This window comes from Moraxella sp. CTOTU47915, assembly GCF_031986685.1.
Classification (GTDB): domain Bacteria; phylum Pseudomonadota; class Gammaproteobacteria; order Pseudomonadales; family Moraxellaceae; genus Faucicola; species Faucicola tetraodonis.
Genome location: NZ_DAMAAE010000002.1, coordinates 57,672 through 115,342 on the forward strand (window position 1 = coordinate 57,672; position 57,671 = coordinate 115,342).

The following is a 57,671-nucleotide window of genomic DNA, read 5'->3' on the forward strand; positions in this document are numbered from 1 at the left end:
AAACCCAGCTGATTAGACGCATGACGACCCAATATGTTTGGGGATTTGCCATCTTCCAAAGTGCGCTGATGAGCTTAGCCATGACCTTGATTGCTTATTTGCTAGGTGTGCGTGGTGATTTGTTGTTGGCTATCGCGGGTCTGTCAGCCACCGCACCGCTATTTGGTACGGGCGCTATTGTGAATGCAGTGGGTTTTGATGCACTGCTAGCCATGGCAAAAACCATCACAGCCACGTTGGTCATGCCTATTAGCTTACTGGTCATATTGTGGTTACTTGGCAGCAAGGACGCCCATTTAGACTTTGTCCTGTATATTAAGCGGTTGTTGATTTACATTATCGCCCCCATGATTTTGGCGGTTGCGGCACGCCAATACATTCCCCGTGATACGCTCAATACTTATTATCCAAAAATTGCCAAGTTTAACATTATTCTACTGATGATGTTTCCGCTTGGATTGATGTCGGGCTTTAGACATACCTTTGACACCAATCCCATGCAGGCGTTAAGCTTGTTTGGTTTGGGCACTGTCTTGTCGTTAGTATTTTACTTTTCTGCCTATTTTTTATACCGCCGCTTTGGCTATGAAAACGCCATTATCTCTGCGCTGGCTTGCGGTGGCCGCAATGTGTTATTGGCGTATACCATCACCACGCCGTTTATGGGTGCGATGTTTTTACCGCTGATTGGCGCGTACCAATTGCCTTCGTTTTGCTTGCCGTTATTGGGTAAAAAAATGGTCAAATGGCATACTATCGACAGCCAAGCCAGCTTAAAATAATGCAGATGTTCGATTTATTCGTATGCTAACGTTTCAACTCAATCTACTGCCACAGTTATCATCACAAGCCTTGTATGGCATTTTTAAGGCGCGCTGTGAGGTGTTTGTTGTAGAGCAACACTGCGCCTATCCAGAAATTGATGATACCGACTTGGTGTGTTGGCATTTACAGGGTTTTATTAATAATAATCTGGTGTGTTATGCGCGGATTATCCCAGCTGATTATCATTATTTGGGTTATGTCGCGATTGGTCGCGTGTTAACGGTTGGCGATTTTCGGGGTCACCATTATGGGCATGATTTGATGCAAAAAGCCATTGAAATTTGCCAGCAATACTACCCTAGCCAGCCGATTTTTATCGCTGCTCAAACTTATCTGATACACTTTTATCAAGCGCTCGGCTTTTGTATACAAGGTGACTGTTACCTTGAAGACGGCATTGAGCATGTCAATATGATATTGGAAGTCAAACATGATGCATAACCGTGCTGATTATCGGCTGTATTTGGTCACAGATCGCAATTGCCTGCAACAGCAAACGCTTGAACAAGCCGTTGAACAAGCGATATTGGGCGGCGTGACATTGGTGCAGCTTCGAGAAAAAGCGATTGCTAGCAAAGAGTTCTATGAGCGCGCGCTGCGTATCAAAGCGATTTGCCACCACTATAACGTGCCATTACTGATTAATGACCGCGTCGATATCGCCCTAGCAGTTGAGGCAGATGGGGTGCATATCGGTCAAAGTGATTTGCCTTGTGGCGTGGTTCGGCAAATTTTAGGCAAGGATAAAATCATTGGGGTTTCCGCGCGCACTGCCCAGCAAGCCATCCAAGCGCAAGCAGACGGCGCAGATTATTTGGGCGTTGGCGCGATGTTTGCCACATCCACCAAACAAGATGCACAAACAGTTACCATAGCGAGCTTAACGCAAATACGACAAGCGGTAACGCTTCCGATTGTCGCCATTGGTGGTATCAATCACACCACCCTGCCCGCCTTACAACAATCGCTGCAAGCTGCCGACACGTCCACTGGTGATGTGATTGACGGCGTGGCAGTCGTTTCTGCAATTTTGGGGCAAAAAGATGTCAAACTTGCCAGTCAGCAGCTTAAAGAAATGATAAAAATTAAATAAATCAATCAGTTAGAATTTTTTATCAGCCGTAGCTGGCTATCAAAACGCCTTGCTTGCTGAGTGATAGGGTCAATAAACGCAATGGATTTTGCCAGCAATTTTAACGGTTTTGCAAAATCGCTACTGCCTTGGGGCTTGACAGTGGGATAAAAATTGTCATTTAACAGCGGCATACTTAAACTTGCCATATGTACCCGCAATTGGTGTTTCTTGCCCGTCACCGGGGTTAATCGGTATAAGCTAAACGCCCCGTTATTTTCAATCAATTCAATTGTGGTATGCGCATTCGGCTCACCTTGGGTCATCTTGGTCAAAAAAAACGGCTCGCCACGCTCAAGTCTGGAATGAATGTGAAAGGGATAACATAAATCGCTGCGAGTCGGTGCTATGGCGTGGTAAGTTTTGTGTATTTGTCTATCGGCAAACAGCGCATGATAGCAACCTCGGCTACTTGGATTAACCGATAATAACATCACGCCTGCCGTGTCTTTGTCCAACCGATGCAAGGGTGAAATATCATTTACCGCTAACTGCTGTAAATCTGGATGATTTCTTAATTTGGCTAGCAGGGTTTGACTGACATAGTGACCTGACGGTGTGACGGGTAAAAAATGCGGTTTATCGACCACCAGTAAATGTTCATCCAAATGAAGAATATTGGGCTCAAATGGAATGATAGGCTCATTTTCAACTTGCCTATAGTACAAGATAGTTTGCCCTGCCAAATAGGGCGAATCGTGTTTGAGCGGCTCACCACGCTCAAGGCTAATTAAACCGCTGTCAAACCGTCGTTGCCAGTTTGCCAAACTAATATGAGAAAAATGCGCCGCCAAATAATCGATAAGCCGCCCACCCTTAAACGACTTATCATGGGGTAAATATAACTTACTGGGTTTCATGCCATGCTCTATCATGTTAAATCTATCATCTTAAAAAACCACTTTATCGATGCTGTTTTACTTTACGCCCATTTAATGGGTTAACAACAGCTGCACAGTTATCGCATGATTAATGCTTAGCACATCATTGGGCAGCAAAACATCATGTTGTTTGATAGGTTGACCGTTTCGGGTAATTGCGATGTTGGGGTCAATCTCATCAATCAGCAGCTGTCCTTGAGATTCGACAATCACAAAATACACGCCACTGGCAAGCTTTAGGTCATTGGCGGCAAATAGACGTAAGGCATGCGCGATTTGTGCTTCCCGACTAGCAAACACAATCGGAAACTCGCGTACTTTTTGTTGGCGCTCCCCTAGCCCATCCACAGATTTTATGGTCAAAACAATCTGCTGTAGATTTTGGTTCAACTGCGGCAGTTTGCTTTGCGCTTGGCGTGGCGCAGTACTAGCAGTACTAAAAGCGGGCGGGCTTGCTGATGTATGATGATTTGAGTTTGGCTGTGCCTGAGTCTGAGTCATGAATTTAACACCCAGTTTAATCTCATTGCTAAACACTTCACCTTTTTGCAAACGTGCGATATCAGTTGGCGTGGCTTGCACTTTGGCTTTTAACCCAAATTGCGCTTCGTCGGACAAGGTTACCCCAATTGTGGCAAGCTTAAGTTTTAATACTTCATAACCGTAAGATACCAAATCAATGGCATCATGCGGGGTATGGGTGGATTGATGGGCATGATTAAAACTGCTAAATAATTGCTCCACCATCGCGGTTGTCAGTCCATCATTGGATTTTAATGTAATTTGAGTAATGACTTGGGATTTATCCACCAATTGTTTCGCCGCTGCCATAATCGCATCGGTCAATAAATCTTGGTACGGCTTGGCGGATTTTTGGATGTTTGGCAACACAGTTACCATCGGCTTGGACACAGGTGTTGGCGTTTGAACCGGTGGTTGCACCCTTGGAGGTTGTGGCTTAGAGGATACAGATGGCATAGCCTCAGTATTCACCAGCGGCGGCTGCATCGGCGCAACTGCAGGTGCTGAAGGTTGTATGGGTGATTGCGCGGGCGGTACAGGCTGTGGTCTCGGTTGCACAATCGGTTGTTGTGGCATCGCCGATGAAGGCACGGGTGGCTGAATGGGTTCTGGCAAAGTTATTTGTGTGCGCTCAGGGTAGAATCCCGCCTCGGATTTTTCTTCAGCAAAACGTGGAATCAGTCGCCCTAACACACTTCTATACAGACTGGGGTTCTCGTCTTCGTCATCTAGCGCATAGCCGTCAAGCCGTTGAATCAGCAAAATGACCGAATTATCTGCTTCGCTGGCTATGTCGTCGTCATCCGCTGTTTGGGCGGCATGGGTTTTAAGCGGCAAGATATGAATATCAGGCATGGTGTATTTGAGCGATTGGGTAAAGTGTCGGTAGCTTTCTGCCATTTTCTTATTGGCAGTGATATCAAAACTCGTCGGCACGGAAAGCTGAACGCTCACTCGCTGTAAGTCATCAATGGCGGTGGTGTATAGGCTAAAGAAATTTTCCATTTCATCAAACACATCGCTTGGGTGTTTGTCGTCAATGATAAAACGGTGATTGGTGGTGATGTAAGCCATAATTTACTCTTAATGATTAACTTTTTGATTGATGTTGTGTTTTTTTAACAGCTTGCGTAGCATCAGTGGCTGAATTAGCCACTGAATCAGCCAATGGGTTGGCGCTGGTAGGACGGCTAATCGCTGAGCTTTGATACATCTGTTTGGCTAATATCATGCCTGCCTGTACCGCTCGGTTAATGCCATCGCGAGGGTCATCGACCAAGCCATTTTTAGTCCAGTTACGTTCAACCAATACCGCTACCGCTTTATCCCATTTGCCATTTTTGTCTTTTAGCCCATAGACAAACCATTTATACGGACGAGCATAACACGCCACCGATGGCTGAGTTTTGCCTGCGCGAATGTCCGCATTGTTACACAGATTTGCCACCATACTGGCGGTGACATTGGGGGTATAAAAGCTGCGACCGTTTTGGCGGGTTGGATAGTTAAAGCCGGGCGTGCCTGTTTTGCCCACTATCACGCCCTGTGTCCATGCACAGCTACCAATCGCTTGGTTACAGGCAGCAAAAGCTGTGCCGTTGCCGCCGCCCAAACCTGTGCCTGCTAGCAGCGTACCTGATAATAAATTAAGCGCACCGCGGGCGTCAGATTGGTTGATACCCAGTGGCATGGCGCCGAGTTGGCTGGTAGCTGTGGTCAATGTCTCTTGACTTTGGGCATTGCCTCGCCAGGCTTTAGGACGCAGCGGAATTTGATTGACGCCCCACAAATCCTCAATCAAATGCACGCCACGACGCCGGGTCGCGCCATTATCGGCAATCAGCAGATTGGCAAACATATCTGACACACCCAGTACCGAGGTTTTGGCATTACCTGCGCCAAACACTTGGTTCATGCTGGCATTGAGCATATCGCCCCCTTGACGACACGCCCCATTCATACGTCCGCCATTGGCTTTGACACAGCTTGCCACTTGGCTTTCGGTAAATTGTAATTGCTTGGTGGTGTAATCTTGCTTGCCATCGGTGAGCAGTACACCTGAAAAATAGCGGCTTTGTAGCATCGGGTCGCTATTATAGGCTTTACCAAACAATAAATCTTTAAATCCGCAATTCACTCCCCCTTTACCGGCACAATTCACACTCCATCCCATGTCATCACTGGCTTTTTTAAAGGCTGGCATACCTGGGCAAACGCCTTGTCGGTCACGTTGCAATGACATCGCACTGGTCGTGCGGTGACAATATAAAAAATTCGCCACTTTTTCGGTGGATGAGCTTGCCATCACTTGTTTGAGATATTGCGCTTCAGGGGTTTGCATATTTTTAAACCGCGGATTGGCGCGTACCAGTGCCAATGCTTGTACGGTTTTAACGGTCGAACCTGGGTACACGGTTTGGTATAACGCATGGTTCATGAGATTTTGCTTGCTCCAGTCTTTTTTCCACAGTATCGGGCAACCTGTGGGCTTAATCGTGGTATCGCCATTATCGGCACGGTAGCAATTGGAGTCAGCGCTAGCAAGGGCAAGCACACCTTGGGTTTTGACGTCAATCACCGCGATACCGATACTGCGTACCAAGGCGTTCTCATACATGCCATTGGCGACATTTTGCAACGCAGGCGATAGCACGTTATTACAGTCCGTGCCATTGGGGTTATTGGTGACACAATCCGCTACTTGTTGGGCGGTTGTTTGTACAGCGGGATCCAAGGTTAACGCCATGTTGTAGCCGATTTTGATATCCGAGCCATCGACATTGATACTATTGATTGGCGGTGCCGTGAGTTTTTGCCACCAGCTGCGTTGATCATTTTTTTGTTGGTAGCTTTGATAAGCATCCAATAACTGGCGGTCAAAATGGCTGGCGTGAATGTTGGACAATTCGCTATACATCAACCCTAGATTGGTCGGCAAAGCAACCTCAGTTTTGCTGGTGGAGGCAATCCGTTTCTTCGGGTCTTGCGTGGGTTTGTCTTGTAGGGTTTGCAACACGCCATTGGCTTGGTTTTGAATATCGTTTTTGGTTTTATTAAAAGCATTATTTGGGTCAGATGCTGGTGCATTGGGTAAAGTCGCCGCCCCTGTCAATGGTTTGACCGCCAAGGACTTGACCGACATCGGAATCAATCTAGGGTTGTTACAAAGCTGGGTTAATGAGTCAACGTCACCTGTGTCAGTCATGGTATTGCCACGACTATCGACATACAGATAGCCTGTTTGATTGTCCGCCGTTTTGGCGGTTTTGATGTATACACAGCCCGGTAGCCCATACCAAGGGTTGGTTTGGGTGAGCCAATTGGTTGGCATATGTGCGACATTGGGGTCGTTTTGATTGCGGCGATTGGGCTGTTGTTCTCGCCATTGTAGTTGCAACAACCGCTCTGGGTTGGCAAGCGTTTTTAGCGCAAAGGCTAACGCGTCTTCGTTGATATGTTGCTCACAGGCTTGTTGCCAAAGGCTGGCAGTTTGCAGTTGGTATTGGTTGGCTAGACGTTTTTGCTGATACAAGCTGAGCAGACTTTGATTAACTCGGTTGATACTGTCGGTAAAACGGGCTTGGTTTTTGGGCTGCATTAAGTCGCACGTTTTGGCAGGCGTGGCGTTGACCGAAGTTGATAGATTAGCGTTTGCACTTTGGGTATTAGTATTTTGGCTGTTGGCTTGGTTGACCACATCCGCCATACCCAGATTATCGACGACAAGTGACACGGCGTTTTCATTCGCCTCTGCATTGTACGTGGTATTTGAGGCGGTTAAGGGCGAGAGATACCAGGCCAGCCAGCCGATAAGGCCGACAACAAACACCACCAAAATTACTTGTAAGTTGGTCAAAATGGTTTTGTAAAGCGCTTGAGAAACCCGAAAACTGGCAACTTTACCGTCGTTTTTGATTTTTTTGTTACTATTTTTTGTTTCACTTGCTTGCGTATTGTCGGAGGTATTGGCAGGCGTGGCTGTTTCTTCAATCTCTGTGGTTGAATCAGTGACATTATTATCTTGTGGTAAGATGTTAGAATCTATTTTTTGAACAGTTTCTAACTTGCCACTGTTCATAGTTTCTTGACTGTTTTCGTCTTTCGGGGTTTGGTTTTCGGTCATTTTGAACCTTTAATTTTTGCAAGCCTTACTAAAATTTGACGTTTCTACAATTGGATAAGTTATTGAGCATACGGTTTATGGTTTATTGCCGTCCAACATCAGCTTTGGCTGAAACAGCGCCAAACTGAGCATAATACTATTGAGCCATAAATTACTGGTGCCATAACTTAAAAACGGCAAGGTCACCCCCGTGAGCGGTAAAATTCCTAAATTCCCTGAAATGGTGACAAGTGCCTGAAACACCGTAATCACCACCCACAGCAAAATCACCCACGCCAGCAAAAAATAACCGCCCGATAACAGCCGTGATTTCATCTGCTCACTGGCAAACGCCATCTGCTGACGGGCAATGAGCGCAAGCCAAGCAAAATACACCATCATCAGCCCCACACTGGCCCCGATACCCACCACTGCCATCACCGAAGTGATGGTATAGTCACTTTGCATCTGTAGCGGTACGCCTTGACAGCCCGACAAATGGCTGTTTGTTAAGTGATAACCACACCACGGAATATCGCCAAATCCATAGCCAATCATCGGCACACTATCGCGAAACCAATGCAAAATCGCCATCTGATCGTTGCTCGCCACAAACGGATTGACCCACGCATTGACCCGCTCGGCAGTACGCGCATCAAACCCGCTTAAATTCACCAATACCATCATCAGCAAAAGCAAAATCGCGGTACTCGACAACACGCCCAAAATATAACCCCGACCGCCCATTTGGAAAATTTTGTTGGATAGCGCCACGCCCACCAAAAAGGTAAACAAAAACAAAAATACCAACATGGTGCCTTTTTCATTGGCAATACCCAGTGCAATAAACGGCAACACCACCGCGAAAGCAAGCAGCAGGGTCATTTTTTTGGAGCGGAAAAACAGATGATTAATCAAGCCGCGTTGGTTAATCGCCAAAAACACGCCCAAGAACACCATCAGCCAAATCTTTGACAGTTCAGCGACTTTCGCACTGTCACTGTGAATCAACACTGCCAAGCCCAAATAACCCACCGCAAAGGCAAGCAGCCACACACGGGCTTTAGTCATCGCCGATTTGACATTGCCCCAACTGCTGTGTAGTAAGTTATTGGCAACGAGGGTTTTAAGCCCCCAACTAACCAAACTGCTAATCGGGCGAGCCAGGCTAATAAACACAAAACACCAAAACAAATCTTTGAAATGATTGAGAAAAATATAACGCAGTGACAGATAACTACGGGTGCTTAAATCAAACAAAATCATCAAGCCAAAGGTGGCAAAGCCTACAAACAACGGATAAATCCACGCGGATGACAGCATGGCACGGTTGTCGGGGAATTTTTCCATCAACCGACGCATGGGCGAAAAAATCGTCAATACACTCAGTAGCACGCCGACGCAAAAAAGCACGCCCCCCACCATCATCGGCAATATCACACTATGGCTAACACCCGCAATGACCAATCCCCACACGGTGATGGCTATCGGTAACACTTCCAACCAATGCTTACGCCGCGACAGCCATAGCAAGCCCCACGTCACCCATGACCAAATACACACCTGAGTGAGCATTCCCAAATGCATGGGCGTGCCAATTAACGGCAGTAAATTGTTCGCTTGCAAGGCTTTTTGTTGGTTGTTATTGGCGTCATAGATACTGGCGACATCATTTGCCGATTGATTTAACAATTTGGCGATGGCGGGCTGATTGCTAAACAGGCGATTGTAGGCAAAACGTCGATTGCCATCGGCAACCGCAAGTAATGACACCGCAAAATTAGCTTGGTCGGCAGGGGATAATTTATCGGTTTTTACCGCCATTAAGTTGTCTAAACTATCGAGTTGCCCGCTAGCATTAAGGTGTAGCCAATCTTGGCGATTGCTGAGTTTATCGCCACCCAAATTCACTTCGGTTTCATTCTCAACCAATTCGTTTTGGCGTTGCTGTTTGCCTTGGGCTTGCCATGCCGCCGCTAAAGCTTGTTGGGTTTTGGCAAAATGTTGCTTTGCCTCACTCATTAATTGTGTGGGCTGACTGGCTTGGGCACAAGCTTGAGTCATGCCATAGTTAGGATCATTACGGTTGTCATACAGATTAGTAATAACGTTGTCGCCACAATATTTGCTAAGCAGTTGCGGTTTGGCGATGCCTTCAGTATAGCTCATCAATTCGAGTTGATAACGCTGCAGTTTGGGCGAATGGGCGTAATCTGCCAGTAAAAATGCGCCAATTAACAGGAGCCATACCACCGCTAAAATCATGATTTCGCTCAACGTTTGCGCTTTGGCGTTGGGTTTTTTGCTGGCTTTTGTACGACTCACTATGTTTAGCATGGGGTTTTCCAAATTGATTAACTTTTTTATTGTTATCCCTGTTTAAAAATTAATTGGGGTCATACAACACCACCGTGCGTGCGATTAAATCATGCAGCGTTTGTTTTCGGGCGGTAAACCACATCAAAAAACCAAATGGCAATAAGATAAGTTTTAAGGTTTCGCGGATTAACGCATGGAAAAAATTAACCCGTTGACCCTGCATACCAAACACCCACATACCCATAATCACCTTGCCCACCGTTGCTTGTCGTCCCAAACAGGTCAATAACGTCATATAAAACAAATAAAATCCATACGCTATCAAGGCAAGCGTTTGATCGCTAAACCCACGAATGCCAAGCTGCGGTAAAATCTGCGGCAACAATAATTGATAAGCCAATCCCAATAATAAACTGACTAACGCTAAATCAAATAGATAAGCCAATGCGCGGCGCACAAAACCTGCATACAGCATGGTATGAGCCGGCTTACGAGTCTGCAGCGCGGTCGAAGGCAGCTGATTGGTAGCGGGAGTTGGGTATTGGCTAGGTTGCTGTGGTTGCACTGCGGGAGCGACATAAGGATTTGCATAGTCAGAGGGTTGTGCGGGTAGATTTGACGCTTGAGCAATATCAGGCTGTTCATAATTAGGCTGTGCATAGATTGGTTGAGCAGGTTGCTGCATAGGTTGACTAGCCTGCACAGCTGGCATATCGGTCGGTTGATAATTGCCTGCAGATGGATTTGGTGTATAACTTTGCCAAGTAGAATGTTCGGGCTGGATCGCGTTATGGGTACTGTCATAGGCATTATAGCCACTTGACTGTACAAAAGAATTTGCTTGCTGCGGCTGAGTATGATTATCAGATTGTTGCGCAAACTGACGACTGCCACAATTTGGGCACATAACCGCAGTTTTTGGTAATTTTTGACCACATTGTTGGCAGACAATAATCATAGATGTTTACTACCCTATTTTGATATTTTCAATTTGATAAACTAATTTGACGATCCAACCACCCAATTATATGGCGGCAAACACTCAGCAGGCACAGGATTGGCGCCGCTGCTGTTTTGCTGGTCGATAATGGCTAACACTTTCTCGGCAATGGGTACCAGTTCTGGATAGGTTTGCGGATAATTTAACATGTTTTGGCAACGTTTTTGTTGATCGTCCGTGGTATAAAACTGTGCCAATAACGACCCCACTGCGCCTTTGTCATCACCCGCTTGCAGTGCCATTGCTGCTGCCAATTCAATCATATAAGTATTGGGGTATTTGCTGCTATCACGCGGCGTTTGTAGCGCATAAAGCAAAAAAGATTTGCTATAAGGATAGTTGTTTTTAAATAAATAATAAGCAAAATTGGCGACATATTCGCCTTGGTTAGGATTGTATTTCACTGCTTGCGCTTGAAGATAAGCGGCGGCTTTTGGGTCTTTTTTGCGCCAGTAATAGCTTTTTGCCGCTTCATTGAGTTGTTTGGCGAGCGTTTTATTCATGGGCTGCTGTTTAAAATAGCCCATATCCGCGTTGCGAAAGGCTTCAAGTGAGTATTGCTTTGTCGCATTGATATCTTGGCTGTAACCGAGCTCTTGCAGCTGTTTGAGCGATGGCTCGGCAAACTCACCCACCTTGACGACTTTATCAAAAAACTCGGGGCTAATACCGAGCGTGTCTTGATACAGCTTGGCTACGCTAGTTTGCGACGAGGAAGAAAAAAAGCCACTTTGCTCTTTAAGCGCTTGCGTCATAGTGGCTTTTGCAGTCGGTAGCGATTTGATGATGGTGCTGTAACTATTTTGGCTTTTTGGTTTTTTTTGTGAATTATCATCGGTACTTGCCGCTTTGGTATTATCGGACTGATTGGTAGTGGCGGATTGTGATGTCGTCGGTGTTGAGGCGGATTTTAACCTTGATACGCCATAGCCACCGATTGCCACTAGGGCAGCAATCATCGCTATCAGCCACCCTTTAGAGGGCTTTTTGACAGATACCTCACCGGTAGAAGTAGTATACGGTGGCGTAGTGGGTGTCGCATCTCGAGTATCAGTGTGATGCGTGGGTGCTGTTCTCGCATCTGTCATTGTATCTAGCATCGTATCTGGCATCGCCATTGAATGAGTCGCCGGTGTTTGGGTCGCGTCATCGACTGCATCCCCTGCATTGACTACATTTGCATTGACTATATTGATGGGTTGGCTCGGTATGCCCCGGTGACTGTTAGCCTGAGTATTGAGCGATTGCTCAAGCCGACGATTATTTGCCAATGTCTCATCACCCATCAAACCGGCCAAAGCCGCGCTTGGCTGATGACTTGGGTGATTTGCGGCAGTGGACGCTACAGAAGCACGGGTGGGCGTGGTTTGCCAGACGCTGGTTGTCGCTGCAGCGATGATTGCGGGCACAGGTGTGACGGGCGTGGTTAACGGGTTATTGGGTACGGTTAAAAACAGACAGCGATGACAGGGTTTACCAACAAAATGAATGTGGCTAGCATCATTGGGATAATTTTCACACACTTTAAACTGGCGGTGTTGAACCAATCCGCGTAGATGGTTTTCCCACTCGGCGGCGCTTGGGCGATCAGTTGGATGGGTGGATAAAAACGCTTTATCAAACATTGCACGGGTTTGGTCATCCCAACACATATGAATGCTGTTTTTTAGCGGGGCAATCTCTGGGTGTGGCTGCAAGCCATAAGCATATAGCCGCTCTTTGATAAATTGGTCGGTGTTGCGATGGGCAGCATTTTTTAATCGGTCTGAGACAGGGATAAAATAAAAAGGATGAATACCATTGTTTAAAATTTTAAACAGCTCAATCGCCAGTACAAAACGGTCGTGTTTTTCATCCAACAAACCAATATCTTTGTGTTCATGGTATTCAGGACTGGTCATTTCAGGTGATATGACAGGACTGGGATAAACGCTGCCATCACTGCCAGTAATACGGTAGCTATCACAGTCGATAAACCCAACGATAAAGCCTTTATAATCATCATCCATGCCCGTGCTTGGCTCTGGCATCAGGCGCATATTGGCTTCTTTAAAATCAATAAAGGCATGCCCATGACCATGTAAATCCGCCATCAAGGCGCTAATATTGGCACACAGCTGCACGCGATAATTGAGACTCTGCTGATACGCGGTCAGTTTTGCTGCCTCTCGTGGGTACATAAAAGGATTGAGCGATAACGACCTATCAAAATCCAGCTCTGGCATGGCATAGCCAATGAGCTCATCATGCTCGCCGACAATCAGATGTCTCACCCAAGCAAACTGGGTATATCCTACCCCATTAATCACTTCATAAATATGCTCAGGCGGGCGCGCCATCATGGCTTGTAGTTTGGCAAGGCTGGGGTTTTTGGGGTCGATGGGATTTTTAAAGATTTTTGCCACCAAATTGCCCGTGCCTAACAGATTACCAAGACGGTAGACAATGCCCATACCGCCAGAGCCGATCTCATGAGAGATAGGCAAATCAATGGTGATACGCTGATTGTTTGCAATTAAATACGGCATGAACTATCTCTTAAGATTGGCAGATGAGGTGGGTAAAGCGGCTAACTCAGTGCTAGCAGTGGCACTCATATGATTTATTGTGTCAGTAACACCCAAATAGTATAGCTGTATTTGCTGATTGCCGCTAGAATCGCTGACCGTGCTAGCAGGCAAACCCGTAGAGGCGGTAGCTGCTTTATGGCTAGTAGAGCTAGTTAAAATTTCTGATAACCCTTTGTCAAGCGTCAGACTATCCAAGATTTCAGTCTTTTTGCTTAACCCAGCTATTTGGCTCGTTATCGATTTGATAGGCAAGCTAATTTGGCAGTTGTAGTAATGCATCGTGGGTTGGATGGTGACCCCTAAACTTGTCAAATCATGGGTATCGGTAACTGGCAAACAGCTTGCTTTAGCGGCAATTTTGACAACATGATTGTTAAATTGTGAGTCGGTCAAAGTAGCCGCCAAAGTAGCCTCAGTCTCGGTATGTTGGTTTTGCAAAGCTGTACTCGCTGCACCACTGGCAACCGTTGGGTTTTTATTAGCGACCACCGTGGTCACAGTGGCGGATAATAAGGGCTGATTCGCATTATTTTTGTTTTCGTTTTTATTGTCGTTTTTAGTTTTAGCGCTACTTGTTTGTTTAGATTTTTGCTCGATGACATCGATAGACTGACCTTGCGGGCTAGCTATTATTACCTTAAAGATGGGATCATCGCTGGGATTGCCACTTTCGGTAACCGTTGCGGCTTCGGTCAAGTTAATGGCATAGGAATCACCCAGTGCGTGCGCGATCAGTGGGGTCGTTATAGCCGAGGTGGGCGTTGTACTCGCCACCGATGCTGCAGTATTTACATTGTTGACAGTTTGCGTCGGCAGCAACCGATCTTTATTTATCCAGCCCAATATACCTGTACCAATGAGCATCACTGCGCCAGCCATCATAGCGGTATTACGCCGCTGTCTAGTTGAGTCACTGACGGACTGTGAAGGCGGCAAAACCTGTGACGTTGTGGCAGCTGGCGTTGCAGGAGCAGTATCTACAACACTGGCTTGCGGATTTGGGTTAGGCGCTATGTTATTGATGTTATTGGAGGTTATGTCATTAAATGCTACGTCATCAGGCGTGCTAGTGGCGCGGGTATTTTTATGATTGACAGCATCGGCATGCCAAACCGTGGGGTTGTTTGGTGCAGTCGCTATCGTGTCATTTTCTAGGGTGTCATTCGCTAGGGTTTTATTTTGCCCCTCAACCATCGGTTCAAGGCTTTGATAATGCTGTTGATTTTTTAGTAATACCACCAAGGATTTATCATCACCGGTTAATCGATAGGTGGCAGGGTTGCCAAGCGCCTGTTCAATAATCGCGCTGCCCTGCTGTAAGCTTTGACTTTGGGTTAAATTAAATAGCAAGTTACCAAAAAAAGGGCGGTAAATTTTGGGCGTAACACTTGCGCCTTCAAATACCAAGTCCGCACAGCCATCCGACATCAGTGCAAGGCAATCCACTTGCGATAAATCAATGGGCTCAACCCTTAAAAAGGATTGCCAATTGTCTTGGGTGATAAAATGCGTCTCATTGACGTATTCATTCTTGCTATCATCCCCGTACACTTGCAAGTTGGTAAAATAATCAATGTGAGGATGGCGCACAACAAATTGGCTGGTGATAAGAGGACTATCACCGATTTGCACCAATAGTGCTTGATGATTTGAATGAATGAGTAGCCCAGTAAAGGTGGTGTGATAATCTCTTAGGCTCGATTCAGCGGTCAGCTGTGACTGCAGGTCGAGGCGTATTTGTGATAATTGCTCGATAATTTGCTGTTTGACTTGCACCAAATCAAACGCAATGCCGCTGATACTGACACTGTGACTAACACTGAGACCCACACCGAGACTGAGCAGCATTTTTCCAATTGATTGACTAAAAAACGCTGCCCCCGCTTGGCTAAATTTTGCCGAGCCCGCCCCATCACATACCACGGCGACCATACCTTTTTCGGTTTTTTGCAAATAGATACTGTCTTGATTGGGCAGGTTGCTGTCGATATGGGATTTACCAATACTGGATGCGCCATACATTTGCCAAGATGATTGGACTGATAATTGCGATGTTGGCGCGAACAAATCCGTGGTTTGGTTCATCATTATCCCCAGTTTTTTTAGGTTTTTTTATTATCATGAGCGTTGCAGGTGATTGTCTTTACCATCAACTTTGAATGGTCGCCCACGGTGAGATGCTCCCTAATTGCACGGTTTCTCCAGGCGCAGATTGTGAGACGGTCTTAAGACTCGCGGACAACCACACAAAAAATTCGACAAACTTAACGGAGTTGAGATGCACGGGCGGGGTTAAAATCGACAGCTGTTTGAGCATCTTAATTTCTTGCACGCCCGCATCAATGGCAATCGGATAAATAATACATTGATTATTTTGCTCGGCTTGGTGACCTTGATTGATAGCCGCCTGCCACACATCTTGGCTGTCGGTGGGCAGACCATCCGTCATGGCAATGACCCAAGGACGGGTATAATTGATACCGTTGTCGCGTAGATTGATACGCTCTTGCTCAATCAAATTGAGCGCAAGCAACATACCTTGCCCGAGCGGCGTCATGCCATTTTCACGAAATTTAATGGGGAAAAAATCAATCGCATCCGTCCAATCCATCATCAGCTCTGCAGTGTCATTGACCCCGCCCACGATGACAATGGCCAAACGCACACGGTTGCGGGCTGTTTCGTCTTTCATCAAATCATGATAAAACGCCTCAATCCCTTCATTGAGCATATCGATACGGCGTTTGTCGCCATTGCCTGAGCGTATCGCCATTGAGCCTGACAAATCTAACACCAGAACGCACAGAGTACGCTGGGCGACGTTATTGCCGTAGTCGATTTCACGAAACTGGGGGGTGATGGCTTGCGGGATGGATGGCGGCGTAGAATCAGTTGAGGTTTGAAAATTGGGTATGGGGTTGTGGGCGACCATAAAGATATCCTATTTTTATTAAAATTATTGTAATCGGTATCTCAGCAAAAGCCGATACCAAAAGCAAGGTTTTTTGTGGCGATTTAATTAACAACCCTCAAAAATATTTCTACAATCTTACCAGAAGGGCTTAAATACTCCCCCGCCCCGTTAATCATAAGTTATAAAAAACCCCTAACACGCGGTTAAGGGTTTTGATTGTTTAATTATCTTAGTTTTTTAACAGGCTTATTTAATGAGCGCATGTAATACGCTTAGTCTTTTAACACTTCTGCCATGGCATTGGCTACATAGTCGATATTGCTAGCGTTTAGACCGGCAACCGAGATACGCCCATTAGCAACCATATAAATCCCAAAATCTTTGATAATGCGCGCTACTTGCTCAGGGGTGAGACCGGTATAGCTAAACATACCGTTTTGCTTGGTGATATAGTCAAAACTGCGGCCGGGTAATTTGGCTTCTAAACTGTCACGCAGTTTTTGGCGCATGTCTTTGATACGATCGCGCATCACATACACTTCTTGTACCCATTCATTGAATAACGCGTCGTCATTCATCACGATATCAACCACGTGACCACCGTGCGAAGGTGGGCTTGAGTAAATGCGGCGGATATTGAACTGCAATTGACCTTGTACCGCTTTGGCTTGTGCTTCTTCTTTACACACCACAGATAAACCGCCAACGCGTTCACCATACAGTGATAGATTTTTTGAGAATGAGTTACTGACAAAGAACAACAAGCCCATGTCCACTGCTTTGCGAATCGCATAGACATCTGCATCCATGTCTTCACCAAAGCCTTGATAGGCAATATCCATAAATGCAAGCAAATTTTTCGCTTTTACCACTTCAAGCACTTGATCCCATTGCGCTTGGGTCAAATCAACGCCCGTTGGGTTATGACAACAAGGATGCAGCAACACCACATCATGGGCTTGCAAGGTGTTTAAGAAAGCAATGAGTTCATCGAATTTGATGCCATTGGTCGCCGCATCATAGTAGGGATATTTGCCCACCGCAAAACCAGACCCTTCAAAGATACCGATATGGTTCGCCCACGTTGGGTCAGACACATAGCATTTGGCTTGTGGAAACCAAGCATGAATAAAATCAGCCCCGACTTTGAGCGCGCCTGAACCACCGATGGTCGCTGTGGTTGCCACACGCTGGTCTTTTAATACTTGTGCATCTTTACCAAACAATAGGTTTTGGCAAGCCGCGCGATAACCTGGCAGACCGTCCATTGGTAGATAGGGACGTGGTTTTGGTGGATTAGCGATTTGTGCTTCAGCTTTTTGCACACAGTTGAGGACGGGTAATTTACCGTCATTATCAAAATATACACCCACACCCAAATTCACTTTGTCGGCACGTGGGTCTTGTTTATGCTTGTCCATCAACCCCAAAATCGGGTCACCTGCATACGGTTCTACATGTGAAAACATGAATAGCTCCTACATTTAATTGATAAGTTTGACTGCTAAAAAATTTACGCTAAAGTGGCATTGCCCAAATATTCAATGTCAACGGATAAGGATAAACCTTGTAACCCAATAAAACAACTGTCACGCCTATTTTTTTGCTTGTCTAAGCGCTTTAATTAGCAAAAATTCAAGCCTGCCAAAGTGTCCTGTTCAATGGGTTAATTGACCCATGCAGTTACATTTTTTCACAGCAGTTATCGCATAAATTGCAAATTTTGCGTGTTATTTACATTTATAACTTATATTTCTATCAACAATATGCGCATAATAATTTCATCAATTCCATGTGTATTTTTGAGGAAACACAATATGATGATGACCGCTATAAAAAAATCCCAAATCGTTGCCGCGTCAGTTGCGGTGATTGCCATGAGTGCCGTGGCAACGCCCAGTAATGCGCGCACCGTTAAAGCCGCCGCTAAGAAAACGACAACGGTAACCACGACCCGCGTGGCGCCAAAAACCACAACAATTGTCAATCAACATATCGATGGCACGAGCGATACGGTAATGGTTCGACCCAATGGATTTACCATCGTTGATGGTATGCCGTTTTACCCGACACAAATTGTCACTACACCGACCTATCGCACTGTCTCTACATCTACCTCTACGCCTGTCGTCACTACCACAGCCCCTGTGGTAACAACAGCACCTACTACAACACTGCCTAGTACAACTGTAGTATCAACATCGAATGTCAATACCACCACCCCAGTGACGGTACAAACAGGCTCAGGCGCGACAGTAACCGTGTCAAAACCTGCTACGGTTGTTTCTACTACCACGACAACCCCTGTATTGCTACCCGCATCAACGCCTGCGATAGCGACAATGACCACTGTGCCTGTCACGACTGCACCGGCTATTATCGTTAATCCGTAATTCGTAATTCGTAATTCGTAATTGGTAGACACTAATTAGTTAATCTACCAAAAGCAAGACGTCACACGTTGTCGTCTTGCTTTTTTTTAAGCGTATTTTTAGCGGCTGATAAGGTAAAATAGTCATCTTAAGTTTAATTTTGCAACCTATTTTTTATGTTTTTATCCGCTGATAGATTAGATATGCAAGGTTTACGCGATGAATTATGAAAGATTGCAAGACAAATTATCCATCTTAGCCGATGCTGCCAAATATGATGTTTCCTGTTCATCAAGTGGCAGTAAGCGTGACAATCATAATAAAGGACTCGGCACGGCTAATTCGGGTATTTGTCATAGTTATACCGAAGATGGCCGCTGTGTTTCCTTATTAAAAATATTGTTTACCAATCATTGTATCTACGACTGCGCGTATTGCACCTCACGGCGCAGTCACGATACGCCGCGCGCAGCATTTACTGTTGAAGAAGTGGTTGATTTGACCATGCAGTTTTATCGGCGCAACTATATTGAAGGCTTGTTTTTAAGCTCAGGGATTTTTAAATCGCCCGACTATACCATGGAGCGATTGGTTCGTGTCGCCAAAACCCTGCGCCTTACGCACAAATTCAATGGCTATATTCATCTAAAAACCATTCCGGGTGCATCTGCTGAACTGATGCAAGAAGCAGGATTGTATGCCGATCGCTTAAGCGTCAATATGGAAATCCCCACCAAATCTGGCTTGGCATTGCTCGCGCCTGAAAAAAACCATGACGATATGAAAGCGCCAATGAAAGTGGTGCAAGAACAAATTGTGGTGTTTAAAGACAGTAAAAAACAACACAAACATACCCCAAAATTTACCCCAGCGGGTCAAAGTACCCAGCTGATTGTGGGCGCAGCGCAAGAGACCGACTTACAAATCATCCGTTTATCGAGCCATTTTTATCAAGAATATGACCTAAAACGGGTGTACTATTCAGGGTATGTGCCTATGCTCAGTGACAATCGCTTGCCCGCCATGGGTACCCCTGTGCCGATGGTGCGAGAAAATCGCTTGTATCAAGCGGATTGGTTAATGCGTTTTTATGGATTTGAAGCAGAAGAAATTCTACCCGATGACCATCCGTTTTTGGATTTGGACTGTGACCCCAAATTGGCTTGGGCGATTCGTAATAAGTCACATTTCCCCGTCAATATCCAAACCGCGCCCTACAAAATGATTGTGCGTATTCCTGGTATTGGTACCCGAACCGCCAAAAAAATTGTTCAGGCACGAAAATTTTCGACCTTGACGCTCGAACATCTCAAGCAAATGGGCGCTGCCGTAAACCGTGCCAAATACTTTATCGCACTCAAAGGTCGCAATGAGCATTTAAGTCATTTAACCCAGGATAACTTTCGCGATTATGTACTGGCGCAGACCCAAACCAAATTCAAAGCCGAACGGCATGGTCAATTGGCGTTGTTTTAGCATTATTATTTTAGAATTAATTTTTTAAAATCAATCTTTTAAAATTAAGGTTTTAAAGTCCACTGTGCAAAAGGTCAATCTTTTATGGATTTAGTGACGGCTGAGACCCCCATTTTAATCTTTGATGGCAGCTTTGAAGGCTGGCTCACGTGTGTGTTCACCATTTATGAGAATGGTTGGCAGCACACCCCGATTGTGACCATTCAAGCCGAGCATGAAGTGGTGCCCAATTTTTGGCAAGACACTGTCACCGTCGCGACCGATGAAGCCAAAACTTTACGGGTGAGTGATAAATTAGCGCACGTCTTTGGCAAAAACGGTATGCGGCAACTGCTGTGGGGCTTTTTATCAGAATCGCCTACGGTGTATAGTCATCTGTTTGGGGTGGTACGGTTTCAACTGTCCAATCCCAACCTTGATGTGTGGGAGAATTATACCCATGCGGATGTGATGGCAGTGAGCAAGCTTATCAAAATGGTCGGGCGTGAGCGCCACCGTATGCAGGCGTTTGTGCGATTTGAACAAATGCAAATGCCAGACACCGACAAATCGGTATATTTTGCGCGTGTTGAGCCAGATTTTAATGTATTACCCATTTTGCATCAGCATTTTAAAGAACGCTATGCCGATCAGACTTGGGCGATTTATGATGTCAAACGCGGGTTTGGTATTTATTATGCTCACGATGATCCCAGCGAACAAGTCCATATCATCTGTGAAGTAGATGATGAAGCGCTACTGCATCCGCAGCAGTTTTATAGCAAGGCAGAACAACAATACCAAACGCTTTGGCAAAAATATTTTACCCACGTGACCATCAAAGAGCGCTTAAATCGCAAGCTGCATATTCAGTATTTGCCAAAACGCTATTGGAAATATTTAACGGAAAAAATGGTCTAATTTTGGCTTTTCTACAATAATTGAATACCAAAGTTGCTTAGTAGTCTGGCCAATAACCAAAAGATCATAACCGTCACTACGATACAAATGCCCAAATCCGCCCAAAAACCAACTTTTGGCAGCAAATATGGAAAAATTAAAAACATCGGCAAGGTGGGTATCACATACCAAAATGTGTAATAGGCGTGATTGGCGATTTTTTCGGTGGATTGATGTTCAAGATACAGCCAAACCAAGGTCAAAATCGTCACCAATGGCAACGCGGCTATAAATCCTCCTAGCTTGTCACTGCGTTTTGCAAACTCTGAAACCAATACCACCATTAATGCAGTGATGGCATATTTAAACCAGATATTCATGTGATATATCTACCGTGTCTTTGTCTTTATATTGACTGTAAATGTTCAAGTAGCTGTTGCATATCATCGGGTAATGGCGCTTGCACTTTAATAGGCTCGCCTGTTTTTGGGTGGATAAAGCCAAGCTCATAAGCATGTAGCGCCTGACGCTGGAACTGTTGCACGACGTGTTTTTGGTCGTCATCCAAGGTTTTTAGCAATATTGCATTTTTACGAGCAGCGCCATAAAGCGGATCTCCGAGCAAGGGAAAACCCAAATTTGATAAGTGTACACGGATTTGGTGGGTACGCCCTGTTTCAAGGCGGACGCTGACCAATGAGACAGCGTCGCTTATCGCTGTGATTTTCTCAAGATGGGTGACAGCGGGTTTGCCACTACCCACCACCGCCATTTTAGTGCGCTGGGTCGGATGGCGACCAATGGGGGCGTCAATGGTGCGATGGCGGGCAAGCTCAGCCGCGGACGCTAACACAATCGCTTGATAAAGCCGGTACACGGATTTGTCTTTAAGCTGATTAATTAGATGCAGTTGGCTTTGACTGTCTTTAGCAATCACCATTAAACCCGATGTTTCTTTATCGATGCGATGTACCAATCCTGCTCTAGGTAGCGTGCGGCTGTCAGGATAATGAAAAAGCAGCGCGTTGACTAGCGTACCTGACCCATTGCCCGCGCCAGGATGGACGACCAAGCCTACGGGCTTATTGATGACCAGCACCGCCTCATCTTCATACAAGATATCAAGTGGGATATTCTCAGGCAAATCTTGCTGTTGAGCGGTCAAACTCGCTTTAAGCACCAACATATCATTGGGCTTAAGACGATATTTGGGTTTTTGCGCTGCGCCGTTTACGGTTAATTCGCCTGACTCAAGCCAATTTTTAATTTGCTCACGCGAATAGTCGCTAAACACCAAGGCAGCAATTTTATCAATGCGCTCCCCTATTTGCTCAGAGTTGACTGTATAATTTTGGACAATTTGATGACTGCCAGCATCGTGGGTCTGCAAGTTTTGAGTGCTTGGCTGTGGTTGTGACAGGTTTTCCCATTCTTCTTCGAGTTGATTGGTATTGTTTTGAGTCATAGATTCAGTTATAGGTTCAATGTTTGATTCGATTGGATTTGAGTTGTTCGGATGTGAGGCGATTGGCGTGGTCATAAACAGTTCAGAGTTAGGGTATAGGGATTTGCAAAATTAATATGCGCGGATAGGTCACAAAGTATAACGTTTCGTGATAGACTTAGTGAAATTTTTAATACAATATTTTGCATTCAGTTTTGAACAATAAGTATTATGATGGGCAAATATTTTTGCAATAGATTTGAGGTTCGTATGCATCATCTTTCCAAAGTTGTGGGTGTCACCGCAATTACTCTAGCTTTGACCACTTTATCTGGCTGTCAAACGCTAAAAAATTCAAAATTGTTGGGTGGCAAAGACGAAGTCGTCGCGACCAAAGCTGAAAAAAGCGAGCAAGGCTACTACCAAGCGGCGTCTGATAACATCAAAAAAGGCAATTTTGCCAAAGCGATTAGCCAGTTGAACGATTTACGGACTTTCTATCCTGTGGGTGATTACAGCGAGCAAGCATTACTTGACTTGATGTATGCGCAGTACCAACATGGTGACTATTTGGATGCGATTGCCAGTGCTGATCGTTTTATCCAGTCTTACCCATCCAACCCGCAAGTTGACTATGCGTACTATGTTCGCGGCATCTCAAATATGCAGGCAGCCTCAGGCGGCGTAATGAAATACACCAAGCTCAATCCTGCACACCGTGATATGGGCTATTCGCGCATTGCCTTTAATAACTTTCAGCAACTGATTAATCGCTTTCCCAATAGTGCCTATGCCCCAGACGCTGCGCTACGTATGCGTTATATTTATAACCAATTGGCAGAAAGTGAGATGGATGTAGCGCGCTGGTATATTAAACGCAAAGCCTATGTGGCAGCTGCCAACCGTGCTAAATGGGTATTTCAGTACTATCCACAAAGCGAAGCGATTCCAGAGTCTATTGCAACCATCGCCTATAGCTATGACAAACTGGGAATGACCGATACCGCTAATCAATATAAACAACTCCTTCGTATCAACTACCCTGGTCTGATTGATGCGCGTGGCAATGTCAAACTTGATAATACCCGTACCGGTTCAAACTGGTTAAATAAAGCCACATTGGGCGTGCTCGGTCAAAGCTCACGAAATGCTGCTGTTCAAGGGCTAGCCCAGCAGTCGGGTCAATACTCAGGCAATACCAAGCCACAAGTAATTCAGACCTCAATTCAGCAAGCTGCGGCAATACGCCTGCCAAGTCCGGCTACCACGGCAAATGATGAAACACCAACCAGACCACGTGATACCACAATTGGTTTGGGTCTGCCACCTGACAATACCAGTCAAGTCAAATAATCTATAAACCCCGTTAACATTAGCTAGGTTTATCCTAGCTATTTTTTTTCAATCAGCTAATTTTTAACTGGAAATGCGCTTTTTACCATGAGTAACAATGCCATCATTGATCAAATCATTGCTAATGCCGATATCGTCAAGATTATTGGCAAGCATGTGGAGCTCAAACGTTCGGGCAATGAATTCAAAGGCTGTTGCCCTTTTCATGGAGAAAAAACGCCCTCATTTTTTGTCAATCCGCAAAAGGGGCTATATAACTGTTTTGGCTGTGGTGTCGCCGGCAATGCGCTCACCTTTTTAAAAGAGTACGAAAACCTCACCGCGGGTGAAGCGCTCAAAGAATTGTCCCGTCAAACGGGGATTGAACTGCCCAAAGAACCTGTCAACAAATCACATACTTATAAAAAAACACCCGTTGCACCCAAACCTGCTGTATCGCAAGCAAGGGCATCCTCTCATCAAAATCTAGCTCAAAGTCCCGCTCAAGCCCTCTCTGACTCAGATGTTGCCGAGCGTCCGTCTATTGACGATGCAGAGGCTTTATGGATAGACGCTTTTGATGATTTTCAAACGTCTGATAACTTAGATACGAGCTTTATCCCTTTTGGCGAGTATGATGACGCAAGCGTTGGCGGATTTTCACCCTTTGATGACATGGGAAATAACAGCCCGCAGGATAGTTCATCAAGTTTATACGACTTACTCACCCAAATCTGCCAGTTTTATCAAAATCAATTACAGCAAAATAGCTTTGCCCAACATTATTTGCTCAAACGTGGACTGACGCCGCACACTATCGAAGAATTTGCCTTGGGTTTTGCCCCAAACGGTTGGCAACATCTTGAAGAAGCCTTCCCCCAAGACATCGAAGGTTTAAAAATCTTGGGATTGGTGCGCACTTCGCAAAATGGGCGTGATTTTGATTTGCTGCGCAATCGGGTGATTTTTCCCATCCGCGACCAACAAGGACGGGTGATCGGCTTTGCCGGTCGCACCATGTCTGATGATGAGCAGCCCAAGTATATCAACTCTTCAGATTCACCTGTATTTCATAAGCAAGCCGTGTTATATGGTCTTTTTGAAGGCCGCAAGGCCAAAGCCAAAGACTGGCTGGTGGTTGAAGGTTATATGGATGTCATAAGCCTTCATCAAGCGGGCGTGTATGGCGCAGTTGCCTCCATGGGAACAGCATTGGCGCAATCACAAATCGAAAGATTACTGCAATTTAATCCCATACTTACTTTAAGTTTTGATGGTGATAGTGCAGGACAAAAAGCCGCTTGGCGTGCCATGGAAGTGGGATTGCCTGCGCTCACTGATGGCAAGGAATTACACTTTTTGACACTGCCAGATAATCATGACCCTGATAGTTATGTCAAAGCCCATGGTTTGTTAGCGATGCGGCAACAAATCGCCCAAGCGGTTCCCCTATCAGCCTATTTGTACTCAAGTCTGACGCGCCAATATCCTACCAATACCCCTGAAAATCGCAGCAAGATTTTGCAGCAACTCTCTGCGCTGACCCAAAAACTGCCAAAAGGCAGTTATGGCTGGTTGCTGCGTGAAGACATCAAAAACAAAATGGGATTGGGGAGAAAAAACCAAGCACGGCAAGCGCAAGATGCCCTGCTCAATTTTGATAGCGAATTGACGGTACAACTGCATCTGCAGCTGTGTTTTTTGTTTCAACCAGAGCTGTTAGGCAATCTGGAAAATAACCGTATTAGCCAGTCTGTTATCCGCGATATTTATCAGCGCAGCGAAGCGGCTAATGTTTTTAAACCGAGACCCCCATCTACCAAACCAACAGCCCCGATTCGATTGGACGAAAATTCAACTGGTGAAACTGATGGCATCACTCATGCCATGGATACACCCTGCAAAAACTATGATGAAAGCTGCTGTCTGACTTGGCAAGCCATTGCCGATGAAGAATTATTGAAGTTGATTACTTGGATTCAAACCATTCAATCAAGATTGCAGGATTTTGATAACCCAAAATGGTCAACTTACGATCGAATCAATGCCAAAGCACATTTTATACTGGCGGGCTTGACCTCAGAGCAGCAAAACAAACTTATCAAACATTGGGCGCGGTTTTTTAAGGAACTTAGTCAGCGCAATATTGATGATATCTCAGACCTGGTGACAGAGTTGGTGGTTCAACTGATGTTAGAAAGCCTACAGCGCCAACAAAAAACCCTAAAAGCAGACTTAAAGGCGCTGAGCCTATGTATCAAACACCACCAAGCGATTTTAACTTGGCTTAGAACATGGCTACAGCGCAAAGAGGATTAATTCATCGCGTGTTTATGCCATTTTAATCCGCGCATCATGAAACATATCCATTTCAGGGGCAAGTACTTTCATAAAGCGGTCAAAATATAACAGTTGCTTGGTCAGTAGCGCAAAATCTCTTGGGAAGTGAATACCATGGCGTTTACCGACTTCCACCATTTCAAGCAACATTTGATTGATTTCATCAGTATGATCTTTCAAGCGGTTTGGCATGGTTTGGTCAATGGTTTTTCCCATAAACAAACTATCATCTGCCAAGATTTTTTTCATCACTGATTCAAGATCTTGGGCAAGGACATCGACATTGACTTGCTCTCGCGCATGGGTCATATCCATTTCAACCATATAATGCGCCATGCCCCGATAGTCTTCTTTAGCAAAACTATCCATCATCCCCATACTGGCTTGCCACGCTTTGGGTTCAAGTTTGCCTACAATCCCAAAATCAATAAAGCCAATACGACCATCGGTCAACAACATCAAATTACCTGCATGCAAATCGGCATGAAAACTATTGCACAGCATCAAGCTAGAAAACCACGTGTTTAAAGTATCTGTCATCACCTGTGCGGGGTATTTGCAGTATTGACGCATGGCGGCATCATCAATCATCGACACCCCAAAGAACCGGGTCATGACAAGTACTTTTTTGGTACTGATATCATGATAAACATCGGGCGCGACTACTTTATGATTGTCTGTTTTTTTTAAAAAATCTTGGAAATCATCAATGTTTTTGGCTTCTTGTAAGAAGTCTGTTTCTGCTGCCATGCGCAAACGGATTTCATCAATAATGGGTGAAATACTGGCAAATTTTAGCGACGGTGCGATACTATCAATCAGTTTAGTCAACCCAACCATCATGCCTAAATCGGTTTGAATGATGGTATCTACTTCAGGTTTTTGCACTTTTAACACCACATTATCGCCATTTTTTAAAATAGCACTGTGAACTTGGGCGATGGATGCAGACGCTAACGGTTTGACCTCAATACTTTGAAAAATATCTTCCAATGTCTGCCCATCTTTTTCCAGTTCCTCTCTTAAGACACCTTCAATATAGCTATAAGGCATGGGCGTGGTTTGATCCAGACAGCCTTGAAATACTGTCACATATTCGCGGGGAAAGATGGACGGGGTACTGGCAATAAACTGACCGATTTTGATATAGGTAGTACCCAACTCTTCAAAGCTTTGGCGCAGCAGCGTTGGGGTCATTTTTTCACCTTGGGTGATGCGCAGCCCTGCTTTGCCAGCCACGGTTGCCGTCTTCCCGACCCGCTGAATGACATTTAAGGATTTTTTCAAAAAGTGATTTTTTTGCATGATTAACTCTAGTTTACATTACGTCTGTGATAGCCGATGGTTGGCTACAAATCTCGCAGTTCGCGTCTTTACGATAGTGAAGTTTTTTAAGATTCATGGTTTTGCCGTTCCATAGCAATAACGTTTGCGCTATAGGATTGATACCGAGTCCCAAAAAACTTAAAGCCGCTTGGGCTTGAAGGTTGCCGATAATTTGGGTAGTACTGGCAAGCACGCCGCTAGTGGCACACGTTTGCTCATCATCTCCTGCCCCTTGAAATAAGCAATGATAGCAACCCTGCTGTGGCGTAAATAATGCCAGTTGCCCGGTTTGCGCAATGGCAGAGGCTGATAATAGTGACAAATTTGACTTGACAGCGATGGTATTAATGAGGTCTCGTGCTTTGAAGTTATCTGTGCAATCACAGATTAATTTGCTTAGGCTATTTATTTTCGCTTGTTCAACCATTTGTTGATAATTATCGGCTGTTAAACGTGCTTGTATGGCGATAACATCACAAAATGCATTGATTTCATGTAATTTAGCTTTGGCTACCAGCGCTTTAGATTGACTGATATCGTTAGGGGTAAACAACGACTGCCGCTGCAGATTGCTCTCATCAATCGTATCATCGTCAATAATAAGCATTTTGCCAATGCCAGCACGGCACAAGGTCTCTGCAAGTGGGCAGCCTAGCCCGCCCATGCCAATAATAATCGCACAGCTATTTTTTAGCCGCGTTTGTGCTTCTATATCCCACCCTTCTAGCAATATTTGGCGGGCATAGCGTAGCATTTCTGCATCGGTTAATTCTGTTTGTTCTGACATAGTTGTTAAATTTCACATATTTACTTAGGCTATTTTAGCCCATTAATTTAGTACACTAATTTAGTACACCCAGCGTTACTCGGTCATTGTGCCCATAGTCTTTGACGGTGATTACATCGCCAAAGCCATTTGACAAAAATACGTCCCTAACCTGTTCACCCTGATCATACCCATGTTCAATTGCTAATAAGCCATGAGGCTGTAAAAATTGTGGCGCAGTTTTGACAATATGACAGATGTCCGCCATGCCCTTATTATCCGCGATTAGCGCGCTAATGGGTTCATCGGTTAAACCTGCCAAGTGGGGATCGTTGGGATCGATATAAGGTGGATTAGACACGATGATATCAAATTTGTTGTTTTCATCTGCATGGGCTGTCATAAAGGGTTCATACCAACTGCCTTCAAAAAACGCGATATTACTAACCCCTATTTTTTTAGCATTTTGTGCTGCCATCTTCAGTGCATCAAGCGACTTGTCTACTGCTTTAACGGAGGAATTTTTAAATTCCTCTGCCAGCGTGATGGCAATACAACCTGACCCCGTGCCTAAATCTAAAATATTCATTGGTTTGCTTAGGCTATTTTTATGGTGATTAAGCACTGCTTCTATCAACCTCTCGGTATCAGGACGCGGTATTAAAGTATGCTCATTGACTAAAAACTCATACTGCCAAAAACTTTGTTTACCTAGTACATAAGCGAATGGTTTACCGGCTATCAACTCATCAAGCGCAGCAAAATATTGAGTGGCTATTGCTGCAGTTACCATTTCGCTATTATGGGTAATAAGATAAGTTTGCCCTACATCGAGATACTCACCGAGCAACTGTTTGCGGATGTGTTTTTCAACCTTGCTTGGTACAGCCAACAATGATTGAATGCTGTAAGATGATACTAAGTTATTCATGGGTGATATTATCACTTCTTGTCGCATCTTGGCTCATCACATGCTTATCTACCATATAAATCAACAACAGCACAGGAATGCCAATCAATGCGGTAAAGGTGAAAAAAGCAGGATATCCCATGGTCTCTACCATTGCACCCGAGTAGCCACCCAAAATTTTTGGTGTTAAGGTCATTAATGAACTAAGCAGTGCATACTGTACCATGCTAAAGCGAATATTGGTCAATACCGATAAAAAGGCGACGAAGATGGCACTTGCTAGACCGGAGGCGAGGTTATCAAACATCACCGCCGAGTACATATAAAAAAAATCATGACCCTTGCCCGCCAAAATCACAAACAATAAATTACTGGCTGACGCTAAAATAGCACCAATCAACATAGCATTCATGATTTTAAAACGCTCGGCAAGCAAGCCGCCTAGAATACCACCTACAATTGACATCCCCATCCCAAAGGTTTTGACTGCCAAGGCGATATCGGTTTTGCTAAAGCCTAAGTTGACATAAAACAAGTTTGACGTCGTACCCGCCACAATATCTGAAATACGATACAAGCCTATCAATAAAATCAGCCATACGGCTTTTTTACCATAACGAATGAAAAAGTCTTGAATCGGTGCGACCCACATGTCAACCGCGACTTGCTTTTTGATGATTTTGGCTTTTAATAACACTAAAGCGGTGCCAATGGCAATAGCCACAGCACCAATAAATTTAATACTCTCATAAACAAAGCCCAAAAATTTTGACTCAGTCTCTGGAAGTACATTACCGATGACAATAAAGCTGGCAATCAGCGCAATCACTGAAATTAAAAATAGTAAAAACAGTTGAAAATAATCCGACATCGGGCGTTCATGCTGCACACGGGTGACGGTGGGTTCTTTAATCAAAAGGGTGGTGACAACCCCTATGAGCATCAAAGATGCCATAATATAATAGGTTTGTTGCCAAGCAGCGTAGTTGTAAGTGGCTTTGGTCGAGCCAAAATATTCTGCCAAGAACAGCGCCCCTGCCCCTGCGACAATCAGACCGATTCGGTAACCTGCCATAAACATACCAGAGAGTACAGGCTGCATGGATTTTTCAGCAATTTCAATACGATAGGCATCAATCACAATGTCTTGTGTTGCCGCTGAAAAACCTAACAACACGGCAAAAAATGCCATGTAATCAAGTACAACATCACTGGTGGGATTAAAACTACCGAGCATAAAAATTGCAAAGGCGACCACAATTTGTGCCACAATTAGCCAACTACGGCGTTGTCCTAGCATTTTGGTTAACAACGGAATCGGCACGGCATTGACGAGTGGCGACCAAACAAACTTAAACGAGTACCCGAGCATCGCCCAACTAAACATGGTGATAATTTTGATATCAAACCCTGCTTCTTTGAGCCAAATTGACAAACTAGAAAATATCAATAGATAAGGCAACCCTGAAGAAAAACCCAATAGCAACATCACCCAAGCGCGCTTGTCCATATAGGCTTTGATGGCTTCGCCCCAAGACTTTTTTGTGCCTGCTGAGCTTTCGCTTGGTAGCGCCGCTTGGTCGTTTGACACAGGTTGTTTTGATATTTCCATGTTACCTCTCACTCATCACGCACGATTTACCACAAAACTTCATTAAAATCTTACTATTGTAGCGGTTTTCTAGGTGTAGACAAACTAAAATTATTGTGGATGTCTGAAACGGCGATATCTGAAACAAGGTGGTACTGCAATCAAGTCGATAACTGAGTCAATGTCTACAGACTTGCCACATTAATCAATTTCTTAAATTTTAAGCCTATTAAATAAGCCTGACTTAAGCAGCTAGGTTTTGAACCTGCTATTTTATGGTAATATGCTATACTTGACACCCTGCAGTGACTTTTAACCTTTTTGTCAGTTGTTAGCTGTGGACGGCTTTGAGGCAAATTATGCAATACCCGATTGCTATCTATCAGCAAAATAATGCCTATCATGTCACGGCAGTTGATAATGAAAGCTTATCTGTAGTCGATAGTAGCATGGCAGGCGCGGTGTCTAATACACATATGGCGGTAATGCCTAGTTTTGTTAATTTTTAAGCTCAATCAAGCGCTTATAGCGAGCATTTTATTTCGTTTTTTTATTAAGGTCATTTTATGGCAATCAATGTTGTCATCAATCAACGTTATTTACAAATTCAACTCAAACAACTTGAAACCGTTTGGCAGACTGTGATTAATAATTATAATCTGAGCCAAGCTGCCAAAGTATTACATACCAGTCAATCCAGTCTGAGTAAGCATATTGCCGCGCTCGAAAGTCAGCTTCGGGCGGAAGTTTTTGTGCGGCAGGGTAAGCGATTGGTGGGTCTATCCCCTATCGGTGAGCTGCTACTACCGCATATTGAGAAAATCTTTGTGGAAGTAAGGTCAATTGAAAATTTAACCTTAGATTTTCAAAATCCCCATCAGGGTGAGTTGTCAATTGCCACGACGCATACCCAAGCACGTTATGTGTTGCCTTGGGTGGTCCAGCGCTTTAAACAACAATTTCCCAATGTCCATCTGATTTTGCATCAAGCTGACCCTGAGTCGATTGCCAATATGGTGGCACAAGGTCAAGCCGACATTGGCATCGCAACTGAATCGCTGCTTGCGCACGATAATCTACACTGTATTCGCTATTATGATTGGTATCATCATGTGATTGTACCCGTGGGACATGAGCTTGAGAATCGCACTGAGATTGATATCCAAACCTTAGCAAATTATCCGATTATCACTTATCACGGTGGTTTTACGGGTCGTGGTGCGATTGATAGAGCCTTTAGTGCGGCAGAACTGACGCCTAATATCGTGCTTACTGCCTTGGATGCCGATGTGATTAGTACCTATGTCGGTATTGGTATGGGCGTGGGCACGATTGCTGAAATGGCATTTGAAGGTCAGCATTATCGCAATCTTGTCAAAATTCCAACGAAAATTTTTGGAAAACATGTGACGTGGATAGCCACCCGTGTCGATGGGGATATCCGTAATTTTGGCAAAGCGTTCATTGATATTTGTCAGCAACAATTTGGGTGATTGATTTTTTTGGATTCGCCATTATAAAGGGACTACTATTCTTTTTATGATGACTACAATGATGACAAAGATGACCAAACAAATCCCTATTTCATTTTTAGACCTTGTTCCTGTACCTGAAGGCAGTGACGCTAAAAACGCGCTTAAGCAAGCGGTGACTGTTGCCCAAACTGCCGAAAAAGTAGGTTTTAACCGCTATTGGCTGGCTGAGCACCACAACATGCGCGGCATTGCCAGTACCGCAACCAGTGTGTTGCTAGCTTACATTGGCGCTCACACCTCAACGATACGAATTGGCTCGGGTGGTATCATGTTGCCTAACCATGCACCCTTAGTGGTCGCAGAACAGTTTGGTACGTTAGCCACTTTGTACGGCGAACGTATCGATCTTGGCGTCGGCCGTGCCCCTGGTACGGATGGGGCAACCTTCCGTGCCTTGCGCCGCACCATGAATGATGCCGAAAACTTCCCGCAAGATGTGCAAGAACTGATGCATTATTTTGACCCGCTCGATGGTCAGACAGTGGCTGCTATGCCGGCTAATGGCTTAAATGTGCCTGTCTGGATTTTAGGGTCGTCCTTATTTGGTGCCAGTCTCGCTGCTGCATTAGGGCTGCCTTATGTATTTGCGTCTCATTTTGCCCCGCAGATGTTATCGCAAGCGGTGACATTGTACCGTGAGAATTTCAAGCCCTCTAGCCATTTGCAACAACCTTATGTGATGGTAGCAAGTAACTTGCTATTGGCCGATACCGACGAGGAAGCCGCTTACCAATTCACTTCAGCGCAGCAAAGTTTTGTTAATTTGCGCCGTGGTAAACCCTCACAAATGCCAAAACCGATTGAGAATATTGATGCTTTTTGGACATCTGCAGAGAAATACATGGTTGAATCGTCGTTGGCAATCTCTTTTGTCGGTAAACCTGACAGTGTCAAACCAAAACTTAACCATTTTCTTGAGACTATCCGCCCTGATGAATTGATTGTCACTTGTAATATTTATGACCAACAAGCCCGCCTCAACTCCTTATCTTTGGTGAAAGCGCTTGATTTATTTAGCTTAAACAGCTAATCACAAAAGCAAAAACCACAAAAAAGCCCAAGATTAATTTGGGCTTTTTTATTATTTCAATAATTCTGATAATGACATCTTATTGAGCCGATCCAAATCCTGTTGCGTGTCGACACCGGGCGGCAATAATTCTGAAGCGATATCAATGGCGATACGCATGCCTTGCTCCAAAATACGCAATTGTTCCAATGATTCAAGCTGCTCTAGCTCGCCTTGCTGCCAGACACTAAATTGTTGTAACAAACTGACCCGATAAGCATAAATGCCTAGGTGTCGATAAGCGTTTTTTGGCGCGCTATTTTCATCACTATTTGGCTGTTCGGTCAAAAATGCTGTATGACGATCGCAAGGAATCGGCGCTCGGCTAAAATACAAGGCTTCCTTGTGGGCATTTTTGACGACTTTGACCACCGATGGCCGTAAAAACTCTTCAACGCTTTGAATGGGTTCAGCCAAAGTCGCCATCACGCAATCTTTTTTTTGTAGCAGAAGCTCAGTCACTTGTTTGATAAGTCCTGCCGGCACGAGTGGTTCATCGCCTTGCATATTAATCACGATATCTTCAGTTGACCACTGCTGACATCTGGCTACCTCAGCAAGCCTATCAGTGCCAGACGCATGATTGGGGTCAGTCATGATGACAGCTGCCCCATAGTCTTGACACAGTTGAGCGATGCTATCATCATCTGTTGCCACAAAAATATCATCGGCAATTCCCGCCGATTTCACCGCATTGGCACGATCAATCACCCATAGAATCATCGGTTTGCCATGAATTTCTAACAGCGGTTTGTTGGGTAGTCGGGTACTTTTTAGACGGGCCGGTATGACCAAATGTTTTAACATATTGTATTTCCTACAAGTTTTTTAATTGTCAGTATTGTCAGCAAAGGTAATCAATTCACCGATTTGTCGGTCGATTAACCCATAAAAGGCGGGTGATAACTCAGCTTCTATCGGTAACACCCATATGGTTGTTACAATGTCATTTTTTTCATGATCTTGGGCGAACAAAACACGCAATTTGACCGCATCCTTATCAGTGACGATAATCGGTAACTTTGGCAAGTTGGCAAAATCTTGCAAACTGTAATTGTGATGGTCATTCAATGGCATCGGTATGATGTCAAATCCTAGTTGGCTTAGGCTATTAAAAAAACGCTGCGGCAATCCAATCCCTGTCATGGCAATGACTTGTTGGGCAGGTAAGCTATTTTGCGAAGGCGTTTTAAATAAAGGTGTTTTAAATAAAGGTTCCAATGGTTTTTGTAGCAAACGCATACGAACATCGGGTGATATGCTATGTCTATTTTTGCTTAGGCTATTTGAAAAATGGGTTAAAGCCCGAGTATCCTGCCAATTACTTTGGTGAAATATGACGGTGGTATTGGGCTGATACAGGCGTTTAATGGGTTCTCGCAGAAAGCCTGTGGGCAATAGCTGGCGGTTACCAAAGCCGCGATCGGCATCGACGACAATCCAGTTTTCATCCCTATCTAAGGCAAAATGTTGCAGTCCATCATCCGCCAAAATAAGTTGAATATCGGGGAATTGCTCAAGCAATAACTCAATTGCTTGAGCACGGTTTGGACAGACTGCCATTGGCACACCTGTATGCTGCACAATCAGGCACGGCTCATCGCCAACGTCACTGGGCTTTGAATTTGCTGTCACGATACAGGGCATGAGCTTGGGTTGTCCGCCATAGCCACGACTGATGACGCCGACTGTCAGCCCTTTTTGCTGCAGGTAAGTTACCACCGCAATGATTAGCGGTGTCTTACCGCTACCGCCAACCGTGATATTGCCCACTACAATGACGGGCACGTTGGGATAATAAACGGGTTTTAACCCTAATCGATAAATAGTTTTATTGAGCCAAAAAACCAATCCATACAACCAAGACACCGGCAATAACAACCATAGCCAGAGGGATTTGTTGCGCCACGCCTGTAGTAGTGTCTGTTGCATTAGCTTGACAATATGTCCTCTTCAAAATGACGCTCATACAACTTGGCATACGTACCTTGCGAGGCTAGTAAACTGTCGTGGTTACCGACTTCGATGATTTCACCGTTATCCATGACTACGATTTTGTCGGCATTTTGGATTGTCGTTAATCGGTGCGCGATAACGATGGTGGTTCTCCCATGCATTACGCGCTCCAGCGCTTTTTGGATATAAAATTCTGATTCGTTATCTAGCGCGCTCGTGGCTTCATCCAAAATCAAGATAGGCGCATCCTTTAGCAAAGCACGTGCAATAGATAAGCGTTGGCGTTGTCCGCCAGATAACTGCAAACCTTGTGAGCCAATCTTTGATTGGTAACCCTGCGGCAATTGCATGATAAAATCGTGCGCAAAGGCTGATTTTGCGGCATCAATCACTTGCTCCGAAGTTCGGTTAGATAATTCGCCATAGGCGATATTGTTGTGGATAGAGGTATCAAACAGCACCACTTGTTGGTTGACACTGGCAATCTGACTACGCAGTGAATGTAATGTCAAATCTTCGATAGCGACATCGTCAAGATAAATATTGCCCGCTGTAGGCTCTAGCGCGCGCATCAGACAGTTGACTAGGGTAGTTTTACCTGCGCCACTTCGACCGATTAACGCCACCGTTTCACCGGGATTGACCACCAAATTTACGTTGTTGAGCGCTTGTTTGCCATCCTCAAAAGTGACGCTTAGGTTGTTAAGTACTATTTTACCACTCAGGGTTTTTTCAACCTTGCCTGTGTCTTTTTCTTCGGCTTCATCAAGCATCTCAAATATAGAATCCGCCGCCGCCAAACCTTTTTGCAAGCCTTGGTTGATATCGGTCAACGAGCGCACGGGTTTGCTCAATAGCCCTGCGGCACTGATATAAGCGATAAACTCACCTGCGGTGGTGTCACCTAATACATTGGGTCTTAACGCAATCCATACCACCACCCCCATCGCGCACGCCATCAATAATTGAATTAATGGGGTATTGATGCTATTGGTCACCACCACCTTTAGCCCTTGTTTAAGATTGGTTAAAGAGGCGTTATTAAACCTTGTCAATTCATTTTGCTGACCACCATAATTTTTGACCACTTGGTAGCCTGTGATGACTTCATTGGTAATATGACTGACCTCGCCCATGGACTTTTGAATACCGCGCGACAGGTTACGAAAGCGTTTACTGGCTTTACCGACTAACAATAAAATCGGCGGCAATACCACAAACAACGACAGGCTTAATTTCCAATTACTGTAAAGCAAAAACGCCAACAACCCAATCACGGTCAAACCATCGCGTAACAAGGTTTTGAGCGTATCGGTACCCGCCGCAGTCACCTGTTCGACATCAAAAATTAATTTTGCAGAAATCTGACCGGCATTGTGGTTAAGATAAAATTGGCTAGGTAATCTGAGCAATTTTGAAAACACTTGCATACGCAGCTGATAGACGACATTGCGTGAAATCACTGCGCTAAAGTAATTACCCAAAAATGAGCTAAGTCCTCGCAGTACAAACAACAACACAATTAAGGCTGGAAAAAGATTGATATGGGCTTGATCACGTTCATTAATCGCATCAATAATGAATTTAACCAGCTTGGCAATGCCCACTTCGGTGCCTGCATTTAAGGTAAAGCCAATGACGACCAGCGTCATCGCCCACCAATACGGCTTGAGATAACCTAGCAATCTTCGATAGGTCTGCCAACGTGGGTGAGCATTGGAAGGGTTTGAAACGGTCATGGCATCTCAATATATAAAAGAACGACTTAACAGCTATTGTATCAGTAAATTGAACAATAAAAATTATTTGGCATCGGGCGCTGGGGCTATATTACTATCGAGCGAAGTGGCAGGTATCACAGTACTGATATTTAAATTCATAAAGCCCATTTTACCCGCTATATCCATCACTTTAACCACCGACTGGTGACTGGTATCGGCATCAGCAGAGATAACAAATAGCTGCTTTCGGTCTTCACCCGCTTCTTGACGGATCATCGCTGTCAATTCAGCTTCGCCATTACCAGATAAAGCAATGCCATTGACCAGATAACTACCATCTTTTTGCACCGCGATTTCAATGCGTTTGGTTTTTTCGGTAATCGGTACGCCCTCTGCTTGCGGCAAAATGATATTGAGTTTACTAAAATGGTTAAAGGTGGTCGACAGCAGCAAAAAAACAATCAAAAACAGTAAGCAATCAATCATCGGGGTAAGATTGATTTCTAATGGTTCGACCGTGGGTTTACGAAATCGCATGGGTTGACTCTTTTACGCAGCTATATGCCATTAACGAGGCGTGATTAGACCATAGTCCAGTAATTCTTGCATCATCAAACCCGCTTCTTGTTCAAACGCGGCATTGATATCAATGATACGGCGCTGAAAAATACGGTAAGCCATCACTGCAGGTATCGCAACCAGCATACCCCCTGCTGTGGTAATCAGCGCTTGTGATACGCCAGCTGCCAGCATGGTCGGATCTTGCATTGCGCCTTCGGTAATGGCTAAGAAGGATGAAATAATCCCCAGTACGGTACCTAAAAGACCCAACAATGGCGCGATAGCACCGATGGTACCCAACATATTAATATGTTTTTCTAATTGGTGGATGGCGATACTGGCGCGGTTTTCCATATGCATGGTCATTGAATCAATCCCATGCTGGCGATTCATGAGTCCAGAAGCGAGGATATCACCCAAAGGCGAATTGAGTTTGACATTCTCAAGCGATTCACGATCAATATCGCCCTGCTCAATCAGCCGCTGCATCAATTGTTCACGCAGATGGGCGGGTGTCACTGTGCTGGCTTTAAGTTTTATCGCGCGCTCAATGATGATAATCAACATCAAAATCGAACATAAGACAATGGGCCACATCAACCAACCGCCTGCTTTAACTAATCCCCACATCCGTTATACTGCCTTTGCCTGTCAATGACTAATAAATTAAGAAAACTAATCTAATGCGCAAGATTAATGCTCAAGTTGCGACTGGAACTGCACAATCAAAGCTTGCAATTCCTCTTCGTTGTGAAAAAATATCTCAATACTCCCCTTGCCTTTTGATGAGCCTTTGATTTTTACCACGGCACCGAGTTGCTCAGAGAGGTGTTGGTTTAGTCGCAGCCTATCATAATCAATTTCTTGGCTCTGTGTCGGCGCTTTTGGATTTAAAATGTCTTTGACTAACGCTTCAGTCTCACGAACAGTCAATTGACCCTGTATAATTTTTCTGGCAATAACAGGCTGCTGTTTGGGTGACAGCGACAATAATGCCCTGGCATGCCCCATGTCCATCTGCCCCTCGTTTAGCGCTTGTTTGACATCGTCATGTAATTGGTTCAAACGCAACAAATTAGAAACCGTTGTTCTTGCCTTACCCACCACATCCGCAATTTGCGAATGACTCATGCCAAATTCATCGTGAAAACGCTGCAATGCGGCAGCCTGTTCCATGACGCTCAAATCTTCCCGTTGGATGTTTTCAATCAATGCCAAAGCGATTGCCAAGTCGTCTGACATGGGGCGCATGATGGCGGGTATATGGGTTAGACCCGCAATTTGCGCCGCACGCCAGCGACGTTCACCCGCGATAATTTCATGGGTAATCGGGGAATTGGGCAATACTTTGGCTAAAGGTCGAATCACAATAGGCTGCATCACACCATGCTGCTTGATAGACGTTGCCAGCTCTTGCAAGGCATCTTCGTCCAAATCAATGCGCGGCTGATACTTGCCACGCTGCAAATACGCGACATTGATATGCATCAAATTTAAGCCAGCAATATTACTATTATCATTGGCATCGTTATTTATGGGTGCGTTATGGCTACTGGACTTTAGTGTTTTGGCGGATTTTGGGGTGAGTGGTTTGGGGGTTATCGCCGCTGTGGGCGATTTTTTGGCTACGGCTATAGTGTCGTTAGCTTCGGATGATCCATCATCTGAGACATTTTGCCCATCATCGGTTGACTTGGTATTTAGTTTTTCAGCGCTTTTAGCGTCATCGACAGAGGCTCGAACACTCGCATCGATTAGATTACTGGTAATCAATTTTTCTGTTTTGATTGAGCCGAGTAACGCATCAAGTCCTCGATTTGATGCCAATCCACGCTTTTTAACCATGTCAAAATTCCCAATGCCATTAAATAGTTAAAAATGACTGATAAAAAATTAAACCACTGCCGCCATTTTTGAACTGGCTATTTTAGCAGATTCGCTATTGCTTGAAAAATAGTTTCATTGCTTTTGTCGGTGCGCACTTGCCAACAAATTAACAAAAAAAGTGCCTAAACAGTTTACTTTAGGCAAGTTGGAATTGGCGACTTTGCTTGATAATTTCATTGGCTAGGCGAATATAGGCTTGTGAGCCTTTTGAATTCATCTCATAATCAAGCGCAGGGATGCCGTGCGCCGGTGCTTCTGCTAGACGAATATTACGGGGAATGATGGTATTAAATAAAATCGGACCAAAATGCTCAATCAATTCCATAGAGACATCATTTGCCAAGGTATTGCGCGGGTCAAACATGGTTCTTAACACACCGCGGATATGCAGTTTTGGGTTTAGCGACTTCAAACGCTCAATGGTTTGCGATAAATCTGCCAATCCTTCCAATGCAAAATATTCACATTGCATCGGGATAATCACCCCTGATGTGGCACACATTGCATTGATGGTAAGTAAACTTAAACTCGGCGCGCAGTCAATCACGATAAAATCATACGGCTTAGTCGCGCGGCCGTTTTTGGCAGGCATATCAGCCAGCTGCTGCATGGCTTTTGACAAAATTGCATGATTCTCAGGCTTTTGACTTAAATGCAAATCACTGCCTGACAATTCATTGTTGGCACCGACAATATCAAACCCATTCGGGGTTTTGACAATCGCCTCATGGATTGGTAAATCATCTAATAGCACATCAGCAATACTGTACTCTAACTCGCGTTTATCCAGCCCTGATGCCGTGGTCGCATTGCCTTGGGCATCCAAATCAATCAGTAAAACTTTTTTGCGGCGATGTGCCAGTGCACTTGCCAAATTAACCGCGGTGGTGGTTTTGCCCACCCCACCTTTTTGATTAGCAATGGCTAAAATATCCATGAACTGTCTCGCAATGTGTTGATAAAAAGGTTGAAAATTGTAGTCAAAAACAGCCAGTTTTTCAAACCCTAATACCGGTAAAACTGGCTGAAATGGGGTGTTTATCTTTGCAAATAAATCAAATGGCGTGATTCATGCAACTGTGGTACGGTTAACACTTGGGTGTTAATTTGCCACTCATTTTGAAGGGCTTGAATCTCGTCAACAGGTTCAACCCCTTTCATAGCACAAATGATACCATTGTCTGCCAATTTGCTTTGACTATGGGTGACAAAATCTACTAGTGATGCAAACGCCCTTGAGGTAATTACTTGATAAGTACCTGCGTGCGTTTCGATACGACTGGCAACCGGTGTTAGATTTTTTAACCCCAGTTCACTGGCGACTTGTTTGATAAAGCGAATTTTCTTTTGGTTACTATCGAGTGCTGTCACCGCACGTTGTGGCTGACAAATAGCAACTATCACCGCTGGCAAACCTGCACCCGTCCCAATATCTAGCAAATCACCGGCTGGCAAAAATGGCACAATCGATAAACTATCAAAGATATGTTTGATTAATGCTTGTTGGTCATCTTTGATAGCGGTCAAATTATACGCTTTATTCCAAAATAACAGCTGCTGTAGATAGTACAGGAGCTGTAATTGCTGCTCATCCGATAACTGCAACTTTAACTCAGAGAGTGCTTGTTGTAACTGCGGTTGTAATTTTACGTACTGGGGTTGTAGCTTTACATTAATCTGCGCCATTAAAACACCCGATTAAGACCATTGAGTGCAGCAACGCGATAGGCTTCAGCCATCGTTGGGTAGTTAAAGGTGGTATTGACAAAGTATTCTAGCGTATTGCTGCCCTTACTTTCCATCACTGCTTGTCCGATATGAATAATTTCAGAGGCGTGATTGCCATAACAATGGATACCTAAAATCTCTAAGGTTTCACGGTGAAACAGTATTTTTAACACCCCACTACGCTCACCGATGATTTGTGCGCGGGCAAGGTGTTTGAAGAAGGCTTGCCCGACTTCATACGGCACTTTTTCGGCCGTTAATTCTTGTTCGTTTTTACCAATACTTGAAATTTCAGGAATGGTATAAATACCCGTTGGCACACTGCGAACAGGTTGTGCATTTTCATCGCCTACCATATAAGCAGCAGCGCAGCGCCCTTGGTCATAAGCTGCCGATGCCAGCGATGGCCAGCCAATGACATCCCCTGCTGCATAAATATTTGGGATATCGGTTTGGTAATGCTCGTTGACTTTGAGTTGACCACGGCTGTTTGCGGTGAGTCCGATGGCGGCAAGGTTGAGACTGTCGGTATTACCTGAGCGACCGTTTGACCATAAAATAGCATCTGATTTGATGCGTTTACCACTTTTTAGGTATAAAATTACGCAGTCATCATAAGTTTCTAGCCGTTCGATTTCTTCTTTGTTGCGAATCAATACGCCAAATTGTCTAAAGTCATGCGACAATGCGTCAGAAATCTCATCATCCAGATAGCTAAGCAACTGCTCTTGGGTATTAATCAAATCTACTTTATAGCCAAGACCGGTAAAAATAGACGCATACTCACAGCCAATCACGCCCGCACCATAAATAATAATGCGCTGTACCACATAATCCATTTGCAGGATTTTATCGGAATCAAACACACGAGGATGGCTAAAATCTAACAAATCAGGGCGATAAGGACGGCTACCCACGGTAATAATGGCTTGTTCAAAGGTAATGTCTTGCTCGGTACCATCACTCATATCAACATGAATGGTATGGGTATCTTTAAAACTTGCCCAACCATTGATTAAGTCAATTTGGTTGCGCTCATAAAAACGGGTATGGGTTTCTACCTGATTACGCACCACTTCGCGCGCTTTGGTTAATACTTTATTAAGTGGAATCTGGTGATAGTCAATGCCTTGGTTTAAGATAGGATCGCGGCGATTACCGATAATATTAAACACCGACTGACGCAATGCTTTACTCGGAATCGTGCCTACGTGCGTACAGTTGCCCCCCACTTGTTTGCGTGGATCAATCACGGCAACTTTTTGTCCAGATTTGGCGATTTTCATCGCTGCTGCTTCACCCGCGGGTCCTGCCCCAATCACAATAGCATCATAATCATAGGCATGGCTAACGGCATCTTGACGCTTGTAACGCTTTAAATTGATACGGGTATTATCCAGCGGGCTAATTAAATCAAAATGTACCGATGCATCATCAAAATGTTTTACCTTATCGTCGTCTTCACTGATGCTGACGGTATTGGCTTTTTTATCAGAATCCGAAATTTCAGTTTTGGTTGGTTTTGCCAAAATTTCGGTAATATTTTCTTGGGGCTCAATAATTGACTGTGTGTTGGAATCACAGATGTTTTCATTGTCATTGTTTGTAGGGGGAATTTGAGTGACTTTGTCATTAATCCGTTTTTTTGGCATATTAGCTCCCATATTTTAAGCCTTGATAATGAATAAAAAAGATAATGAATAAAAAATTTTTAAATTAAATATAAAATACGACAAATCAACCGTATGTTAAGAGATTACATTAACCAATTCGGCGTTTTAACCCCGTCATCTGTAAAATACGCGTCGCGATTTCTTCAATCGACATCGTTGATACATCAATATTTGGAATCCCTTGAGAAATATAAATACCTTGAATGGCGCGCAATTCCTGCTGGCATTGCTGGTAACTTGCATAGCGGCTACCTGCACGGCGCTCGTTACGAATTTTTACCAGTCGATCGGTGTCAATCACCAAACCAAATAGTTTGTCACGGTAAGGCTTTAACGCTTTGGGCAACGAATTTTCATATAAATCATCTTCAGTCAACGGATAATTCGCCGCACGAATACCAAATTGCAACGCTAGGTATAAAGAGGTAGGTGTTTTGCCCGAACGTGACACCCCAATCAAAATAATATCTGCCGCATCATAATGGGTGGTACGCGCGCCATCATCATTATCTAAAGCAAAATGCACCGCATCGATACGCGATTTATAGTTTTCAGAATCGACATCCCCATGCGCATGACCGGTATGCGGTGCAGGTTGTACTTTGATTTCATCGGCAATTTTACTGATTAAGCCTTCATAAATATCCAAGTTAAAGGCATCTGCACCGTTGATTCGTTCACGAATCACAGGGTCAACGATGGTATCAAAGACTAGCGGCTTTACCCCATCACGCTGGTGGGCAAGATTGATTTGATTGACCGCTTCATCGGCGCGATCGAGGGTGTCAACATAAGGAATAACCCGGGTCTCAAATGGTACCGTGGGAAATTGGCTTAAAATAGAGCGACCTAGGGTTTCAGACGTAATCGCGGTACCATCAGAGATAAAAAACACACTTCGCAACGACTGCGAATTTGCAAAATTTAAGGCATCTTTATTTTGAATCGTGGCTTTGATTTGCTCAATGGTCATGAAAAATTATCCAAAAAAATGACAAGAAGCGTCCATACTAATTTAAATTAACACTGGTTTGAACTGACACTGAGGAGTAACCTCACTCATTCACCGCGTTTTTGGCAGTGAATGTCATCTAGTAATGTCGTTATCAGTGCAGACACTATCGTTTGTCTCACGGGCATTTGTCTTACAGGCGTTTGTCTTACAGGTCGAGAGTTTGTTATTATACGTGACTTGTAGGCTTTAATCTAACAAATCGATGCTTAATTTGCCTTAATCAGCCATCAGTTATTGTCATTGAAGGCTTATCTACGTTTTTCACCCCCTTAAACTCAAAGATATCCAAGCAAAATTTTAGTTGAATTGTTGATCGCTGACAGTTTTTTTTAAATTATAAATTTTTTGCTAGAAAATCATTTTTTAAGATGAATTTTCTACGAAATACCGTTATAATCTTTTCAAAATAATCTTTATTTCACGGAGTTATCACCTTGAACGCACAAGTTATCTCACTCGACAAGTTAGGCAAAAACGACATTGACAAAGTAGGCGGTAAAAACGCTTCATTAGGTGAAATGATTAGTCACCTAACGGATTTAGGGGTAAGCGTACCAGGTGGTTTTGCAACAACGTCTGAAGCTTTTAACAAATTCTTAATCGGTACCGGTCTTCAAGACAAAATCAAAGACGCGCTTCAAGGTCTGGATGTGGATGATGTTGCGGCATTGACTGCCACGGGTAAAAAAATCCGTGACATGATTATTGAGCAAGAGTTGCCCAAAGATTTAGAGCAAGAAATCCGTGATGCCTTTGCCGAGATGAGCCAAGGCGAGGACATCGCTGTTGCGGTTCGTTCATCAGCGACTGCTGAAGATTTACCAGACGCCTCATTTGCTGGTCAACAAGAAACTTTCCTCAATATCCGTGGTATTGACAATATCTTGATTGCTATTAAAGAAGTCTTTGCTTCTTTATACAATGACCGTGCCATCGCTTACCGCGTTCATAAAGGTTTTGAGCATGCAGGTGTTGCATTATCAGCTGGCGTACAACGCATGGTACGTTCAGAGACAGGCACTTCAGGTGTGATGTTCACCATTGATACCGAAAGTGGTTTTAATGACGTGGTATTTATCACCGCAAGCTATGGCTTGGGTGAAATGGTCGTGCAAGGTGCAGTGAACCCTGACGAATTCTACATTTCAAAAGCCTTATTAAATGCCGGCAAACCTGCGGTAATTCGTCGTAACCTCGGCAGCAAACAACAAAAAATGGTTTATGCGGACGAGCACTCAGCTGGCAAATCAGTCAAAATAGTCCCAGTAGACAAAGCGGAACGCAACCAATTTTCACTGAGCAATGAAGAGTTGGTTGAACTTGCCAAACAAGCATTAATCATCGAAAAACATTATGGTCATGCGATGGATATCGAATGGGCAAAAGATGGTGACAGTGGCAAATTGTTCATTGTGCAAGCGCGTCCAGAGACAGTAAAAAGCCGTGAAAGCCAAAATGTCATGGAGCGTTACATCCTTAAAGAAAAAGGTGATGTCATCTGTGAAGGTCGTTCAATTGGTCAACGTATCGGCGCAGGTACTGTACGCGTGGTCAACTCAATCCATGAAATGGATAAAGTACAAGAAGGTGACGTCCTTGTGTCTGATATGACTGACCCAGACTGGGAACCCGTCATGAAACGTGCCGCTGCTATCATCACTAACCGTGGCGGTCGTACCTGTCACGCGGCAATTATCGCGCGTGAATTGGGCGTCCCTGCCATCGTGGGTTGTGGTAACGCCACTGACCTATTGACCGATGGTCAAGCAGTCACTGTATCTTGTGCAGAAGGTGATACTGGTTATATCTACGAAGGTCAATTGGACTTTGAAATCCAAAACAACTCAATTGAGTCAATGCCAGACTTGGCATTTAAAATTATGATGAACGTCGGTAACCCTGACCGCGCCTTTGGATTTGCCCAAATCCCTAATGAAGGAGTGGGTCTAGCACGGTTAGAATTCATCATCAACCGTATGATTGGCGTGCATCCAAAGGCACTGCTTAACATGAACACCCTACCACGCGAAATCGTACAAGCGATTCAAGAGCGTATGGCAGGCTATGCTTCACCGGTTGACTTCTACGTTGATAAATTAGTTGAAGGTATTTCAACCCTAGCGGTCGCATTTAAAGATAAGAAAGTTATCGTACGTATGTCTGACTTTAAATCGAATGAATATGCAAACTTAATCGGCGGTAAACTCTATGAGCCCTCTGAAGAAAACCCAATGCTTGGTTTCCGTGGTGCCAGCCGTTATGTGTCAGAAAATTTCCGTGACTGCTTTGAATTAGAATGTCGTGCATTAAAACGTGTTCGTGATGAAATGGGCTTAACCAACGTTGAGATTATGATTCCATTCGTACGTACGACGGAAGAAGCGCGTAAGGTATTAGAGCTACTTGAGAAAAATGGTCTTAAACGTGGTGAAAACGGTTTACGCGTCATCATGATGTGTGAGTTGCCAACCAATGCCTTGTTAGCAGAAGAATTTTTACAGTACTTCGATGGTTTCTCAATCGGCTCAAACGATTTAACCCAGTTAACCCTTGGTCTTGACCGTGATTCGGGTATCGTATCTCAATCATTTGATGAACGTGACCCAGCGGTTAAAAAACTACTGAAAATGGCTATCGATGCCTGTAACGCACAAGGCAAGTATATCGGTATCTGTGGACAAGGTCCTTCTGACCATCCAGACCTAGCGATGTGGTTAATGGAACAAGGTATTACTTCTGTTTCACTGAATCCGGATTCGGTGTTAGACACTTGGTTCTTCTTAGCAAAAACCGAAAAATAAGCTTGTTGGCATTCATAAAGCCCTTAGTTTTAACTAAGGGCTTTTTTTGATGTCAAAAAAAACCTAGCATGGATATAACACGCTAGGTTTTTTTGCGCTGCAATTTATAACAACATGCGTTATAACAACACGCGGCGTGGATCTGCTAGTAATTTTGCAATATATCGGGTAAATACCGCAGCGTCCGCACCATTAATCACACGGTGGTCATACGATAATGACAACGGTAGCATTAAACGTGGCTCAAACTCGCCTTTGGTCTCATTCCAACGTGGCTGAATGCTAGATTCACTGACGCCTAAAATCGCAACTTGTGGCCAATTGACCAGCGGCGTAAAGTAAGTACCGCCAAGATTGCCTTGACTTGAAATCGTAAATGACGCGCCGGTTAACTCTTTGGCAGATAGTTTTTTATCACGTGCTTTTTTGGCAAGTTCACCAATTTCAATCGCCAGTTGCTTGATGCCTTTTTGCTCTACACGTTGAATGACAGGGACTGTCAAACCCTCCTCGGTTGCGACGGCAAAGCCTAAATTCACAGATTTACGGATGATAATTTGGGTATTGTCATCGCTTAAATGGCTGTTAAATTTTGGATGTTGCATGAGCGCGTAAGCAGTTACTTTCATGATGAAAGCCAGAATAGTTAGACTCACCCCTTCTTTTTTCATCTCATCTTTTAAGTCACCACGCAATTTTTCAACATCGGTAATATCTGCCAAATCAAACTGGGTGACTTGTGGCAAATAGGTATTGTAATTAAGCTGCGGAATGGAGACTTTTTGTAGACGGGTCAAATCTTGGCGCTCAATTTCTCCCCAAATTTCCGTTTTACTCATATCGGGTAAATTAGGTAATCCTGAGCGAGCCGCTGTTGGCGCAGAGATATTATTTGCTGCTGCGGGCGTACTAACCGCTTTTATTGTATTTTTGACATAAGCAAACACGTCTTCTTTGACAATACGCCCATTAGCGCCCGTGCCAGTCACCTCACTGACATCAACACCCAATTGGCGCGTAAGTTTGCGCACCGCAGGACCTGCATAAACCGCGGCGTTTTTGGCATTGATTTGCGCTTCAGACAGTTTTGACTGCGAACTTGACTGACTAGATGATGTACTGGCGCTATTAGTTGAAGTCGGCGCGGTATTTTGCGTTTTAGCGACTGCTTGCTGAGCAGTATTGGTGGTCGCTTGCGGCTGTGAAGCTGAACTTGACGCTGATTGCACTGACCCCACCAATTCAATCACAACAAAGTCTTGACCATTGGTGACGGTATCGCCAGCGTTAACCAGTAATTCAGCCACTTTACCGGCGACTGGTGAGGGGACTTCCACCGAGGCTTTATCAGATTCTACCAACAACAATGGTTGTTCGGCTGTGACTTCATCGCCTACTTTGACCATCCATTCACTAATCTGTGCCGACTCTACCCCAAGATCGGGCAAACCAAAGGTTTGCTTACCAGCGGGTGTGGGTGATTGCGCGACTGATACCGTTTGAGCAGGTGGTTCATTTTGGTTTGCGGCTGAATTGGCTTGACTGGCAGCTTGTTCTGATGAGTCACTGGCTAATGATGACTGTTGCGTAGCTGATTGGGAGGCCATCACGATAAAGTCCTGACCATTGGTGACAGTATCCCCTGCATTGACTAAAAATTTGACAATTTTTCCGCTAACAGGTGCGGGTACTTCGACCGATGCTTTATCGGATTCGACCAACAACAATGGTTGTTCAGCAGTGACAGTATCGCCTTCTTTGACCAACCACTCACTAATTTCTGCGCTATCCACACCCAAATCTGGCAATGTATAGGTTGCTTCAGCTGATGTAGATGTGGGCTGTGATTGATTTGGCGCAGCCATAGACGGCGCTTGCGATGAAGTCGCGTTAGCCTCTTTAGTTTCTTTAATTTCTCTAGCTTCGTTAGATTGGGCTACTTGTTGGTCTGTCTGTTGCGCAAGTTGCTCTACGGTTTCAGTGTTTGATTGGCTATTGCCTGCACTGTCGATGGTGAGAATCACATCACCTTCTTTGACCTTATCGCCGATTTGAAGATTAATCGCTGTGATAGTCCCTGCTGATGTCGCAGGTACTTCCACAGAGGCTTTGTCAGATTCTAATAAGACAATGTTATCGTCCACATTGATGACATCGCCGACTTTGACCATAATTTCGCTGACTTCGGCGCTATCAACGCCTAAGTCGGGAACTTTGATTTCCATGGGTTTATCCTTAAATTTTTATTTTTACTAAGTGGGCAATCAGCCGCTAATACGTGGCTGATTACCTACTATTGATTTCTATTATTCAGGTTTGTCGTTAAGAATTGGCGCATCGGCTTTATCTTCTGCTTTGCCGTCTGCTGAAATCGCTTCATCATCCTCTTCAACCAAGGTTGGTACAGGTTTTGGATGCGCGCCTAAAATCGCTGGGGCATCTGGAGAATGGTCGATTTGTACTTGAGGATGCCAAGCCGGTGAAGCATCGGCATCAATACCTAGGCTACTAATCGCATCTTTGACCAAACGCGCATCAACTTCACCTTCATCTGCCAATAGTTTAAGTGTTGCCACCACAATGTGGGCGGCATCTACTTTAAAGTAACTACGTAATTGGCGGCGACTATCCGAACGACCAAAACCATCGGTACCTAAGGTGGCATACGGACGACTGTCTGGTAGATAGGCGCGGATTTGTTCAGAGAAAATGCGCATGTAGTCGGTGGCGGCGACTACGATACCTTCATGCTGTGCAAGTTGTTCAGTAACCCAAGGTGTACGCTGTTCATCTAATGGGTGCAGACGATTGTACTCATCACATGCCATGCCTTCACGAGTGAGTTCATTAAAGCTTGTGACACTCCACACGTTGGCGTTGATGTTAAATTCTTCAGCGAGAATTTGTGCGGCTTTTTCAACCTCACGTAAGATCACGCCTGAACCCAGCAATTGCACTTGTTTTGAACCATTATCTTTAAGCAAGTACATGCCTTTTTTGATACCTTCTTCCACCCCTGTTGGCATAGCTGGTTGCTCGTAGTTTTCATTCATTAAGGTGATATAATAGAAAACCCGTTCGCCTTCACCATACATACGGCGCAGACCATCTTGTACAACCACCGCTAGCTCATAACCATAACATGGGTCATAAGTGACACAGTTTGGCACCGTGTTAAATAAAATCAACTGATGACCATCTTGGTGCTGTAAGCCTTCGCCATTGAGTGTGGTACGACCTGCGGTACCGCCAAGCAAGAACCCTTGCGCCTGCATATCGCCTGCTGCCCAAACTAAATCACCGACGCGTTGGAAACCAAACATCGAATAATAGATATAAAAAGGAATCATCGGTAACGCATTGGTTGAATAACTGGTCGCTAACGCAATCCAAGCACTCATCGCACCCGCTTCATTAATACCTTCTTCAAGCATGTGACCGTCTTTGGCTTCTTTATAACCCATCAAGGCTTCATGGTCTTCAGGGGTATAATTTTGACCCGATGCCGAGTAGATACCCAATTGGCGGAACATACCTTCAAGACCAAAAGTACGGGCTTCATCAGGCACAATCGGCACCACACGCTCTTGCAGCGCTTTATTTTTTAGCAGTGCCGCTAGCAAGCGTACAAATACCATGGTAGTAGACTGTTCTTTGCCTGCACTACCTTGTAGTAATTTATCAAAAATCTCTAACCCTGGGACATCGAGTGGAATATGACCACTACGGCGATTGGGCAAATGTCCGCCCAGTGCTTGACGGCGACCTTTCAGATATTGGATTTCAGCAGAATTTTCATCAGGACGATAAAACGGCAATTCTTCAAGCTGAGTATCGGTAAATGGCAAATCAAAACGATCACGGAAGTATTTTAATGAGTCAATTTCGAGTTTTTTGATTTGGTGGGTTTTGTTGACCGCTTGGCTTTGGTTAGATAAGCCATAACCTTTGACGGTTTTAACCAAAATCACTGTCGGCTGACCTTTGGCTTTCATGGCTTCACTAAATGCGGCATACACCTTCATCGGGTCGTGACCACCACGGTCTAAATTTTGGATTTCTTCGTCGGTCCAATCTTTGACCATCTCGGCAAGTTCTGGGTATTTACCAAAGAAATAATCACGGACAAATTTACCATCACGCGCTTTATAGACTTGGTATTCACCATCGAGGGTCTCAAGCATACGGTGTTTGAGCGCGCCCGTATGGTCTTTGTCTAGAAGCGTATCCCATTTACCGCCCCAAATAACTTTAATTACTCGCCAACCTGCACCGCGAAACACAGATTCAAGTTCTTGGATGATTTTACCGTTACCACGTACCGGACCATCTAGGCGCTGTAAGTTACAGTTAATTACCCAAATCAGATTTTCTAGATTCTCGCGACCGGCTAGTGAGATAGCACCTAAGCTCTCTGGCTCATCGGTTTCCCCATCGCCCAAGAATGCCCAAATTTTGCGACCTTCTTTTGGAATCAAGCCACGATTTTCAAGATATTGATGCACATGCGCGTGATAAATCGACATGATTGGGCCTAAACCCATTGACACGGTTGGGAACTGCCAATAGTCAGGCATCAAATAAGGGTGTGGGTAGCTAGATAACCCTTTGCCGCCTACTTCACGGCGAAAATTCGTTAGCTGCTCTTCAGTCAATCGACCTTCTAAAAATGAGCGAGCATACATCCCTGGCGAACCGTGACCTTGGTAATAAATCATATCACCGCCAAAGCTTTCACTCGCTGCGCGCCAAAAATGGTTAAAACCTGTTTCGTATAACGTCGCGCTAGAGGCAAACGTCGCTAAGTGACCGCCTAAGTCGTCGTCATTTTTGTTGGCACGCATCACCATCGCCACCGCATTGTAACGAATGATAGCGCGAATTTTACGCTCGAGAGTTAAATCACCGGGATACGAGGGTTGATCTTCTACAGGAATAGTGTTGATGTAAGCGGTGTCAAGACGGTTAACGCGTAACCCTTCTTGTACCGCCTTATCATAGATGGCTTTTAGTAAAAAAGTGGCACGTTTTTTTCCCACTGACTTGATCACCGAATCAAAGGCGTCAAGCCATTCTTGGGTTTCTTGACTATCAGGGTCATTAAAATACTGATATTGCATTTTTCGTTCCTTCTGGCAATGGCATCCATCCATGGAAATAACCTAGAATGGAGCTAGGTTGTAAACGACTCAAAGTATTCAACTATTAGACACAAAACATTGTTATAAATAGCGATAGCAATATTTTACATGAAAAAAATATTTATGTATTTTCGCTAATTTTTAATAGGTATTTAGCTATGAAATAAAGGTGAAAAAGACAACTGTTTTTTCTGACCGCATAGTAAATTTATCGACAAAATAAAGTAATGGAAGCGTTAAATCGCTTGACATTGAACCATCAACACTTCTCAATCGCTTTTTGGTAAGCTGGGCGAGCTTGGCATTTTTTTAACCAATTGTGAATGTTGGCGTATTTTGCCTCTAAACTATGGGTTTCTTGCATGGCGTTTATGCCAAATTCAAGCTGTATATCAGCGCCGCTAAATTGGTTGCCAGCAAGCCATTCATTACTCCCCAAATGCTTATCTAACATTTTGAGCTGTTCGGTTAATGAATGATTCAGATAAGATTTGTCTATCCCTGATTTGAGTAATTTTGCCACTTGTTTGATACCTATCGGTGATTTTTTTATCATGGTAGCAAATATTAGTCGGATAATAAGCAATGGCATCAACGAGCTTTCGGTGAAATGCAGCCAATATCGATACTGCTCATACGCCTCACTGCCATAATCTGGGCGAAATTTTTTATTTAGCACCAGTTGTGAGATTGGCTGTGCATCTTGCTGTTCGCTTGGCTGGTCATAGTTATCAATCAAATACTCAATGATATTGGCCGATTCAATCAGCGTTTTTTCATTATCTTGCAGGATAGGTGCCTTACCCATCGGGTGAATTTTTTGCAAAGACTTGGGCGCCAAACCATGATGGCGTTCGTACTTGGTCAACTGATAAGGCAGTTCTAATTCCTCTAATAGCCAAAGAATTCGAAACGAACGTGATTTTTCAAGGTGGTGTAGATGCAGTTTTGACATGGGTATACTCGTCTTTTAATGTAATAAGATTGTTTGAACAAGATAATTTTAAATTTTATAAGGCTTTAAACTTGCTGGCTGTTGCGAAATTGTAGAATTGAGCGAAAAAAACCAGCTTATTGATTGATAAGCTGGTTTGATAAAACGACGTTATAAATAGCAAGGCTACAAATTAGTCATCTAGCTGTTGTGCATCGGCTTCCAGTAAACCATCTTGTTGCAGGGCTTCAGACAATTTGATGTCTTGTAAATCCGCACTGTCTTGCGCGATATTATCAGTTAATTCTGACGCTACAATATCTTCGTCCAACTCGTCTTCACTACCGCCTTCAACCAAAGCGATGGAAACCAATGATTCATCTTGTGAAATACGAATCAGGGTGACCCCTTGCGCATTACGACCTGTTTGCGCGATTTGTCCGACAGGTGTACGCACCAGCGTGCCTGCATCAGAAATCAGCACAATATCATCGGCATCGGTTACCGCTAACGCCTGCACCAGCTCGCCATTACGCGCCGTGGTTTTGATGGCAATAATGCCTTTACCACCCCGACCTTTGACAGGGAAATCAGAGACAGGTGTACGTTTGCCAAAGCCACGCTCACAAGCACATAAAATCTCACCTTGCTGTGGGGCAACGACCAATGACACCACACGGCTAACCGCAACGACACTGTCATTGTCTTGGTCATCTTGGCTATCGTCTTCAAGCTCGACGTCCTCGTCTTCGATACCTTGATTGGCCAGTAGCGTCACCCGCATACCGCGTACCCCTTTTGCGGTACGACCCATCGCACGGATTTTACTTTCATTAAAGCGAATGGCTTTACCTTCGTTGGAGAATAACATGATGTCTTGCTCGCCATCGGTAATGGCAACGCCAATCAAGTTATCGCCGTCATTGAGTTCAACAGCGCGAAGTCCGTTGGCACGAAGATTTTTAAATTGTGACAATTGGACGCGTTTTACCATACCCGATGCGGTTGCAAAGAACACATAGCTATTGTCATTTTGCTTGTCGTCTTCGGTCACAGGCAAGATGGCGGTGACTTTTTCATCGGCATCCAGCGCAATCAAATTGACCATCGGACGGCCACGCGAACCACGGCTGGCAATAGGCACTTCAAACACTTGTAACCCAAACACACGGCCACGATCGGTAAAAATCATGACGTTGTTGTGCGTGGATGTGACCACCATATGGTCAATAACGTCGTCTGCCTTCATGGCAGTGGCTGACTTGCCTTTACCACCGCGTTTTTGGGCGATATAGTCGCTAATAGGCTGGGTTTTGGCATAGCCCGTGCGTGAAACAGTCAACACAACGGTTTGTTCAGGAATCAAATCTGCACGGCTAAAGTCACTGCGACTATCGACGATTTGGGTTTTGCGTGCATCGCCAAAATCATCACGGATTTGGATTAATTCGTCTTTGATTACTTGCATTAATTGGTCAAAGTTATCCAAAATGCTTTGTAATTGCGCAATGAGTGCCAAGATTTCTTTGAATTCTTGCTGTAGCTTGTCTTGCTCTAGCCCTGTTAAACGGTGCAGCTGCATATCCAGAATAGCATTGACTTGGTCAGGCGATAGACGATAATGTTGGTTGTCATCAATCAGTCCATATGGGGCATTTAGGTCTTCGCCTTCAATCACATCGGGGCGAATCGAATGACTGCCTGCTGCCTCTAACATGGCAATCACGCCACCTGACTGCCAAGTATTGGTCAGTAAGTTATCGCGGGCTTCTTGGCGGTTTGCCGATGCCTTGATAGTGTCAATGATACGATCAATGTTGGCAAGAGCAATCGTTAGTCCTTCGAGCAAATGACCACGCGCCTGCGCTTTTTTGAGTTCAAAAATAGTACGGCGAGTGACAACTTCTTGGCGGTGACGCACAAAGGCGGCAATCAAATCACGCAACGTCATGATTTTAGGTTGACCTTCATCTAAGGCAACCATGTTAATGCTAAAACTCGATTCTAAAGGCGTTTGGATAAATAGATTGTTAACGATGACTTCCGCGTTTTCACCACGTCTTAAATCAATGGCGATACGCATGCCATCTTTATCCGACTCATCGCGAATCTCACTAATGCCTTCAAGTTTTTTATCGCGTACCAATTCTGCGATTTTTTCAATCAGTTTTGCTTTATTGGTTTGGTATGGAATCTCGGTAAATACAATACGCTCACGTTCTTTATTGGCGCCCGTTTCACTCATCGGTTCGATGTGATATTTGCCGCGCAAATGCAGGCGACCTTTACCGGTGCGATAAGCATCGACAATCCCTGAGCGACCATAAATGATACCGCCTGTTGGGAAATCAGGACCGGTGATATGCTGCATGAGCATTTCACCAGAGATGTGCGGATCATCGGCATAGGCCAAACACGCATTAATCACTTCCGTCAGATTATGTGGCGCCATATTGGTCGCCATACCCACTGCAATCCCTGTGGCACCATTAACGAGTAAATTTGGAATACGGGCTGGCATGACGCTTGGCATTTGCTCCGAGCCATCATAGTTTGCCTCCCAATCCACAGTGTCTTTATCCAAATCACCCAGCATTTGGTGAGTAAGTTTTTGCATGCGCACTTCGGTATAACGCATCGCTGCGGCAGGGTCATCATCCACTGAACCAAAATTACCTTGACCATCGATGAGCATATAGCGCATTGAGAACGGCTGCGCCAAGCGCACAATTGCGTCATAAACTGCGGTATCGCCATGCGGGTGGTATTTACCGATAACATCACCGACCACACGCGCCGATTTTTTGTAAGGTTTGTTAAAGTCGTTTGATAATTCATGCATCGCGTATAACACACGGCGATGAACAGGTTTAAGCCCATCACGCACATCAGGTAAAGCACGGGAGACAATTACGCTCATGGCATAGTCGAGATAAGATTGTTTTAATTCATCGACGATGCCAATGGGGCTAACGGAATCGGTGGACATGCACGCTCCTTTTATCAAGCTACTTAAATATGTGAGTCATCTTATTTATTTTACTTTTCAAGGCGATAGCTAAGTTAACAACAATGCGTTTAAAAGCAATGCGCAATTTTGACCAAAAGCTGCAAAAAAACCCAATCAAAACTTTTAGAAAAGTAACACAGATGACTTAATATTTTTAGGATAGTAAAAAGGAACAATTATAGCATAAAACGCATGATTTAGCAGTTAACCCACCGCCAAATGTCGACGGTAACATCAAAATATCATGCTTTGACGGGTGTTATTTTACCCCCATGGCAAACTGCCCAAACTTTACCAGTTATTTTTACAAGCTATAAAATAATCGGATTAAATCTGAGGCTCGATATCAAACTGTCTAATGACAAAGCCTGTTGATAAACAGGCTTTGTTAAATTGGAGTCAGTTATATACGTATATGTTTAGTAGATATGACAAATTTAGAACTGGCTAAACAATGTCTGTGCCACACCCATACAATACGGCGTGACTAAACCATGATATTGCATAGCAACGGCTTGTGATGGATTGCCCCCGTTGGCGGCCGCATTTGCCGCAATATTTTGCACTTTGCTAGCAAATCCTGCCTGCATTTTTTCTGACTGAGACTGGATGCTATTATTGTTGACGGTATCAAAACCTAACGTTTGATAAACCGGTTTTTGACGCGTTGCACGATTGGTGACATCGATATCAATAATTCCCAACTTGGTCGCGCTAGTTTTATTAGTATCTGTGTCCCATAGTTTTTTCATTAAACTACTATTGACGTCAAAGAACACCATCGGATCTTGGTTACCACCACACATAATGACAGGCATTGTTGGTAAATAGCCGCGCAAGTCATTGGCTTTTAACGCTTTACGTAGGGGATGTTCAGGCAGTGTAGCAGGCACTGGGCTATAGTTGGTATAGCCTTGTAAATAAGGCACTGCCCAATCGACATTTTTTTGGGCATCCGCCAAGTACCCTAAACGGTAGTCATTTTTGATTAAATAATGCGTGGTATCAAAGCCAAAGCTAAATGCTGGGTCAGACGGTGCTATCGCATCGAGCGTTGAATTGCCCGTTGGCGCTTTTTGAAACATTGCTGAGGCAGGCAATTTACCACTTAAAATGAGCTGCATATCAGTCATGCTGGCGCTAGGCAGTAGCGAGGGGATTTCATCGGCATTGGCTGGCGCAAACATGTCACTGGGTTTGGCATAAATATTGCCATACTGCTCTTGATAGTTGCGAGCCATCAGCGGAGCAAAAAACGTCGCACCGAGCATGACTTTGCCACCAAATACCACATCACCAAAGGCTTCCATAGCATAGGGTCCAGAAATTGGCAGCGCCGCTGTCACTGGTTCTTTAAGCGTTTCAAGATAGCGCGTGGTTGCCATGGTGACATAGCCACCTTGAGAATAACCTGTAACAAACAATTTGCCATTGTCAGCGACATTGGTTGCACTGCCGGTGCGGCGTACCACTTCCCTGCCTGCTTTTAACGCATCTGCCATCTCGTGTGACTGCTGCTGTGCATTGAGGTACGGATGATAAGCTAGGCTTGATTTGTCATAACCTGCATAATTGGGTGAGATAACCACATAGCCTTGCCCTGCAAACAAAGCCGCTAACAATGTCGCCGCCGGTCCTGCTTCATTGTTGGCATTACCGACTTCTGCAAAATTATAGGCTTTGGTCGTTGCCGTACCGTGGGCATTGAGTACAATGGGTCGATTGCCGCTACAGCTTGCATCCGTGCCTGTCGGAATAAACACAGCACCCGTCGCATCGGTCTTATTACCTTTGACATCGACGGTATCATATTGCATGTATTCTACACGCACACCGCACTTGGGCGTGGCTGCAACTTTGCTAAAATCGGGGTCTGTGGTATTAAATAACTGGGTTAAGGCGCTGGCGGTGAGATTTTTGGTCGTTAATGGATCTTTGA

42 protein-coding genes (2 of these 42 cut by a window edge) are annotated in these 57,671 nt (G+C 44.5%); 12 read left to right on the top strand and 30 right to left on the bottom strand.

Annotated features, from left to right (window positions below; translation table 11 throughout):
• The 3 genes in view from RTL34_RS02480 to thiE are tightly spaced (at most 22 nt apart) and all read left to right on the top strand, a layout consistent with a single transcriptional unit that may run on beyond the window.
• Positions 1 to 782, top strand: the 3' portion of a protein-coding gene (locus RTL34_RS02480; protein ID WP_312114346.1) for a lantibiotic ABC transporter permease. It extends 151 nt beyond the left edge of the window; only the last 782 of its 933 coding nucleotides appear in the window; the start codon falls outside the window, past its left edge; its stop codon occupies positions 780 to 782.
• A 22-nt stretch (positions 783 to 804) separates the two neighbouring features.
• The gene (locus RTL34_RS02485) at positions 805 to 1,266 is read left to right on the top strand and encodes a GNAT family N-acetyltransferase (RefSeq protein WP_312114347.1); all 462 of its coding nucleotides are present in this window, start codon (positions 805 to 807) and stop codon (positions 1,264 to 1,266) included.
• Complete coding sequence (gene thiE / locus RTL34_RS02490; protein ID WP_312114348.1) at positions 1,256 to 1,918, top strand: thiamine phosphate synthase; 663 nt, start codon at positions 1,256 to 1,258, stop codon at positions 1,916 to 1,918. The genes RTL34_RS02485 and thiE overlap by 11 nt, the downstream gene beginning before the upstream one ends.
• Before the next feature lie 5 nt (positions 1,919 to 1,923).
• On the opposite strand, the gene RTL34_RS02495 is transcribed toward thiE, so the two are convergent.
• From RTL34_RS02495 to RTL34_RS02535, 9 genes are all read right to left on the bottom strand, one after another.
• Entirely contained in the window at positions 1,924 to 2,817 is an 894-nt protein-coding gene (locus RTL34_RS02495; protein ID WP_312114350.1) for a pseudouridine synthase, read from the bottom strand.
• 72 nt (positions 2,818 to 2,889) lie between these two features.
• Positions 2,890 to 4,434 (bottom strand): hypothetical protein, encoded by a 1,545-nt coding sequence (locus RTL34_RS02500; protein WP_312114352.1) that lies wholly within the window; start codon positions 4,432 to 4,434, stop codon positions 2,890 to 2,892.
• A gap of 16 nt (positions 4,435 to 4,450) precedes the next feature.
• Positions 4,451 to 7,483, bottom strand: a complete 3,033-nt coding sequence (locus RTL34_RS02505; protein WP_312114354.1) for a penicillin-binding transpeptidase domain-containing protein — start codon at positions 7,481 to 7,483, stop codon at positions 4,451 to 4,453.
• Between the two features lie 75 nt (positions 7,484 to 7,558).
• Positions 7,559 to 9,799, bottom strand: coding sequence for an FtsW/RodA/SpoVE family cell cycle protein (locus RTL34_RS02510; protein WP_312114356.1), 2,241 nt, complete (start codon positions 9,797 to 9,799; stop codon positions 7,559 to 7,561).
• Positions 9,800 to 9,848: 49 nt separating this feature from the next.
• Positions 9,849 to 10,739: an RDD family protein gene (locus RTL34_RS02515; protein ID WP_201664161.1), complete on the bottom strand. Its 891-nt coding sequence runs from the start codon at positions 10,737 to 10,739 to the stop codon at positions 9,849 to 9,851.
• Between the two features lie 41 nt (positions 10,740 to 10,780).
• Positions 10,781 to 13,309, bottom strand: a complete 2,529-nt coding sequence (locus RTL34_RS02520; RefSeq protein ID WP_312114358.1) for a hypothetical protein — start codon at positions 13,307 to 13,309, stop codon at positions 10,781 to 10,783.
• A 3-nt stretch (positions 13,310 to 13,312) separates the two neighbouring features.
• A complete protein-coding gene (locus RTL34_RS02525) occupies positions 13,313 to 15,436 on the bottom strand; it encodes a PP2C family serine/threonine-protein phosphatase (RefSeq protein ID WP_312114360.1) in 2,124 nt (707 codons plus the stop codon).
• Between the two features lie 64 nt (positions 15,437 to 15,500).
• Positions 15,501 to 16,283: a vWA domain-containing protein gene (locus tag RTL34_RS02530; RefSeq protein ID WP_312114362.1), complete on the bottom strand. Its 783-nt coding sequence runs from the start codon at positions 16,281 to 16,283 to the stop codon at positions 15,501 to 15,503.
• 254 nt (positions 16,284 to 16,537) lie between these two features.
• Complete coding sequence (locus RTL34_RS02535) at positions 16,538 to 17,734, bottom strand: amino acid aminotransferase (RefSeq protein ID WP_312114363.1); 1,197 nt, start codon at positions 17,732 to 17,734, stop codon at positions 16,538 to 16,540.
• A 348-nt stretch (positions 17,735 to 18,082) separates the two neighbouring features.
• Here RTL34_RS02535 and RTL34_RS02540 point away from each other — a divergent pair, with 348 nt between their 5' ends.
• From RTL34_RS02540 to RTL34_RS02550, 3 genes are all read left to right on the top strand, one after another.
• A complete protein-coding gene (locus RTL34_RS02540; protein WP_312114364.1) occupies positions 18,083 to 18,658 on the top strand; it encodes a hypothetical protein in 576 nt (191 codons plus the stop codon).
• A 198-nt stretch (positions 18,659 to 18,856) separates the two neighbouring features.
• The gene (locus RTL34_RS02545) at positions 18,857 to 20,113 is read left to right on the top strand and encodes a putative DNA modification/repair radical SAM protein (RefSeq protein ID WP_312114366.1); all 1,257 of its coding nucleotides are present in this window, start codon (positions 18,857 to 18,859) and stop codon (positions 20,111 to 20,113) included.
• A gap of 84 nt (positions 20,114 to 20,197) precedes the next feature.
• Positions 20,198 to 21,013 carry a TIGR03915 family putative DNA repair protein gene (locus tag RTL34_RS02550; protein ID WP_312114368.1) on the top strand — a complete coding sequence of 272 codons (816 nt, stop codon included), beginning with the start codon at positions 20,198 to 20,200 and terminating at the stop codon, positions 21,011 to 21,013.
• 11 nt (positions 21,014 to 21,024) lie between these two features.
• Here the strand turns inward: RTL34_RS02550 and RTL34_RS02555 are convergent, their stop codons facing one another.
• Positions 21,025 to 21,372, bottom strand: coding sequence for a DUF3147 family protein (locus RTL34_RS02555; RefSeq protein WP_062330541.1), 348 nt, complete (start codon positions 21,370 to 21,372; stop codon positions 21,025 to 21,027).
• 26 nt (positions 21,373 to 21,398) lie between these two features.
• A complete protein-coding gene (locus tag RTL34_RS02560) occupies positions 21,399 to 22,532 on the bottom strand; it encodes an RluA family pseudouridine synthase (protein WP_409455433.1) in 1,134 nt (377 codons plus the stop codon).
• 174 nt (positions 22,533 to 22,706) lie between these two features.
• Here RTL34_RS02560 and RTL34_RS02565 point away from each other — a divergent pair, with 174 nt between their 5' ends.
• Complete coding sequence (locus RTL34_RS02565; protein WP_312114370.1) at positions 22,707 to 23,789, top strand: outer membrane protein assembly factor BamD; 1,083 nt, start codon at positions 22,707 to 22,709, stop codon at positions 23,787 to 23,789.
• Between the two features lie 87 nt (positions 23,790 to 23,876).
• Positions 23,877 to 26,087 carry a DNA primase gene (locus RTL34_RS02570; protein ID WP_312114371.1) on the top strand — a complete coding sequence of 737 codons (2,211 nt, stop codon included), beginning with the start codon at positions 23,877 to 23,879 and terminating at the stop codon, positions 26,085 to 26,087.
• Between the two features lie 12 nt (positions 26,088 to 26,099).
• Here the strand turns inward: RTL34_RS02570 and RTL34_RS02575 are convergent, their stop codons facing one another.
• From RTL34_RS02575 to RTL34_RS02590, 4 genes are read right to left on the bottom strand one after another with little or no spacing between them, the layout of a single operon-like run.
• The gene (locus tag RTL34_RS02575) at positions 26,100 to 27,413 is read right to left on the bottom strand and encodes an ABC1 kinase family protein (protein ID WP_095355420.1); all 1,314 of its coding nucleotides are present in this window, start codon (positions 27,411 to 27,413) and stop codon (positions 26,100 to 26,102) included.
• 13 nt (positions 27,414 to 27,426) lie between these two features.
• Positions 27,427 to 28,221: a HesA/MoeB/ThiF family protein gene (locus RTL34_RS02580; RefSeq protein WP_312114373.1), complete on the bottom strand. Its 795-nt coding sequence runs from the start codon at positions 28,219 to 28,221 to the stop codon at positions 27,427 to 27,429.
• A 55-nt stretch (positions 28,222 to 28,276) separates the two neighbouring features.
• A complete protein-coding gene (gene prmC, locus RTL34_RS02585; protein ID WP_312114374.1) occupies positions 28,277 to 29,131 on the bottom strand; it encodes a peptide chain release factor N(5)-glutamine methyltransferase in 855 nt (284 codons plus the stop codon).
• On the bottom strand, positions 29,124 to 30,722 hold the full coding sequence (locus RTL34_RS02590) for an AmpG family muropeptide MFS transporter (RefSeq protein ID WP_312114376.1): 1,599 nt from the start codon (positions 30,720 to 30,722) through the stop codon (positions 29,124 to 29,126). Before RTL34_RS02590 ends, prmC begins: the two co-directional genes overlap by 8 nt.
• A 338-nt stretch (positions 30,723 to 31,060) precedes the next feature.
• Here RTL34_RS02590 and RTL34_RS02595 point away from each other — a divergent pair, with 338 nt between their 5' ends.
• The 3 genes from RTL34_RS02595 to RTL34_RS02605 all read left to right on the top strand — a co-directional run bounded on the left by RTL34_RS02595 (position 31,061) and on the right by RTL34_RS02605 (position 33,266).
• Complete coding sequence (locus RTL34_RS02595) at positions 31,061 to 31,210, top strand: hypothetical protein (protein ID WP_312114377.1); 150 nt, start codon at positions 31,061 to 31,063, stop codon at positions 31,208 to 31,210.
• A 57-nt stretch (positions 31,211 to 31,267) separates the two neighbouring features.
• Complete coding sequence (locus tag RTL34_RS02600; RefSeq protein ID WP_050325344.1) at positions 31,268 to 32,194, top strand: LysR substrate-binding domain-containing protein; 927 nt, start codon at positions 31,268 to 31,270, stop codon at positions 32,192 to 32,194.
• A gap of 70 nt (positions 32,195 to 32,264) precedes the next feature.
• Positions 32,265 to 33,266, top strand: coding sequence for an LLM class flavin-dependent oxidoreductase (locus RTL34_RS02605; protein WP_312114380.1), 1,002 nt, complete (start codon positions 32,265 to 32,267; stop codon positions 33,264 to 33,266).
• Positions 33,267 to 33,317: 51 nt separating this feature from the next.
• On the opposite strand, the gene kdsB is transcribed toward RTL34_RS02605, so the two are convergent.
• From kdsB to ppsR, 10 genes are all read right to left on the bottom strand, one after another.
• Positions 33,318 to 34,112, bottom strand: coding sequence for a 3-deoxy-manno-octulosonate cytidylyltransferase (gene kdsB / locus RTL34_RS02610; protein WP_312114381.1), 795 nt, complete (start codon positions 34,110 to 34,112; stop codon positions 33,318 to 33,320).
• Between the two features lie 21 nt (positions 34,113 to 34,133).
• Entirely contained in the window at positions 34,134 to 35,237 is a 1,104-nt protein-coding gene (lpxK, locus tag RTL34_RS02615) for a tetraacyldisaccharide 4'-kinase (RefSeq protein WP_312114382.1), read from the bottom strand.
• Positions 35,237 to 37,000, bottom strand: a complete 1,764-nt coding sequence (gene msbA, locus RTL34_RS02620; protein ID WP_312114383.1) for a lipid A export permease/ATP-binding protein MsbA — start codon at positions 36,998 to 37,000, stop codon at positions 35,237 to 35,239. The genes lpxK and msbA overlap by 1 nt, the downstream gene beginning before the upstream one ends.
• A 63-nt stretch (positions 37,001 to 37,063) precedes the next feature.
• Positions 37,064 to 37,519: an ExbD/TolR family protein gene (locus tag RTL34_RS02625; protein WP_201664177.1), complete on the bottom strand. Its 456-nt coding sequence runs from the start codon at positions 37,517 to 37,519 to the stop codon at positions 37,064 to 37,066.
• 30 nt (positions 37,520 to 37,549) lie between these two features.
• Positions 37,550 to 38,173, bottom strand: a complete 624-nt coding sequence (locus RTL34_RS02630) for a MotA/TolQ/ExbB proton channel family protein (protein ID WP_312114386.1) — start codon at positions 38,171 to 38,173, stop codon at positions 37,550 to 37,552.
• 63 nt (positions 38,174 to 38,236) lie between these two features.
• Positions 38,237 to 39,388 carry a ParB/RepB/Spo0J family partition protein gene (locus tag RTL34_RS02635; protein WP_312114388.1) on the bottom strand — a complete coding sequence of 384 codons (1,152 nt, stop codon included), beginning with the start codon at positions 39,386 to 39,388 and terminating at the stop codon, positions 38,237 to 38,239.
• Between the two features lie 178 nt (positions 39,389 to 39,566).
• Positions 39,567 to 40,367, bottom strand: coding sequence for a ParA family protein (locus RTL34_RS02640; RefSeq protein ID WP_050325335.1), 801 nt, complete (start codon positions 40,365 to 40,367; stop codon positions 39,567 to 39,569).
• Positions 40,368 to 40,468: 101 nt separating this feature from the next.
• Positions 40,469 to 41,116 (bottom strand): 16S rRNA (guanine(527)-N(7))-methyltransferase RsmG, encoded by a 648-nt coding sequence (gene rsmG, locus RTL34_RS02645; protein ID WP_312114390.1) that lies wholly within the window; start codon positions 41,114 to 41,116, stop codon positions 40,469 to 40,471.
• On the bottom strand, positions 41,116 to 42,810 hold the full coding sequence (gene sthA, locus RTL34_RS02650) for a Si-specific NAD(P)(+) transhydrogenase (RefSeq protein WP_312114392.1): 1,695 nt from the start codon (positions 42,808 to 42,810) through the stop codon (positions 41,116 to 41,118). Before sthA ends, rsmG begins: the two co-directional genes overlap by 1 nt.
• A gap of 109 nt (positions 42,811 to 42,919) precedes the next feature.
• Entirely contained in the window at positions 42,920 to 43,804 is an 885-nt protein-coding gene (gene ppsR, locus RTL34_RS02655) for a posphoenolpyruvate synthetase regulatory kinase/phosphorylase PpsR (RefSeq protein ID WP_007116642.1), read from the bottom strand.
• A gap of 476 nt (positions 43,805 to 44,280) precedes the next feature.
• Between ppsR and ppsA the strand changes: the two genes are divergently transcribed.
• Positions 44,281 to 46,647 carry a phosphoenolpyruvate synthase gene (ppsA, locus tag RTL34_RS02660; protein WP_007116643.1) on the top strand — a complete coding sequence of 789 codons (2,367 nt, stop codon included), beginning with the start codon at positions 44,281 to 44,283 and terminating at the stop codon, positions 46,645 to 46,647.
• 119 nt (positions 46,648 to 46,766) lie between these two features.
• Here ppsA and RTL34_RS02665 read toward each other — a convergent pair whose 3' ends face one another.
• The 5 genes from RTL34_RS02665 to RTL34_RS02685 form a co-directional block, all read right to left on the bottom strand.
• Positions 46,767 to 48,872 (bottom strand): 2-oxo acid dehydrogenase subunit E2, encoded by a 2,106-nt coding sequence (locus RTL34_RS02665; RefSeq protein WP_312114396.1) that lies wholly within the window; start codon positions 48,870 to 48,872, stop codon positions 46,767 to 46,769.
• Positions 48,873 to 48,953: 81 nt separating this feature from the next.
• Complete coding sequence (gene aceE / locus RTL34_RS02670) at positions 48,954 to 51,767, bottom strand: pyruvate dehydrogenase (acetyl-transferring), homodimeric type (protein WP_312114398.1); 2,814 nt, start codon at positions 51,765 to 51,767, stop codon at positions 48,954 to 48,956.
• Between the two features lie 280 nt (positions 51,768 to 52,047).
• A complete protein-coding gene (locus tag RTL34_RS02675; protein WP_312114399.1) occupies positions 52,048 to 52,743 on the bottom strand; it encodes a glutathione S-transferase in 696 nt (231 codons plus the stop codon).
• A gap of 172 nt (positions 52,744 to 52,915) precedes the next feature.
• A complete protein-coding gene (gene gyrA, locus RTL34_RS02680) occupies positions 52,916 to 55,711 on the bottom strand; it encodes a DNA gyrase subunit A (protein ID WP_312114401.1) in 2,796 nt (931 codons plus the stop codon).
• A gap of 458 nt (positions 55,712 to 56,169) precedes the next feature.
• A protein-coding gene (locus RTL34_RS02685) for an alpha/beta hydrolase family protein (RefSeq protein WP_312114403.1) crosses the window boundary here: on the bottom strand, positions 56,170 to 57,671 show its 3' portion. Its footprint extends 163 nt past the window's final position; the window shows 1,502 of its 1,665 coding nt (coding positions 164–1,665); the start codon falls outside the window, past its right edge; the stop codon is at positions 56,170 to 56,172.

Bases quoted from the DNA above. Each gene is read 5' to 3' on its own strand.
- RTL34_RS02485 (WP_312114347.1), top strand. From the start codon at position 805: ATGCTAACGTTTCAACTCAATCTACTGCCACAGTTATCATCACAAGCC.
- thiE (WP_312114348.1), top strand. From the start codon at position 1,256: ATGATGCATAACCGTGCTGATTATCGGCTGTATTTGGTCACAGATCGC.
- RTL34_RS02495 (WP_312114350.1), bottom strand. From the start codon at position 2,817: ATGAAACCCAGTAAGTTATATTTACCCCATGATAAGTCGTTTAAGGGT.
- RTL34_RS02500 (WP_312114352.1), bottom strand. From the start codon at position 4,434: ATGGCTTACATCACCACCAATCACCGTTTTATCATTGACGACAAACAC.
- RTL34_RS02505 (WP_312114354.1), bottom strand. From the start codon at position 7,483: ATGACCGAAAACCAAACCCCGAAAGACGAAAACAGTCAAGAAACTATG.
- RTL34_RS02510 (WP_312114356.1), bottom strand. From the start codon at position 9,799: ATGCTAAACATAGTGAGTCGTACAAAAGCCAGCAAAAAACCCAACGCC.
- RTL34_RS02515 (WP_201664161.1), bottom strand. From the start codon at position 10,739: ATGATTATTGTCTGCCAACAATGTGGTCAAAAATTACCAAAAACTGCG.
- RTL34_RS02520 (WP_312114358.1), bottom strand. From the start codon at position 13,309: ATGCCGTATTTAATTGCAAACAATCAGCGTATCACCATTGATTTGCCT.
- RTL34_RS02525 (WP_312114360.1), bottom strand. From the start codon at position 15,436: ATGAACCAAACCACGGATTTGTTCGCGCCAACATCGCAATTATCAGTC.
- RTL34_RS02530 (WP_312114362.1), bottom strand. From the start codon at position 16,283: ATGGTCGCCCACAACCCCATACCCAATTTTCAAACCTCAACTGATTCT.
- RTL34_RS02535 (WP_312114363.1), bottom strand. From the start codon at position 17,734: ATGTTTTCACATGTAGAACCGTATGCAGGTGACCCGATTTTGGGGTTG.
- RTL34_RS02540 (WP_312114364.1), top strand. From the start codon at position 18,083: ATGATGATGACCGCTATAAAAAAATCCCAAATCGTTGCCGCGTCAGTT.
- RTL34_RS02545 (WP_312114366.1), top strand. From the start codon at position 18,857: ATGAATTATGAAAGATTGCAAGACAAATTATCCATCTTAGCCGATGCT.
- RTL34_RS02550 (WP_312114368.1), top strand. From the start codon at position 20,198: ATGGATTTAGTGACGGCTGAGACCCCCATTTTAATCTTTGATGGCAGC.
- RTL34_RS02555 (WP_062330541.1), bottom strand. From the start codon at position 21,372: ATGAATATCTGGTTTAAATATGCCATCACTGCATTAATGGTGGTATTG.
- RTL34_RS02560 (WP_409455433.1), bottom strand. From the start codon at position 22,532: ATGACCACGCCAATCGCCTCACATCCGAACAACTCAAATCCAATCGAA.
- RTL34_RS02565 (WP_312114370.1), top strand. From the start codon at position 22,707: ATGCATCATCTTTCCAAAGTTGTGGGTGTCACCGCAATTACTCTAGCT.
- RTL34_RS02570 (WP_312114371.1), top strand. From the start codon at position 23,877: ATGAGTAACAATGCCATCATTGATCAAATCATTGCTAATGCCGATATC.
- RTL34_RS02575 (WP_095355420.1), bottom strand. From the start codon at position 27,413: ATGCAAAAAAATCACTTTTTGAAAAAATCCTTAAATGTCATTCAGCGG.
- RTL34_RS02580 (WP_312114373.1), bottom strand. From the start codon at position 28,221: ATGTCAGAACAAACAGAATTAACCGATGCAGAAATGCTACGCTATGCC.
- prmC (WP_312114374.1), bottom strand. From the start codon at position 29,131: ATGAATAACTTAGTATCATCTTACAGCATTCAATCATTGTTGGCTGTA.
- RTL34_RS02590 (WP_312114376.1), bottom strand. From the start codon at position 30,722: ATGGAAATATCAAAACAACCTGTGTCAAACGACCAAGCGGCGCTACCA.
- RTL34_RS02595 (WP_312114377.1), top strand. From the start codon at position 31,061: ATGCAATACCCGATTGCTATCTATCAGCAAAATAATGCCTATCATGTC.
- RTL34_RS02600 (WP_050325344.1), top strand. From the start codon at position 31,268: ATGGCAATCAATGTTGTCATCAATCAACGTTATTTACAAATTCAACTC.
- RTL34_RS02605 (WP_312114380.1), top strand. From the start codon at position 32,265: ATGACCAAACAAATCCCTATTTCATTTTTAGACCTTGTTCCTGTACCT.
- kdsB (WP_312114381.1), bottom strand. From the start codon at position 34,112: ATGTTAAAACATTTGGTCATACCGGCCCGTCTAAAAAGTACCCGACTA.
- lpxK (WP_312114382.1), bottom strand. From the start codon at position 35,237: ATGCAACAGACACTACTACAGGCGTGGCGCAACAAATCCCTCTGGCTA.
- msbA (WP_312114383.1), bottom strand. From the start codon at position 37,000: ATGACCGTTTCAAACCCTTCCAATGCTCACCCACGTTGGCAGACCTAT.
- RTL34_RS02625 (WP_201664177.1), bottom strand. From the start codon at position 37,519: ATGCGATTTCGTAAACCCACGGTCGAACCATTAGAAATCAATCTTACC.
- RTL34_RS02630 (WP_312114386.1), bottom strand. From the start codon at position 38,173: ATGTGGGGATTAGTTAAAGCAGGCGGTTGGTTGATGTGGCCCATTGTC.
- RTL34_RS02635 (WP_312114388.1), bottom strand. From the start codon at position 39,388: ATGGTTAAAAAGCGTGGATTGGCATCAAATCGAGGACTTGATGCGTTA.
- RTL34_RS02640 (WP_050325335.1), bottom strand. From the start codon at position 40,367: ATGGATATTTTAGCCATTGCTAATCAAAAAGGTGGGGTGGGCAAAACC.
- rsmG (WP_312114390.1), bottom strand. From the start codon at position 41,116: ATGGCGCAGATTAATGTAAAGCTACAACCCCAGTACGTAAAATTACAA.
- sthA (WP_312114392.1), bottom strand. From the start codon at position 42,810: ATGCCAAAAAAACGGATTAATGACAAAGTCACTCAAATTCCCCCTACA.
- ppsR (WP_007116642.1), bottom strand. From the start codon at position 43,804: ATGACCATTGAGCAAATCAAAGCCACGATTCAAAATAAAGATGCCTTA.
- RTL34_RS02665 (WP_312114396.1), bottom strand. From the start codon at position 48,872: ATGGAAATCAAAGTTCCCGACTTAGGCGTTGATAGCGCCGAAGTCAGC.
- aceE (WP_312114398.1), bottom strand. From the start codon at position 51,767: ATGCAATATCAGTATTTTAATGACCCTGATAGTCAAGAAACCCAAGAA.
- RTL34_RS02675 (WP_312114399.1), bottom strand. From the start codon at position 52,743: ATGTCAAAACTGCATCTACACCACCTTGAAAAATCACGTTCGTTTCGA.
- gyrA (WP_312114401.1), bottom strand. From the start codon at position 55,711: ATGTCCACCGATTCCGTTAGCCCCATTGGCATCGTCGATGAATTAAAA.